This is a genomic window from Ciceribacter sp. T2.26MG-112.2, from assembly GCF_900492205.1.
Classification (GTDB): Bacteria; Pseudomonadota; Alphaproteobacteria; order Rhizobiales; family Rhizobiaceae; genus Allorhizobium; species Allorhizobium naphthalenivorans_A.
In genome coordinates this window covers 1-57671 of record NZ_UEYQ01000006.1, presented here as the reverse complement: position 1 = coordinate 57671, position 57671 = coordinate 1, and the positions used below count along the sequence as shown (strand labels likewise).

General features: G+C 62.5%; 50 protein-coding genes and 3 tRNA genes (1 of these 53 running past the window's edge). 27 read left to right on the top strand and 26 right to left on the bottom strand.

All coding sequences use genetic code 11. From position 1 onward, the window contains the following. The 5 genes from DYZ14_RS11595 to DYZ14_RS11575 all read right to left on the bottom strand — a co-directional run. Positions 1–657 carry the 5' portion of a segregation and condensation protein A gene (locus tag DYZ14_RS11595; RefSeq protein WP_154720831.1) on the bottom strand. Its footprint begins 207 nt before the window's first position, so 657 of the gene's 864 nt are visible here — the first part of the coding sequence; it begins with the start codon at positions 655–657; its stop codon lies off the left edge, out of view. Continuing rightward, complete coding sequence (gene nagZ / locus DYZ14_RS11590; protein ID WP_445292396.1) at positions 657–1670, bottom strand: beta-N-acetylhexosaminidase; 1014 nt, start codon at positions 1668–1670, stop codon at positions 657–659. The genes DYZ14_RS11595 and nagZ overlap by 1 nt, the downstream gene beginning before the upstream one ends. Positions 1671–1803: 133 nt before the next feature. After that, entirely contained in the window at positions 1804–4566 is a 2763-nt protein-coding gene (locus DYZ14_RS11585) for an SPOR domain-containing protein (protein WP_232365515.1), read from the bottom strand. Between the two features lie 132 nt (positions 4567–4698). Then, positions 4699–6459, bottom strand: coding sequence for an arginine--tRNA ligase (gene argS / locus DYZ14_RS11580; RefSeq protein ID WP_154720828.1), 1761 nt, complete (start codon positions 6457–6459; stop codon positions 4699–4701). Positions 6460–6519: 60 nt separating this feature from the next. After that, on the bottom strand, positions 6520–7737 hold the full coding sequence (locus DYZ14_RS11575; protein ID WP_154720827.1) for a deoxyguanosinetriphosphate triphosphohydrolase: 1218 nt from the start codon (positions 7735–7737) through the stop codon (positions 6520–6522). Between the two features lie 205 nt (positions 7738–7942). On the opposite strand from DYZ14_RS11575, the gene erpA reads away from it, so the two are divergent. Next, positions 7943–8275, top strand: a complete 333-nt coding sequence (erpA, locus tag DYZ14_RS11570) for an iron-sulfur cluster insertion protein ErpA (RefSeq protein ID WP_115670186.1) — start codon at positions 7943–7945, stop codon at positions 8273–8275. A gap of 100 nt (positions 8276–8375) precedes the next feature. After that, positions 8376–9164 (top strand): exodeoxyribonuclease III, encoded by a 789-nt coding sequence (gene xth / locus DYZ14_RS11565; protein ID WP_154720826.1) that lies wholly within the window; start codon positions 8376–8378, stop codon positions 9162–9164. A 12-nt stretch (positions 9165–9176) separates the two neighbouring features. On the opposite strand, the gene exoR is transcribed toward xth, so the two are convergent. The 10 genes from exoR to DYZ14_RS11515 all read right to left on the bottom strand — a co-directional run bounded on the left by exoR (position 9177) and on the right by DYZ14_RS11515 (position 19541). Then, positions 9177–9911, bottom strand: coding sequence for an exopolysaccharide production regulator ExoR (gene exoR, locus DYZ14_RS11560; protein ID WP_232365523.1), 735 nt, complete (start codon positions 9909–9911; stop codon positions 9177–9179). Between the two features lie 92 nt (positions 9912–10003). Further along, entirely contained in the window at positions 10004–10291 is a 288-nt protein-coding gene (locus DYZ14_RS11555; RefSeq protein WP_154720824.1) for a hypothetical protein, read from the bottom strand. Positions 10292–10515: 224 nt separating this feature from the next. Continuing rightward, on the bottom strand, positions 10516–11685 hold the full coding sequence (locus tag DYZ14_RS11550; protein ID WP_154720823.1) for an OmpP1/FadL family transporter: 1170 nt from the start codon (positions 11683–11685) through the stop codon (positions 10516–10518). 443 nt (positions 11686–12128) lie between these two features. After that, positions 12129–14969: a valine--tRNA ligase gene (locus DYZ14_RS11545; protein ID WP_154720822.1), complete on the bottom strand. Its 2841-nt coding sequence runs from the start codon at positions 14967–14969 to the stop codon at positions 12129–12131. 116 nt (positions 14970–15085) lie between these two features. Beyond that, complete coding sequence (locus DYZ14_RS11540) at positions 15086–15934, bottom strand: PopZ family protein (protein WP_154720821.1); 849 nt, start codon at positions 15932–15934, stop codon at positions 15086–15088. A 148-nt stretch (positions 15935–16082) separates the two neighbouring features. Next, positions 16083–17468, bottom strand: a complete 1386-nt coding sequence (locus tag DYZ14_RS11535; RefSeq protein ID WP_154720820.1) for a TolC family outer membrane protein — start codon at positions 17466–17468, stop codon at positions 16083–16085. Between the two features lie 252 nt (positions 17469–17720). Further along, positions 17721–18392, bottom strand: coding sequence for a protein-L-isoaspartate O-methyltransferase family protein (locus tag DYZ14_RS11530; RefSeq protein ID WP_154720819.1), 672 nt, complete (start codon positions 18390–18392; stop codon positions 17721–17723). A gap of 141 nt (positions 18393–18533) precedes the next feature. Continuing rightward, a complete protein-coding gene (locus DYZ14_RS11525) occupies positions 18534–18863 on the bottom strand; it encodes a hypothetical protein (protein WP_154720818.1) in 330 nt (109 codons plus the stop codon). Between the two features lie 176 nt (positions 18864–19039). Continuing rightward, positions 19040–19113 (bottom strand) — tRNA-Cys (locus tag DYZ14_RS11520). Between the two features lie 140 nt (positions 19114–19253). Then, on the bottom strand, positions 19254–19541 hold the full coding sequence (locus tag DYZ14_RS11515) for a hypothetical protein (protein ID WP_154720817.1): 288 nt from the start codon (positions 19539–19541) through the stop codon (positions 19254–19256). 161 nt (positions 19542–19702) lie between these two features. On the opposite strand from DYZ14_RS11515, the gene DYZ14_RS11510 reads away from it, so the two are divergent. Next, positions 19703–19777 (top strand) — tRNA-Asn (locus DYZ14_RS11510). Positions 19778–19926: 149 nt separating this feature from the next. Then, entirely contained in the window at positions 19927–20151 is a 225-nt protein-coding gene (locus DYZ14_RS11505) for a hypothetical protein (protein ID WP_115670196.1), read from the top strand. A 116-nt stretch (positions 20152–20267) separates the two neighbouring features. Here DYZ14_RS11505 and DYZ14_RS11500 read toward each other — a convergent pair whose 3' ends face one another. After that, entirely contained in the window at positions 20268–21194 is a 927-nt protein-coding gene (locus tag DYZ14_RS11500; RefSeq protein ID WP_195949929.1) for a diguanylate cyclase, read from the bottom strand. Between the two features lie 293 nt (positions 21195–21487). On the opposite strand from DYZ14_RS11500, the gene DYZ14_RS11495 reads away from it, so the two are divergent. The 5 genes from DYZ14_RS11495 (at position 21488) to DYZ14_RS11475 (ending at position 27015) form a co-directional block, all read left to right on the top strand. Beyond that, complete coding sequence (locus DYZ14_RS11495; RefSeq protein ID WP_154720965.1) at positions 21488–22948, top strand: cryptochrome/photolyase family protein; 1461 nt, start codon at positions 21488–21490, stop codon at positions 22946–22948. Between the two features lie 200 nt (positions 22949–23148). Further along, entirely contained in the window at positions 23149–24189 is a 1041-nt protein-coding gene (locus DYZ14_RS11490; protein WP_154720815.1) for a cysteine synthase A, read from the top strand. Positions 24190–24194: 5 nt separating this feature from the next. Beyond that, the gene (locus DYZ14_RS11485; RefSeq protein WP_154720814.1) at positions 24195–24932 is read left to right on the top strand and encodes an alanyl-tRNA editing protein; all 738 of its coding nucleotides are present in this window, start codon (positions 24195–24197) and stop codon (positions 24930–24932) included. A 20-nt stretch (positions 24933–24952) separates the two neighbouring features. After that, the gene (sseA, locus tag DYZ14_RS11480; protein WP_154720813.1) at positions 24953–26386 is read left to right on the top strand and encodes a 3-mercaptopyruvate sulfurtransferase; all 1434 of its coding nucleotides are present in this window, start codon (positions 24953–24955) and stop codon (positions 26384–26386) included. Between the two features lie 155 nt (positions 26387–26541). Further along, entirely contained in the window at positions 26542–27015 is a 474-nt protein-coding gene (locus DYZ14_RS11475; protein ID WP_154720812.1) for a DUF1203 domain-containing protein, read from the top strand. Between the two features lie 115 nt (positions 27016–27130). On the opposite strand, the gene ald is transcribed toward DYZ14_RS11475, so the two are convergent. Further along, entirely contained in the window at positions 27131–28249 is a 1119-nt protein-coding gene (ald, locus tag DYZ14_RS11470) for an alanine dehydrogenase (RefSeq protein ID WP_154720811.1), read from the bottom strand. Between the two features lie 153 nt (positions 28250–28402). On the opposite strand from ald, the gene DYZ14_RS11465 reads away from it, so the two are divergent. Further along, positions 28403–28864, top strand: a complete 462-nt coding sequence (locus DYZ14_RS11465; protein WP_115670204.1) for an Lrp/AsnC family transcriptional regulator — start codon at positions 28403–28405, stop codon at positions 28862–28864. Positions 28865–28960: 96 nt separating this feature from the next. Continuing rightward, on the top strand, positions 28961–29296 hold the full coding sequence (locus tag DYZ14_RS11460) for a PilZ domain-containing protein (RefSeq protein WP_115670205.1): 336 nt from the start codon (positions 28961–28963) through the stop codon (positions 29294–29296). Between the two features lie 3 nt (positions 29297–29299). Here the strand turns inward: DYZ14_RS11460 and DYZ14_RS11455 are convergent, their stop codons facing one another. Next, the gene (locus DYZ14_RS11455; RefSeq protein ID WP_154720810.1) at positions 29300–30232 is read right to left on the bottom strand and encodes a hypothetical protein; all 933 of its coding nucleotides are present in this window, start codon (positions 30230–30232) and stop codon (positions 29300–29302) included. 103 nt (positions 30233–30335) lie between these two features. On the opposite strand from DYZ14_RS11455, the gene DYZ14_RS11450 reads away from it, so the two are divergent. Beyond that, the gene (locus DYZ14_RS11450) at positions 30336–32330 is read left to right on the top strand and encodes a bifunctional 2',3'-cyclic-nucleotide 2'-phosphodiesterase/3'-nucleotidase (RefSeq protein WP_154720809.1); all 1995 of its coding nucleotides are present in this window, start codon (positions 30336–30338) and stop codon (positions 32328–32330) included. A gap of 48 nt (positions 32331–32378) precedes the next feature. On the opposite strand, the gene DYZ14_RS11445 is transcribed toward DYZ14_RS11450, so the two are convergent. After that, a complete protein-coding gene (locus DYZ14_RS11445; protein WP_154720808.1) occupies positions 32379–33362 on the bottom strand; it encodes a LysR family transcriptional regulator in 984 nt (327 codons plus the stop codon). A gap of 144 nt (positions 33363–33506) precedes the next feature. Here DYZ14_RS11445 and DYZ14_RS11440 point away from each other — a divergent pair, with 144 nt between their 5' ends. Further along, the gene (locus tag DYZ14_RS11440) at positions 33507–34124 is read left to right on the top strand and encodes an FMN-dependent NADH-azoreductase (RefSeq protein ID WP_154720807.1); all 618 of its coding nucleotides are present in this window, start codon (positions 33507–33509) and stop codon (positions 34122–34124) included. Positions 34125–34221: 97 nt separating this feature from the next. On the opposite strand, the gene DYZ14_RS11435 is transcribed toward DYZ14_RS11440, so the two are convergent. Continuing rightward, a complete protein-coding gene (locus tag DYZ14_RS11435) occupies positions 34222–34545 on the bottom strand; it encodes an HlyU family transcriptional regulator (protein ID WP_154720806.1) in 324 nt (107 codons plus the stop codon). Positions 34546–34652: 107 nt separating this feature from the next. Between DYZ14_RS11435 and DYZ14_RS11430 the strand changes: the two genes are divergently transcribed. Then, a complete protein-coding gene (locus tag DYZ14_RS11430; RefSeq protein WP_154720805.1) occupies positions 34653–35645 on the top strand; it encodes a glycerophosphodiester phosphodiesterase family protein in 993 nt (330 codons plus the stop codon). On the opposite strand, the gene ilvA is transcribed toward DYZ14_RS11430, so the two are convergent. After that, on the bottom strand, positions 35638–36888 hold the full coding sequence (gene ilvA / locus DYZ14_RS11425) for a threonine ammonia-lyase (protein WP_195949926.1): 1251 nt from the start codon (positions 36886–36888) through the stop codon (positions 35638–35640). The two genes, DYZ14_RS11430 and ilvA, sit on opposite strands and share 8 nt — an antisense overlap. 99 nt (positions 36889–36987) lie before the next feature. Between ilvA and DYZ14_RS11420 the strand changes: the two genes are divergently transcribed. The 4 genes from DYZ14_RS11420 to DYZ14_RS11405 all read left to right on the top strand — a co-directional run bounded on the left by DYZ14_RS11420 (position 36988) and on the right by DYZ14_RS11405 (position 40042). Then, on the top strand, positions 36988–38442 hold the full coding sequence (locus DYZ14_RS11420) for a TrkH family potassium uptake protein (RefSeq protein WP_154720803.1): 1455 nt from the start codon (positions 36988–36990) through the stop codon (positions 38440–38442). A gap of 67 nt (positions 38443–38509) precedes the next feature. Further along, positions 38510–39118 (top strand): hypothetical protein, encoded by a 609-nt coding sequence (locus DYZ14_RS11415; protein ID WP_232365514.1) that lies wholly within the window; start codon positions 38510–38512, stop codon positions 39116–39118. Between the two features lie 64 nt (positions 39119–39182). After that, the gene (locus DYZ14_RS11410) at positions 39183–39440 is read left to right on the top strand and encodes a hypothetical protein (RefSeq protein WP_154720802.1); all 258 of its coding nucleotides are present in this window, start codon (positions 39183–39185) and stop codon (positions 39438–39440) included. A 65-nt stretch (positions 39441–39505) separates the two neighbouring features. Beyond that, a complete protein-coding gene (locus DYZ14_RS11405) occupies positions 39506–40042 on the top strand; it encodes a hypothetical protein (protein ID WP_154720801.1) in 537 nt (178 codons plus the stop codon). A 93-nt stretch (positions 40043–40135) separates the two neighbouring features. Here the strand turns inward: DYZ14_RS11405 and DYZ14_RS11400 are convergent. Both DYZ14_RS11400 and wrbA read right to left on the bottom strand, forming a co-directional pair. Next, positions 40136–40221, bottom strand: a tRNA-Leu gene (locus DYZ14_RS11400). Between the two features lie 145 nt (positions 40222–40366). Continuing rightward, positions 40367–40963: an NAD(P)H:quinone oxidoreductase type IV gene (gene wrbA / locus DYZ14_RS11395; protein ID WP_154720800.1), complete on the bottom strand. Its 597-nt coding sequence runs from the start codon at positions 40961–40963 to the stop codon at positions 40367–40369. Between the two features lie 231 nt (positions 40964–41194). Between wrbA and DYZ14_RS11390 the strand changes: the two genes are divergently transcribed. From DYZ14_RS11390 to gpt, 3 genes are all read left to right on the top strand, one after another. Beyond that, complete coding sequence (locus tag DYZ14_RS11390; RefSeq protein WP_154720799.1) at positions 41195–41983, top strand: competence/damage-inducible protein A; 789 nt, start codon at positions 41195–41197, stop codon at positions 41981–41983. A gap of 113 nt (positions 41984–42096) precedes the next feature. Then, complete coding sequence (locus DYZ14_RS11385; RefSeq protein ID WP_154720798.1) at positions 42097–42939, top strand: universal stress protein; 843 nt, start codon at positions 42097–42099, stop codon at positions 42937–42939. Between the two features lie 218 nt (positions 42940–43157). Then, positions 43158–43655 carry a xanthine phosphoribosyltransferase gene (gene gpt, locus DYZ14_RS11380; RefSeq protein WP_115670218.1) on the top strand — a complete coding sequence of 166 codons (498 nt, stop codon included), beginning with the start codon at positions 43158–43160 and terminating at the stop codon, positions 43653–43655. Positions 43656–43770: 115 nt separating this feature from the next. Here the strand turns inward: gpt and DYZ14_RS11375 are convergent, their stop codons facing one another. Together DYZ14_RS11375 and DYZ14_RS11370 are read right to left on the bottom strand one after the other, a co-directional pair. Further along, a complete protein-coding gene (locus DYZ14_RS11375; protein WP_154720797.1) occupies positions 43771–45978 on the bottom strand; it encodes a M10 family metallopeptidase in 2208 nt (735 codons plus the stop codon). Between the two features lie 23 nt (positions 45979–46001). After that, on the bottom strand, positions 46002–46430 hold the full coding sequence (locus tag DYZ14_RS11370; RefSeq protein WP_154720796.1) for a hypothetical protein: 429 nt from the start codon (positions 46428–46430) through the stop codon (positions 46002–46004). Between the two features lie 705 nt (positions 46431–47135). On the opposite strand from DYZ14_RS11370, the gene DYZ14_RS11365 reads away from it, so the two are divergent. The 5 genes from DYZ14_RS11365 to DYZ14_RS11345 all read left to right on the top strand — a co-directional run bounded on the left by DYZ14_RS11365 (position 47136) and on the right by DYZ14_RS11345 (position 54643). Continuing rightward, positions 47136–50933: a vitamin B12-dependent ribonucleotide reductase gene (locus DYZ14_RS11365; RefSeq protein ID WP_154720795.1), complete on the top strand. Its 3798-nt coding sequence runs from the start codon at positions 47136–47138 to the stop codon at positions 50931–50933. 266 nt (positions 50934–51199) lie between these two features. After that, a complete protein-coding gene (locus tag DYZ14_RS11360) occupies positions 51200–52177 on the top strand; it encodes a toll/interleukin-1 receptor domain-containing protein (protein ID WP_154720794.1) in 978 nt (325 codons plus the stop codon). Positions 52178–52187: 10 nt separating this feature from the next. Next, complete coding sequence (locus DYZ14_RS11355) at positions 52188–52661, top strand: hypothetical protein (protein WP_154720793.1); 474 nt, start codon at positions 52188–52190, stop codon at positions 52659–52661. Further along, the gene (locus tag DYZ14_RS11350; RefSeq protein WP_154720792.1) at positions 52636–53577 is read left to right on the top strand and encodes a serine/threonine protein phosphatase; all 942 of its coding nucleotides are present in this window, start codon (positions 52636–52638) and stop codon (positions 53575–53577) included. The genes DYZ14_RS11355 and DYZ14_RS11350 overlap by 26 nt, the downstream gene beginning before the upstream one ends. Before the next feature lie 184 nt (positions 53578–53761). Beyond that, positions 53762–54643, top strand: a complete 882-nt coding sequence (locus tag DYZ14_RS11345) for a hypothetical protein (RefSeq protein ID WP_154720791.1) — start codon at positions 53762–53764, stop codon at positions 54641–54643. Between the two features lie 900 nt (positions 54644–55543). Here the strand turns inward: DYZ14_RS11345 and DYZ14_RS24370 are convergent. Next, a complete protein-coding gene (locus DYZ14_RS24370; protein ID WP_232365526.1) occupies positions 55544–56011 on the bottom strand; it encodes a hypothetical protein in 468 nt (155 codons plus the stop codon). Positions 56012–56366: 355 nt separating this feature from the next. On the opposite strand from DYZ14_RS24370, the gene DYZ14_RS11330 reads away from it, so the two are divergent. Next, complete coding sequence (locus tag DYZ14_RS11330; protein WP_154720790.1) at positions 56367–57395, top strand: IS110 family transposase; 1029 nt, start codon at positions 56367–56369, stop codon at positions 57393–57395. Positions 57396–57671 lie beyond the last annotated feature (276 nt).

The following is a 57671-nucleotide window of genomic DNA, read 5'->3' as shown; positions in this document are numbered from 1 at the left end:
GCCGATCATGCGGGTCAGGATGGCGCGCGCATCGGCAAGCGACCAGACGCGGCGTCGCGTGATCGTCACCTGGGTGGTCGCCTGTCGCTGTCTGAGCGAGGCATAGGCGGTCAGCAGATCGTAAAGCGAAGCCTCATAGGCGTTGTCGACGCGGGTCGGCACGTGTTCCGGCGCGCCGCGCACATGTACGTCGCGGCCGAGCCGGTTGCGGTTGATCAACCGCATCGCCGCCTCGCGCATCGCTTCCAGCCGCTTCAGCCGGAAGGCCAATGTCGCTGCCATTTCCTCACCCGAAGGACCTTCGTCCTTGGCCTGCTGCGGAATGAGAAGCCGAGATTTCAGGTAGGCGAGCCAGGCCGCCATGACCAGATAGTCCGCCGCCAGTTCCAGGCGGATGCGCCGGGCGCTCTCGATGAAGTCGAGATATTGTTCGACCAGGGCGAGGATCGAGATCCGGTGAAGGTCGACCTTCTGATTGCGCGCCAGAAACAGCAGCAGATCAAGCGGTCCCTCGAAGCCGGCCACATCGATGACAAGCGCAGGTTCGCCGGTCAGGCGCTCCGCCGCGTTTTCCTGCCAAAGGTTATCCATCGGCGTTGCGACCGCGGTGCTGCTCGTCTTCGGCGAAGGATGCGGATTGCCGGTCGGGGGCGACATCAGGCGGTCGCCCTCAGCCCGTCGAACTCGTCGCGGATCGCAATCTCCTGCAGCCCATCGACCGCGCCGAAGGCTGCTTCCACCGCATCGGCGCGCGCCCTCGCCTTGCCGGTGAGCAAGGGCACCTCGGCGGCGACCGCCCGCATCTCGTCCATCACGCCGTTGCAGTGGAGCACGACGTCGCCGCCGCCGGCGACGATCGCCGCCGCCCGCTCGCCGAGCGACCCTTTGAGCGCATTCATCGATACATCGTCGGACATCAGCAAACCGTCAAACCCGATGGAGCCACGGATAATCTCGTCAATCACCTTGCGCGAGGTCGATGCCGGGTAATCCGGATCGATGGCCGAGTATACCACATGCGCGCTCATCGCCATCAGCTCGTTGCGCAGTCGCCTGAACGGCGGGAAATCATGCGACTGAAGCTCGGCGACCGGCGTGGTGACGACCGGCAGTTCGTGATGCGAATCCGCCATGCCGCGCCCGTGTCCGGGTATGTGCTTCATCACCGGCAGGACGCCGCCGGATTTGAGGCCCGCCGCCGCCGCCTCGCCCATGGCACCGACCGTTTCGGGATCATTGCCGTAGGCGCGGTCGCCGATGACATTGCTGGCGCCTTCCACCGGCACGTCGAGCACCGGCAGGCAATCGACATTGATGCCGAGGCGAAGGAGATCGAAGGCGTGCAGGCGCGACATCAGCCAGGCGGCGCGCAGGCCGAGGTCACGGTCGCGGCGATACAGTTCGCCGAGCACGGCGCCGGACGGATAGCGCGGCGCGATCGGCTCGCGGATGCGCTGCACCCGGCCGCCCTCCTGGTCGATCAGCACAGGAGCATTGCGCCCGCCGACGGTGTCGCGCATCTCGGCGACCAGATCGCATATCTGCGCCGGCTCCTTGAGATTGCGGGCAAAGACGATGAAGCCCCAGGGCTGTTCGTCACGATAGAACGCCTTCTCGTCGGCTGTCAGGGCAAGGCCGCTGCAGCCCAGGATCATTGCTTTTGCGGGCATGTGTTTCTCTGTCATGGCCGAATCATAGGAGGGGTCGGATCAAAGCCGAAGCGACGCAATGAGGTCATACACAGGAAAAGAGGCGGAAACCGTCGGTTCCCGCCTCTTTTTTCGTTCTGTTGGAGCGCCTGCGTTATTTCGTGACCAGGCAACTGCCGCCGGCGGACTTGTAGCGCTCGCACAGCGCCTGTGCCTCGGCCTTCGTACCCGCCGAGATACGGACCCGGTAGTAGGTGCCCTTGCCGGCGATTTCGGCTCGCTTGATTTCGTAGGCCCGACCGCCGACGACACTACCGAACTTGGCCGAGATGTTCCTGTAGGACTTTTCCGCCTCTGCTTCGGACGGCAGCGAAGCCACCTGCATGTAATAGCCGCCCGCGGCAGGTGCCGGTTGGGCTGCCGCAGGTTCCGGCTCTGCTGCGGCCGGCGCAGCAACCTCGGGCTCGGGGGCCGGAGCGGCCGCCGGCGAAGCGAGCGCCGGAGTAGCCGCGGTCTCGGCGGGGCTCGCCGGACGAGCCGTCGGGACCGGACCAGGCGTGGCTGTCGCAGCCGGCGGGGCAAGATCGGTCGTCGCCGGGGTCGTGGACGGCGCAGCCAGTGCGGGCGTTGCAGATGCCGGAGCGGCGGCTGCGGCGTCGGAGGCTGGCGTCTCCAGCGTCGGAGCGGATGCCGCCGGTTCTGGAGCTTCCTGCGCCACCAGCGTGCCGTCCGGACGGACGATCATGGTGCGCACTTTGCGGGGGGTAATCGTCGCGGGTTCCGTCGAAGCACCCGGCGCCTGTTCCGTTCCGGCCTGATCCGGCAAGAGCCTCGGGTCCTCGGTATCACCCACCGGCGTACCGAGCGCCTGCGCTTCGGCTTCGCCTTCGAGCGGCAGGGTTTCCGGGATCAGCGTCTTTTGCACGACGTCGACGGGTTCCTCGCTCGAGGAAATCAGGCTCTCCTGCTTGGGGTCCTCGACAGCGGCGCCGGCCACGCGGTCATAGACCGCCTTGTCCTGGTTCGGGACCGACTTGCCGCCCGGATTTTCCGGAACGATCTTCACCGGATCCTTGTCGGCAGTAATTACCGGAGGCTCGCCGGAGGAGATCACCGAACTTGCACCACCGCTCAGCCAGGCATAGAGGGCGCCACCGCCCAGCAGCACGACCACAGCCGCCGTACCCGCCATCAGAAGACCGCGTGAGCCGAAACGCGAGAGCCCCTTCGGCTGCATTGGGATTGCGATCCGGCCGGCATTGGCGGCCGCATAATCGGAAGGCCTGTCCAGCGTCTGTCGGAAATCCTCTTCCAGAGCGCGTTCGAAGGCATCGAAATCGTCCATCGGCGGCAGCGACGTGGCCTTTGTCGCGGCTGCCTGACCCGGTACGGGTGCGGCTGCTGATGCCGGTGCCGGTGCCGAAGGCGTTGCCCGCGATACAGGCGTCGCCGCGACCGAAGGTTTGTCGCTTACGGCCGCCGTCGTCGACGGCTGGTCAAACAAGGCCGCCAGCTCGTTGTCGATGTCGAGATCGTAATCATGCGCATAAGCGACCGGGGCCGGCTTGCTCTCAGGCACCGGAACTTCCGGCACATCCATGTGGGCGATGGATTCGAGATGATCGTCCTGCTCGGAGATCTCCGTCGGATCGAAGGCCAGCGGCTCGTCGGCCACCTGCAACACCGCCGGGGCGGGCTTTACCGGCGCAGAGCCGGCATCGCTGGCAACCACACGCGGCGCGACCGGGATAGCGGCGACCGGGGCAGGAGCAACCGAAGACGTCGCAGGAGCGGACGCAACCGGAGTGGCCAACGACCGTGCCGGTGCAGCAACAGGGACGACCGGTGCGATCGGGGCGACCGCCGGCTCGTCGAAATCCTCCTCAAGGTCGGAGAGGTCAAGCTCCAGGTCATCGAGCTCAAGGTCGAACTCGCCTTCGGTGAAGGGATCGAACTCCTCCTCCTCGATGGACGGGCGCTTGTCGGACGTCAGGTCAGAGGCCTGTTCGAACTGTAGCGCAGATATCCGCTCTGCCGGGGCAGCGGAGGCGACGTCGGGCGCGGAAACCGAGAAATCCTCGTTTGCGGCGAGTTCGTCGGCAAAGGAGAAGGAAAAAGACGGCTCGGTCCGCGCCGCAGGCGCGGCGACCGGGGCCGGCGCGGCTTCCGTCGCGACCGTGTGTCCTTCGCCGGAGCGGCCCGCGAGATCGTCAAAGCCGAACGGATCGGGTGTGCGTTCCACGGGCGCGACGGGCACCGCCGAGGCGGGACCGGACATCGTCTCGTTCCACTGGAAGACTTCGTTGGCGAAGAAATCATCCACTGCGGATGGCTTGTCCGCGTTGGAGGCTTCAGCCTCGGCCGCCACATGGGGTGCTGCCTCGACGATTTCCTCGCGCAAGAATTGCGGCTCGGCGCGCGCGACAGGCTGCGCTGCAAAATTGGCAAGGGGGAGCCGCAGCTTCGGCTCCGGCCCCACCTCGGGCGCCGGCCAATCGAGCGTCACGGCCGGTTCGGAAACGGCCAGTTCCAGCTCGTCGGCAAGATCGGCGGACAATGCGGGTTCGGCGCGCTGTTCGGGCTCGAAGGACGCTTCGGACTCAAAAGATGGGGCGGCGATTGCCGGCTCGACGCGAGCGACCTGCGCTTCGACAACCGGTTCGGCCATCGGTTCCGGATAGAAGATGTCGTCCAGATCCTCCAACGCATCGGCAGGCGCAGGGGACGGAGCAGCCGCGACGGGCTCGGCCAGGAGCGGCGCCTCGTCGCTTCGCAGAGGCGCATCATAAACCTCGAACTCGCGCAGCAACTCGTCTTCCAGATTGAACTGCGGCTCTTCCGGTTCTGCGGCGCGCGTCGGCGCGGCGTCACGCTCAACGGGCGACTCGAAGCCGACGATCCGGGCCAGTTCCGCCAACGGATCATCGTCCGCGAAACTATCGCTCCCCAATCGACTGCTGAATGCGGCCTGTTTTTGTACCATTACTTGATCCACTCACCCTACGCGACTCGACGCTTGCCAGTGCATTGTGGGTAAATGGTGACGATACTATCGCATTTCGGCCGGAGCTGCGGTGCCCGTAATGGACAGACCGGACTTCAAAACGGAGGCGACAGCATGCACCAGCCCAAGCCTGGCGATGGTCAATTGTCTATCTTTATCGTTAACAAAGCGTAATTCGGGCGAATCCTTGCCCTTGTTCCAGTGCGCGTGGAAGGAACTTGCCAGATCATAGAGGTAGAATGCCAGCCGATGCGGCTCCTGTGACTGGGCCGCAGCCTCGATGACGCGCGGATATTCTGCAAGCTTGGCGACCAGCTGGAGCTCGGTCACATCGGAAATCTGCCCGGCCACGGCCGCGGCGAAATCACTCGGGCCGACGTCGAGATCGGGGAAGGCCTCCTTCGCCTGGCGGAAGATCGACATGCAGCGCGCATGCGCATATTGCACGTAGAAGACCGGATTGTCCTTCGACTGTTCCGTCACCTTGGCAAAATCGAAGTCGAGCGGCTCGGAGCTCTTGCGGTAGAGCATCATGAAGCGGACGGAGTCGGAGCCGACTTCCTCGACCACTTCGCGCAGGGTGACGAAGTCGCCGGAGCGCTTCGACATCTTCACCGGCTCGCCGTCGCGATAGAGCTTGACCAACTGGCAGAGCAGCACGGTCAGCTTGGTCTTGCCTTCCGATACGGCCCGCGCCACGGCTTCGAGCCGCTTCACATAGCCGCCATGGTCGGCACCGAGCACATAGATCATCTCGGAATAGCCGCGATCGAACTTGTCCTTGAAATAGGCGACGTCGGCGGCAAAATAGGTGTAGGCGCCGTCGGACTTGACCAGCGGACGGTCGATATCGTCACCAACCTCGGTCGAACGGAACAGCGTCTGCTCGCGGTCTTCCCAATCCTCGGGAAGCTGACCCTTCGGCGGCGGCAACGTGCCGCGATAGACATGCCCCTTGAAGGTCAGGTCGTTGATGGCCGTGCGGATCTTGGCAGCGCCATTGGCATGCAGGGTGCGCTCCGAGAAGAAGATGTCATGATGCACGTTGAGGATCGCGAGGTCGTCGCGGATCATCACCATCATCGCGGCGATGGCGCGCTCCTTGACGATCTCCATCCATTGCTCTTCCGGCATGGCGTGCAGCTTCGTGCCGAATTCCTCAGCCAGTGCCTGGCCGACCGGGACGAGATAGTCTCCCGGATAAAGGCCCGGGGGAATTTCACCGATCCGTTCGCCCAGCGCCTCGCGGTAACGCAGGAAGACCGAGCGGGCGAGTACCTCGATCTGGGCACCCGCATCATTGATGTAATATTCCTTGGCTACGTCATAGCCGGCAAAGGCCAGGAGATTGGCGAGCGCATCACCGACCACGGCGCCGCGGCAATGGCCGACATGCATCGGGCCGGTCGGATTGGCCGAAACATATTCGACATTGACCTTGCGGTCCTTGCCGAGCGTCGAGCGGCCGAAATCCGTGCCCTCGGTGATGATGGTCGAAAGCAGCCGCTGCCAGTAGCCGGTCGACAGGCGGATGTTGATGAAGCCGGGACCGGCAACGCTCACCTCGGCGATGTCGCCGTCTTCCTTCAACTTGTCGCCGATCACCTCGGCCAGCGCCCGCGGATTGGTGCCGAGCGCCTTGGCGAGCACCATGGCGGCATTGGTCGCGGCATCACCATGGCTCGGATCGCGCGGCGGCTCGACGACGATGCGGCCGAAATCGAGGGAGGAGCGCTTTTCCTTGATGCTGTCGATCTGCTCGAGCGCGGTTTTGATTCTCGTTTCGAAGTCGGCGAAGAGGTTCATGTCGTGGTACCCGCGCAAGCAGTTCGATAGCCCGCAAATGGAGTGGAATTGCAGCGCTGCCTAGCGCAAATCGGGAGTCCGGTCAAACAGCTCGCTGTGGGTACGCACCGCATAAGTGTCTGTCATCCCCGCCAGATAGTCGCCGACATGGCGGGCCCTTGCCGGCTCGTTCAGGCCGGCCATGTGGTTCACCCAGTAGTGGCTCTTCATCAACGCCGGATCGGCCATGTAGGCGTGGAAAAGATCGGTGACAATCTGTGCTGCACCGGCGCGAATGCGCATGATGTCCGGATGGCGATAGATGCGGCTGAACAGCAGCTTCTTGATCTGCCGGTCGGTCTCGGCCATCTCGTCGGAGAAGGTGGCGATGGTGTGTGGAGCGCCGCGGATATCGGCGGCGCTGCAAGGCCTCAGTTCGGCGAGGCGCGCCTGCGCCACGCCGATCACATCCTCGACCATGCGGGTGATCTGCCGGCGCATGATCTCGTGGGTGAAGCGGTCGGGCTCGAGATGCGGATAGCGATCCCGCACCTCCTTCATCAGCGCGGCGAGGAAGGGAACCTCCTCCAGCATGTCGAAGCTCAGATAGCCCGAGCGCAGGCCGTCATCGATGTCATGGGTGTTGTAGGCGATGTCGTCGGCGATCGCGGCGACCTGGGCTTCAAGGCCGGCATAGCTTGCAAGTTCCAGGTCGTGAAGCTCGCAATAGTCGAGGATCGGCTGCGGCACCGGGCCGCGCGTCCCCTCGCCCGCCTTGGTCTGCAGCGGGCCATTGTGCTTGACCAGCCCTTCCAGTGTTTCCCAGGTGAGGTTGAGCCCGTCGAACTCGGCATAGCGCCGCTCCAGCTTGGTCACGATCCTGAGCGACTGGGCATTGTGGTCGAAGCCGCCATAGGGCGCCAGCACCTCGTGCAGCGCATCCTCACCGGTATGGCCGAAGGGCGTGTGGCCGAAGTCGTGGACGAGCGCCACGCCTTCGGCCAGATCCTCGTCGAGCTTCAGGGCGCGGGCGAGCGCGCGGGCGATCTGCGCCACCTCGATCGTGTGGGTAAGCCGGGTGCGGTAGTGGTCTCCGTCGGGGCCGATGAAGACCTGCGTCTTGTGCTTCAGCCGACGAAAGGCGGTGGTGTGGACGATGCGGTCGCGGTCACGCTGGAAGTCGGATCGGGTCGGGCTGCCACCCTCGGCAAACAGCCGACCGCGTGTCGTCCAGGGATCGGTCGCATAGATCGCCCGCTCGCCTGTGCCGAAACCCAATGCACTTTTATCAATCGTCATGTCGCGTCCTGTCCGCTCCCCATTGACGCCATCGGCCCGCCTTCATACCTATAGCGGGCAACGCCGCAAGGCACGCCCCTTATAGCACGGGCCGCAAGGGCGGCCTTTACTATCTCGGGCAGAATGGCTGCATTGCATGTCAGAACATTGAATTTTCTGCCGTTCCAGCAGTTTTCCACGGGCCTTGAACCCGTCAGGAGGCGAGATGAGCACCCAGACCGTTACCCTTTCCGAAGCCGCGGCGAAACGAATCGCCCAGATCGTCGCCAGTGAAGCGGACAAGAGCGCGCTGCGCGTCTCCGTCGAAGGCGGCGGCTGTTCCGGCTTCTCCTACAAGTTCGACCTCGACAAGGGGCCGCAGTCCGACGACATCGTCATCAGCCGCAATGGCGCCACGGTGCTGATCGACCCGATGTCGCTCATCTACATGGCCGGATCGGAAATCGATTTCGTCGACAACCTGCTCGGCCAGTCCTTCCAGATCAACAATCCCAATGCTGTTGCCAGCTGCGGCTGCGGCACCAGCTTCTCCGTCTGATCGCCGGCCGTCTCGGCGCGCGCCCCTGCATAACCGACAAAAGCCGATGGCAAAATCCGCACCGTCGGGTATGTAGAGGCGAGACGAGAGGGTGAACGCCATGAAGATCGCGACCTGGAACATCAACGGCGTCAAGGCGCGTATCACCAATCTTTGCGAATGGCTGCAGAGCTCGGCGCCGGACGTGGTGTGCCTGCAGGAAATCAAGTCGGTCGACGAAGGTTTTCCGCGTCTCGAGATCGAGGCGCTCGGCTACCACGTCGAAACGCATGGCCAGAAGGGCTTCAACGGCGTGGCCATCCTGTCGAAGACGAAGCCCGACGAAGTCAATCGCGGCCTGCCGGGCGACGATGGCGACGAACAGGCGCGTTTCATCGAGGCGGTCTTTTCGGTCGCAGGTGGCGTGGTGCGGGTCTGCTCGCTCTACCTCCCCAACGGCAATCCGCCCGATGATCCGGTCAAGTACCCCTACAAGCTCGCCTGGATGGAGCGGTTGAAAGCCTTTGCCGAGAGCCGGTTTTCGCTCGAAGAGCCGCTGATCCTTGCCGGCGACTACAATGTCATCCCCGAGCCACACGACTGCCGCGATCCGCGCCTGTGGGAGGGCGATGCCCTGTTCCTGCCCAAGACCCGACAGTCGTTTCGACGGTTGGAGAATCTCGGCCTCACCGACGCGGTGCGCGCGACGAGTGACGATCCCCTGCTCTACTCGTTCTGGGATTACCAGGCCGGTGCCTGGCAGAAGAACAACGGCATCCGCATCGACCATTTGATGCTGTCGCCGGAGGCGAGCGACCGCCTGGTCTCCGCCACGATCGAAAAGCACGTGCGCAGTTGGGAACGGCCGTCCGACCATGTGCCGGTGACGGCGATGTTCGATTTCGCCTGACCGGCGGCTCACCTATTCCGTCTGGCTGATGACCTGCGGCGCCAGCGCGACCGCCACCCGGCGGTCCTCCTCATTGGCGATGGAGAAAGCCTGCTCCTGCAGCGACTGCATCCAACCGCAGTCCTTCGGGGGACAATTGTCCAGTGCCGCGGTGAGGAAAGCGAGGCCCCGCACCGTCTGGCCCTCTTCGAAAAGAACATTGCCGAACACCGCCATGGCGCCGGTATGGCCGCTCTTGCGGGCAAGGTTCAGCCATTTCTTGGCCTGCTGGACATTGCTCTTGCCACCCTCGCCGGCCAGGATCATCCGCGCCAGCTGGAACTGCGCCTCGGGCACGCCAAAAGTCGACGCCGCCTGGAAATAGAGCTGGCGGGCCTGGGCAAGGTCGCTGCGCACCGGGCTGCCGGGAATGCCCTGACGATAGTAACGGGCGAGCGACAGCAGCGCATTGACGAAGAAGCCGGTATCTTCGGAACCCGGCTCCACGCCCTGGCTGGCGATGTCCGCATAGATCTTGAACGCCTCGAAATCATCCTCGACCACGCCGTCACCCGCCGCATACATGTTGGCGAGCGCCCAGCGGGATCCGGTATGACCCTTTTCAGCGGCATAGCGATAGGCTTCGACCGCGTCCTGCTTCTGGCCGTTCTTGTAGGCCTTGAAGCCGAACTTGAAGAGGTCGAAGGGACCCGATTCCTTCGTCACCCCGGAATTCATGTCGAAGGCGTGACCGGCCGTTCCCGCCATGACGAACAGGAATGCCGAGAGAAACAATGTGGCCGGAGACTTCCAGTCTGATGTCTGCATAATTCCGTATTTCTTCCACAACACCGCAGACATCACCACCACCCTCCGCTCGATACGGAAAGCTCGGCCTTGTCCGCCAGACATTTGAGCTTGAAACCGTGAACAACCGGTTCATCGCTCCGCCGCGGGGGCGTGCAACGCACTTCGCCGAATGACGGATCTTTATCCGCCGCGACGAAAGGGAGCTTAGGAGAGATTTCGGGCAAGACTACGACTGCGGTCCGTTCGACGCCGACGGCGACGCCCATTGCAGCTCGAAAATCATCCCACCCGTTCACCACGGTTGATTTCCGGAGATAATTCCCGACGAGCTGTCCCATGCCTACTCACACGCCACGCTAACACGAAACGGCCCCATCCGTTTCGAGACCTGATCGCTGCGCTTCGTTTGTGGCGGGAAATGGACAAAATCGGCGGCCAGGAGCACGTCGAGCGAGGATTCAACTGCTGTTGCAGATCTGTCACATTTTCCGCGACACGCAATCCAAAACACAGAGAGCCCGGCATGCCGGGCTCCCTTCCGCTTTCTACCGGATCGTCGACCTTAGAAGACGATCTTGTAATTGGCCGAGACGGCATAAGCCCAGTCGGCATCTGCTGTCGCGTCATAGGTCGCGTCGTCCGCAACCGACTGGCTGCCTTCGGTCAGGTAGCTGACTGCACCGCCGAAGCGAAGCTCGCCGGGACCAGCCTTGACCGAGACGCCAGTGCCGATGGTCCAGGTGTCGGTGTAGATGTCGGCGCCCGTATCAACACCCTTGTCCCAGGTCACGTTGACCGTGCCGGAGAACTTCTCGTTGAAGGCATGGCCGACGCCGGCCTGAATGGTCCAGCCGTCCTGCCAGTTGTAGACGTCCTCGCGCGGGACATAGACGCCCGGAGCCGGTGTGCCAAGGCTGTAGTCGAGCGACTGCATGACGCTCCAGTCGGTCCACTTGATCGAGCCGTAGACCAGCCAGCCGGGCGCCACGCCCGACTGGAGCGACAGCTTGATCGACTGCGGCAGGGTACCGCTGCCGAACGCGTCCTGGACACCCCAGAGCGGATTGACCGCGCCGGCGCCCCAATCGAAGCTGCCATTGTCGCTGGCATCATGCTCGACCTTCGAACGGTACATCAGCTGGGCGCGCAATGCGTATTCCGGAATGTCATAGGCGACCCCGAGGCGATAGCCGAACGCCGCGTTGTCTTCCAGATGCAAGTCACCAGCATAGCTGTTTGCCGTATACTCGAAATCCTGCATGAACACGCCGCCGAGCACGTGGACACGACCCTTGCCGGCTTCCATGTTGACGTCGCAGGTGGCGCCGTATTCGTTGGTGATGAAGTCCTTGTGGCTCGCACCGGTGCCGCCAGCCATCAGGCTAGCCATCTGCGCCTGCGGGCCGTAATCCGCATCGGCACCGAAGGGCTGAGTGTAGGTCAGTGCGCAAGCGACATTGTCGGTCAGCTTGATCTTGGCGGCCAAGCTCGGGATCCAGTAGTTCTGCGAGAAATCCTCGTCCGTGCCGTCGACCATCACGCCGCCGATGCGGATCTTGTCATAGTCGCGACGCGGCGAGACGAACGTGACGCCACTGCGGGCAATATAATCGCCTTCTTCAAACAGGATATCGGTGTCCGCCTCGCCGCGGTTCCAGCCGCCCGCATGCGCCGACGTGGCCAGCGCGCTGACGCCGAGCAAACACAAAATAGTCGTCTTCTTGAGATACATTGCCGTCTCTCTCCCCACTTACTGGCAAAAACTGATTTGCAGTGTAGCCGCGTCGACGCGGATGACAATCTTGCAACCTCTCCCCCGAACAGGGGTGCCTTGCCTCAATTTTTACGTAAAGACTCTTCCGCGCACGTAAGATGGATGCAGTCTTGGTTTATTGTTCTATTTTCAGCGCACAATAGGCGTAATGGAAGAATTTCATTCCATTTTCGGCCGGTTGCGTTGCCGAAATGCCACAAAACCCAATTTGTGTGCGCACGGTCACAATCTTGTCTGGAAGCGCGTCTCGTGCCATCGCAGCGATCGCAACGCCTTGAAACGTCTGCGTGCCGCGGCGATTTGCAACTCAAGATAGGAGGCAGGTGCGCTTTTGTCTGAGAATCAGCCTGCGATCGCTCTAGAAAAAAGAAAGGGCGGCCGCAGGCCGCCCCCAGGATCGGTCAACCGGCTTCGACCACTCTCTTGAGTGCCGTGTCGAGGCTTGCCTTTTGCTGTTCCAGCTCCTGGTAACGCTCGCGCTCGGCGGCGACAACGTCCGGATTGGCATTGGCGACGAACTTCTCGTTGGCGAGTTTTCCGGCAATGCGATCCATCTCCTGCTCGACCTTGGCAATCGCCTTTTCGAGCCGCGCCTTTTCCGCCGAAAGATCGATCAGCGTACCGAGCGGCAAGCAAGCGGTTGCCTCACCGACAACGATCTGGGCGGCTCCCTTCGGCGCCTCGTCGGCAAGCGTGATCGCCTCGACACGGGCGAGGCGCTTGATCGACGCCTCGTGGCGAACAAGCCGGTCACGCGTGACACCGTTTGCCCCGACGACGACCAGCGGCGCCACGGCACCCGGCGGCACGTTCATCTCGGCCCGCACGGAGCGGATGCCCGAAACCAGGTCGACCAGCCAGTTGATGTCGGCCGCGGCGAGATCGTCGGCAAAATCCGGTGCCGGCCAGGCCGCGTGGCACAGCAGCGTTTCGCGTGCCCTGCCCTCGCCCGCCGTGTGGGCCCAGAGCTCTTCCGTCATGAACGGCATGAACGGATGCAGCAGCTTGTAGGTCTCCTCGAGCACATAGGCCGCGCAAGCCTGCGCTTCGGCCTTGGCCTTCTCGTCCTCGCCGGAGAAGACCGGCTTCAGCAGTTCGAGATACCAGTCGCAGAAGCTGTTCCAGACGAAGCGATAGAGGCTGCCCGCCGCTTCGTTGAAGCGGAAGCTTGCGATCGCTTCCGTCACATCGCGCTCGGTACGCGCCAACTCCGTGAGGATCCAGCGGTTGATGGCAAGCGTCGTGGTTTCCGGCAGAAAGTGCGGATCGCTCTTTGCCCCGTTCATCTCGGCAAAGCGCGTGGCGTTCCACAGCTTGGTGCCGAAATTGCGATAGCCGGCGATGCGGGCCGGGTCGAGCTTCACGTCGCGGCCCTGCGCCGCCATGATGGCCAGCGTGAAGCGCAGCGCGTCGGCACCGTATTCGTCGATCAGTTCGAGCGGATCGATGACGTTGCCCTTCGACTTCGACATCTTCTGGCCGTTCTTGTCGCGGACCAGCGCGTGGACATAGACGGTATGGAAGGGCTCGACCGGATTGCCGGCGTCGTCCTTCATGAAGTGCAGGCCCATCATCATCATCCGGGCAACCCAGAAGAAGATGATGTCGAAGCCGGTGACCAGAACGTCGGTCGGGTAATATCTTGCCAGTTCCGGCGTGTCGCCCGGCCAGCCGAGTGTGGAGAAGGGCCAGAGCGCCGAGGAGAACCAGGTGTCGAGCACGTCCTCGTCGCGGGTGAGGATCTCGCCGGGGGCAAAATTCTCGAGCTTTTCCTGGACCCAGGCCTTCCACGGGCCTTCATGCGCCAGATAATGCTGGACGGCGGCGTCGAGCGCCTCTTCCTCGGTCTTCTCGACGAAAACCTGGCCGTCGGGACCATACCAGGCCGGGATCTGGTGACCCCACCACAGCTGGCGCGAGACGCACCACGGCTGGATGTTCTCCATCCATTCGAAATAGGTCTTTTCCCAGTTCTTCGGCACGAACTTGGTGCGGCCTTCGCGAACGCTCTCGATCGCGGGCTTCGCCAGCGTCTTGGCGTCGACATACCACTGTTCGGTCAGCCGCGGCTCGATCGGCACGCCGCCGCGGTCGCCATGCGGCACCATGTGCTTGTGCGGCTCGATCTTGTCGACCAGGCCTTCGGCCTCGAGAATCTCGACGATCTTCTTGCGGGCGGCGAAGCGGTCCATGCCTTCGAGCTCGCCCCAGACCATTTCCTGCTCGCGGTTCGGCGTCAGCCCCTCAAGAAAGTCCTCGTCGCCGACGATGGCGATATTGCCCTCGACGGTCAGCACGTTGATGGCCCGCAGGCCGGCGCGCTTGCCGACCTCGAAATCGTTGAAGTCGTGGGCGGGCGTCATCTTGACCGCCCCGGTGCCGGCGGTCGGATCGGGATATTCGTCGGCGACGATCGGGATCTTGCGGCCGACGATCGGCAGGATGACGTGCTTGCCGACGATCGCCCTGTAGCGCTCGTCGTCGGGATGAACGGCAATGCCGGTATCGCCGAGCATGGTTTCGGGACGCGTGGTGGCCACGACCAGATAGTCGCGGGTCTCGTATTCGGTCGGCTTGCCCTCGTCGTCAAAGGCGACCGGATGCTGGTAGGTCACGCCCTCTTCCAGCGGATAACGCAGATGCCAGAGATTGCCGTTGACCTCGACCTGCTCGACCTCGAGATCGGAGATCGCCGTCAGGAGCTTCGGATCCCAGTTGACCAGCCGCTTGTCCCTGTAGATCAGGCCTTCCTTGTAGAGCGAGACGAAGACTTCGAGGACCGCCTCGGACAGGCCTTCGTCCATGGTGAAGCGCTCGCGCGACCAGTCGCAGGAGGCGCCGAGGCGCTTCAACTGGTTGAAGATCAGGCCGCCCGATTCGTCCTTCCACTCCCAGACCTTCTCGATGAAGGCCTCGCGCCCCATGGCGCGACGGTGCTGCTGGGTCTCCATCAGCTTGCGCTCGACGACCATCTGGGTTGCGATGCCGGCATGGTCCATGCCCGGCTGCCACAGCACGTCCTTGCCGCGCATGCGCTCGAAGCGGATCATGATGTCCTGCAGCGTGTTGTTGAGCGCATGCCCCATGTGCAGCGAACCGGTGACGTTCGGCGGCGGGATGACGATGGTGAACGTATCCTCGCCGGGCTTGGCATTGGCGCCGGCGCGAAACGCGTCCGCCTCTTCCCAGGCCTTGGCGATCTTCGGTTCGACGGCGGCGGAATCGTAGGTCTTTTCGAGCATTTTGGACCACACTTCGGGGTTCATGTTGCAGCTTGGTAAACAGGATGGCCGATTGTGAGTCAATAAAAAAGCCGCCCCGGCGACGGAGCGGCTCATGGCCGGAACGGGCCGGAAAATCAGCGGCGCGGGCCGCGGGCCACGCGCTCGATTTCTTCCCGCACGAGGCGCTCGACCAGTGTCGGCAGGTTGTCGTCCAGCCATTCCTGCAGCATCGGACGGAGCATTTCCTCGGCCATCTCGTCGAGCGAGCGACGCTGCTGTCCATCGAGGACGGCGGCGAGTTCGCCGAAGGAGCGCGACACCTGCTCGACGGTCGCTGCGGATACCAGCGTCCTCAGGTCCTGCCCGTTCTCGGACGGGACCGGCGCGCGAACGGGTTCTGCTTCCGGCTGGACGACAGCCAAAGCCGCCTGTTCTACATCCGCCATGGCCGCCGCCTCAAACTCGGATTTCTCGTTGGCGTAGGCGTCGGGCTGTACGCTGGCCATTTCCACGCGCGGCTCTGCCGGGCGCGGATCGGCGGCGGCCCGCAGATCGGCCATGCGGCCGGTCATGGTCGGATTTTCGGCGCGCGGCGCCTGAACGGCGGGCTCGGCGAGCGCGGTCTCGATGAAAGAAGGACGCTCGACCCTTTCGGAAGCGGAGCGAACCCGCGCGGCAAGATCGGCGAGCGAGATATTCTTCGCCCGATCGCCCTCGACCGCGGGCTGGGGGGCAACGGGAGCCTGGCCCGGCACCGGACCGGCATCATTCGCCGCCACCATTTCGGCTGCGGCATAGGCATCCTCGTCATCGATCGTCAACCGGACATCGCTATCGATCTCATCCGCATCGTCGCCATAGACCGGCGGCAGGGAAGAGGAAACCGACTGGCTGCCGCCGGGATCATTGCTTTCGATGATCCGGCGGATAGAGGCCAGAATCTCTTCCATGGACGGTTCACGCGCTACACTTGGCTGGGCCATATTCATCCCCGTTGGTCCCCGACAATCGGCACGCGGCAGACAGCCTGGCCGATTTCGAATCACCTTAGGATACTCGCTCGTTGAAAAAAATCACGCGGACCCAACTAATTGGGGCTGATGCACAGCTTTGTTGGACCGGGCCGCGAGGTCAGCGGCCATCCACCGTGCGCAGGCCGAACCAGGCATCCTTGACCGCCTCATAATGCTCCTCGGAGCGATATTCGGCCACATCCAGCCCCTGGCTCTTGATCGTCAGACGGCCCGATGCCGCCAGCACACTATAGCTCGCCACGACGGAATTGCGCTGGTAGCTGACCAGGCTTTCCTTGGCCTCGAGCACGGTCTGCTGGGCATTCAGCACGTCGAGGGTGGTCTTCTGCCCGACATTGCGTTCCTCGATCACGCCCTGCAGCGCCAGATTGGCGGCGGACAGTTGCTTGCGAGCGGCGGAAATCGCGGCGGTCGCCGCTTCCATCTGCGCATAGGCGGACGTCACCTGCTGCTGCACGTTGGCACGGGCGGAATCCACCTTGATGCGCTGTTCGCCGAGCGTTTCCTTCGCCTTGCGGACATTGCCGTACTCGGCGCCACCCTGATAGATCGGGATCTTCAGCTGTGCCGAGACGGTGGCCGATGTTGCATCCGGGTTCGAGAATGACGGCGGCTCGTTCGTCCAGTTGCGCGCGACATTGCCCTGGACCACGACGCCAGGAAGAAGTGTGCCTTCGGCGGACTTCACCTGATAGCCGGCGGCATCCACGGCGTGGAGGGCAGCCAGCACGTAAGGGTGTTCGCGAATGCCGATGGCGACCGCCGCATCGACGCTTGGTGGCAGTGCCTTCGTCGCGGGCGCCGGCTGCTTGACGCCCTTGGGCGCCTCTCCGACCACCTGGACATAGGCCGCTTCGCTCTGCTTCAGCTGGGCGATCGCCGCGGCGAGCAGCGCCTGCGAGCCGGCCAGCTGGGCTTCCGCCTGGCTGACATCGGTGCGAGTCCCCTCGCCCACCTCCAGGCGGGCCCTGGCGGCATTCAGCTGCTCCTGGAGAAAGGCCAGGTTCTGCTTGCGGATCACGACGATCTGCTGGTCGCGGGCGACATCGGCATAGGCCTGGGCGGCGGCAAGCAGGATCGAGATCTCCTCGGCCCTCAGGCTCTCACGACTGGCGAACACGCCGGATTCAGCAGCCCGGACATTGTTGAGCGTCTGGAAGCCGTCAAAAATCTGCTGGGTGATCGAAATGCCGACACTTTGCGTATTGTAGCCAAAGCTCGGGCTGGGCGGCGAGGTAATATTGTTGATCCGGGTGGTCGACGCCGAGGCTGTCGCGGCAATCTGCGGCCGCATGCCGGCCTTGGCGATGGTGACGTTCTCGTCGGTGGCGCGAAGGGCTGCGCGCACCGCGTTGAGGTCCGGATTGTTCTCGTAGGCCTTGGCCATGGCGCCGAACAGCGTCTCGGCCGATACCGGCCCGGACGGCAGGACGAGCGCGGGGAGGATTGCGGCAGCGAGAGCGGTTTTCCGAATGAACGACACAGGTCACTCCACATATGAAGGGGCGCGCCACCGGAGGCCTCGCCCGATACGCGGCCGCAGCTTCATGCACGGCGGCGCATCAAAACAAACTATGCGGACTTGATGACCCGTCGCGGCCCGAGCCGCAACGGCAGCGCCCGGCCTGGGCGGAAAAACCGGAGAACCGTTGCGCTTTGGCAACATTTTCAGACGTAACTGATTAAATCGCCACCGGAGGCCGATTGCTGCCGGGGTGATGCCCCACTGAGCGGATCAGAATACGAATTCGGCGGCCCTGCGGAAACCCGGCAGCGGCTTGATCGCCGCATTGAAATATTCGGAATAGGACCAGGAGCCGCCGCTGCGGATATAGAGCCGCGCGCGCGCCGCATTGCCGTAACCGACCACCGCGACCAGTCGCCCACCTTCGCGCAGCTGGTCGAGCAGGGCCTGCGGCACCTCTTCGATCGCGCCCTCGACAAAGATCACGTCATAGGGCGCCTCTGCCGGATAGCCCTTCTCCAGCTCTCCGGTCACCACAGCCACATTGTCGCAACCGAGCTTCGCAAGCGTTGCCGTCGCCTTTGCCGCCAGCGCCTCATCGCTTTCGACGGCGACGACGGATCCGGCCAGTTCAGACAGAAGGGCTGCCGCATAGCCTGCGCCACAGCCGATGATCAGCACCAGTTCGTCCCTGGTGATCGCGCCGAGCTGCAGGAGCTTGGCCAGCGGCGACGGCTCCATGACATAGCGGGCGGGCTGGCCGTTTGCCGCGGGTGCGACCTGCATGTCTTCGTCGATATAGGCGAGCGGCCGCAGATTGTCCGGCACGAAGGCCTCGCGCGGCACCGACAGGAAGGCGTTCAACACGGAATGGGACGTCACGTCGGTCGTGCGGATCTGGTTGTCCACCATCTTGATGCGTGCTGCGGCAAAATCCATCATGTCAGTCGTCCCACTTGCGGCCGGTTTGTGTCAGCTGTCTTAATTGGAGGCAGCACCGCTTTCAAGCGGGGTTGACGCGATGGGAACAGATTATCGCCTCGGCAAGGACCAGGGCGAGGCCCTGCCCCGCTGCATCGTCCATCATTCCTCGATCGAGTAGACGTCCGACTCGCAGAAATCGACCTTGTTGGTCACATCATAGAAGCTGTCGTCCTCGAACACCGCCCGCGTGGTGTAGACGCAGGCATCAGTGCCGTCGGCAATCGTCAGGCTGCGCGACTTGCCGGCCCACAAGCCCTTCTTGTTCAAAAGTTCGAGGCGCTTGCCATCCCCGCCAACCGGCGTGGCATAGAACTTGACGATCATGCGGGAGGTGTTGTTTTCCAGCTTGAAGGCCAGATTTTCCGCATAGGCCGCAGACGGAGCGAAAATCGCGGCGGCGATCAGGGCAAGAGAAGCAAATTGGCGCATCGTGTCGGCTCCCGGTTGATACCGAAGCAGATCTAGCCGAGCGGTGGTCCCGCGCAACGGGCCGGATCGGCCAAAACTGCGCCAATCGGGCCATGAGAGCCATTAAGCCCAAATCTGGCCGCACGGAGCGACGCTGTCGATCTTCTGAAAGGTGGAGGTGGGGGGGAAGAAGGAAGTGGAGGCCTCGCCCGGAATCGAACCGGGGTGCAAGGATTTGCAGTCCTCTGCGTAACCACTCCGCCACGAGGCCGTCCGTTTGCTTAAAAGCGAGTGGTGGGCGGCGTTTAGAACGGATCGAGATGGAGCGCAAGGGGCTTGGCGCCCCTCGCTCGCGAATTTTTGCGAAGCTGGACCGCGAAGTCGTCAAGTAGGCCTGCGGCAATGACCGGCTCAACGCTTGCCGGCGCGATGGACCGTCGGATAGCGCTTGCGCCACCAGATCGCCAGCCGACGCCGGCGCCGGCGCACAGTCGCCAGATCATGGGACAGCACGAACAGGCCGAGAGGCACCATCCAGAAGCCGAGCACCGGCAGAAAACCCAAAAGGCCACCGCCGACCAACGCGGATCCGGCCATCACTCGACCGAGCTTGGTGCGCGGAAACGGCAGCTCATAGCGGCCCAGCACAATGCGGCCCCGCTCGGCGTCTATGTAGTGTCTGCGTTTCTGGCTGGCCATTCAAATCCCTTGCAAAACCTGGGAAAGCACAGCCTGCCCGGTCCGGCAAAACATGGGATGCCCACAGAATAAAGCAAGGCTGTGACATTTTTTTTGAAAAATCGCTTGGCAAATCGAACGAGCATTTGTATTACCCCGCTCACACCGCGCCAAGCGGCTGTTCCCTGGTAGCTCAGCGGTAGAGCATTCGACTGTTAATCGACAGGTCGCCGGTTCGAATCCGGCCCGGGGAGCCATTCATTTCAAGGCCTGCGCTGTTTCGGCGCAGGCCTTTTTCTTTATGTCTATCGCGTCCAAACGATTCTTCGGTGGCCCCGGAAACCCTGTCTTCATTTTTGCCTGTTATCTCCACCGACATAATGGTCGCTATCAGGAGAAAATTCATATGTGGCTCCAGCTTCATGACGGGGACGGTTTTCCCTTCTTTGTGAACATGGACAATGTCGTCGATTTTCGCTGGTACGAACGGGAAAAATATACCTGCCTGCTCACGACCGCCCCTGTCGCCGAGAAACTGCACCGCCTGTTCGTCCGGGAAAGCGCCGTCGAAATCATGCAGATGATCAAGGGCCAGACCAGGCCGGCGTCAAAGATCGCGGCCGCGTCCTGACAGCGGCATTGACCCGCGGGGGCATTCGTTCCCCGTGACAGGTTCGGCGGCGCCACCACATCGTGGCGTCTGCCACCCGGCACGCGCCGGACGCAGGGTCGTAGATCAAGCCCGACCTAGGCCGATTTCTCGGGACCCGCCAGCATTTCGTCCATCACAGCGTCCCAGGCGACGACCTGGTTTCTTCCCTGCGCCTTGGCCAGGTACAGCGCCCGGTCGGCGCGCTCGATCGAACGCTCGACAGGCAGGTGCGGATGGAGATCCGCCAGGCCGACCGAGGCGGTTACGCTAAACCCGGCCTTGCCTTCGACCGCGAACGGCAGGGCGGCGATCCCCTCGATGAACCGGTTGAGAATCTCGCTGCCAGTGGCGGCGTCGGTGTCCGGCAGGCTGATCAGGAACTCCTCGCCGCCATAGCGGTATATCTTGTCGTAGGGTCGCAGGCGCGCCATGATCCAGCGGGTGACTTCGACCAGCACCGTGTCGCCGACCATGTGCCCATAATTGTCGTTGACCGACTTGAAGTGATCGAGGTCCAGCATGGCGACGACGCAGACATGGCTGCGCCGGACGAACTCCTGCTGCTCGCGAAGGGCGCTCAGCATGCCGATACGGCTCGGCGCTCCCGTCAGGGGATCGAGATTGAACAGGGCCCTCTGGAGCTCGTCCCGGACGCTGGACATTTCGAGGTTCATGCGCTTCAGAGCGCCGACGAAACGCTCGTAATCCGCGCGCGCCACCACGCGGCCGTCCGTCGAGGATCGTAGCAGGTGCGCAGCGCATTTGTGCATGCGCTCGTGCTCGATGCCGATCTCCAGAAAGCCCGGGTGGTTCTTCAGCGCAATCGATCCGGTCTGGTAATACCATTGGCCGAAGCGGCACTGGCAGTGGGCATCGGCCCTCAGGTCCGTCTCGTCCGGCACGGCCCGGCAGACCAGAGTGCCGTGGAGCTTTTCTGCCCATTGCTCATGATGATAGGCGGCCTGCTCGAGTTCCCTCAGCGCCATCCGCATGAATTCGTCGGATATGTTGGGGATTGCCATCCTCATCTCCCGGCTATTCCGATCGCCTGGCGCATCCCGGCGCCGTGCCCATTCGGCCAACCTTAGCGCATGGGAGGTTTCCCCAAGGTGAAGAACACACGAATATCGTGATATTGCGATACAGGTCTCGCGCGCCGTGCTTCGATCGCGACCGGCGCCCCGGCCGGCCCAGGCGCCGGCGCCCTTTTCCCGATCGTCTGACTGACCTATGCATTTTGTCGGCATGCGACGTGATCCTGACGGGGCCTTCCAGCGTAAGGCCTTTCAAGACGCATGCAGCATGGTGAAATATGATGACGAATTCCGAGAGCGCGCCCATCATCCTCTGGTTCCGCAAGGATCTGCGGCTCGAAGACAATGCGGCGCTGGCCTGTGCGGCCGAGTGCGGACGCCCGATCATCCCCGTCTACATTCTGGAGCCCCGCGAGGCGGGAAACGGTCCGCTCGGCGCCGCGCAGGCCTGGTGGCTGCACCACGCCCTGCAAGCGCTGCACCGCGCCCTTGAACAGGCCGGCAGCCGGCTGATCCTGCGTGCAGGCCCCGCCGACGAGGTTTTGGGCGCGCTGATCGCCGAGACCGCGGCCGACAGGGTGTTCTGGAGCCGCCGCTATGATCCGGCCGGGATCGCGGTCGATTCGGCACTCAAGGAAGAAATGACCCGAAGCGGCCTGACCGTGCGCAGCTTCGCCGGCCAGCTCCTGCACGAACCGTCCCGGCTGAAAACCGGCGCCGGCGGACCCTACCGGGTCTATACGCCATTCTGGCGCGCGCTCGAGGCCTTAGGAGAACCCGCAGAACCGGTCCCCGCGCCCGCCCGTCTTGCCGCGCCGGACAGCTGGCCCGCGTCGGAACGGCTGGAGACGTGGAAGCTGCTACCGACCAAGCCGGACTGGGCGAAAGCGTTTTCCACCGTCTGGACGCCTGGCGAGGCCGGTGCCCGGCAAAGGCTTGAAGACTTCATCGACACGGGCCTTTCCGGCTACAAGGCCAGGCGCGACTATCCGGCGCTACCCCACACCTCCATGCTCTCGCCGCATCTCGCGCTTGGCGAAATCTCGCCGGCAACCGTCTGGCACGCGACGCGCGGCATGACCGACCGCATGGCCACCGAAGACGTGGTCCATTTCCGCAAGGAACTCGCCTGGCGCGATTTCTCCTACCATCTGCTCTATCACTTCCCTGAACTCGACACGAAGAACTGGAACGAGCGGTTCGACGCCTTTCCCTGGCAGGATGCGCCGGACCTTCTTGAGCGTTGGCAGCGCGGGCAGACCGGCTATCCGATCGTCGATGCCGGCATGCGCCAGCTTTGGCAGACGGGCTTCATGCACAATCGTGTACGGATGATTGTCGCTTCATTCCTGATCAAGAACCTGATGATCGATTGGCGTCACGGCGAGCGCTGGTTCCGCGACACGCTGGTCGATGCCGATCCGGCGTCGAATGCGGCCAGTTGGCAGTGGGTGGCGGGTTCGGGGGCGGATGCCGCCCCTTTCTTCCGCATCTTCAATCCGATCAGCCAGGGCGAGAAATTCGACGTCAACGGCGACTATGTCCGCGCCTTCGTGCCGGAACTCGCGAAACTCGACGCCGCCTTCATCCACAGGCCGTTCGAGGCGCCGCCCGCCCTTCTTGCCGCCGCTGGCGTGAAGCTTGGGGAGACCTATCCCCTGCCGATCGTCGATCACAAGACCGCCCGCAACCGGGCCATGGCAGCCTACCAGGCGCTCCCGCGGCCGGACGACGCCGCCTGAACCGCCACCGCCGTCCATATAACTCCTGGCGACCAGAGGTTCGAACCTGCCGTCGTGAAACCGGCGCGACGGAGCACCGAAAGTCGTCTGGCATGGTTTTCCTCAAGCCACCGAAAGGTTGAAAACCGTTTCCTTGCCATTGAACGCTTGTGCCCGGAAAAGTCGCCGCTTAATCTTCTGGCAAAGAGAAGGCAGATCCGATGACATTCCATCCATCCGTTCTCGAGGCGATCGGCAACACGCCGCTCATCCGGCTGAAGGCCGCATCCCAGGCGACCGGCTGCACCATCCTCGGCAAGGCGGAATTCCTCAATCCCGGCCAGTCGGTCAAGGATCGCGCGGCGCTCTTCATCATCCGCGATGCCGAGCGGCGCGGCCTGTTGCGGCCCGGCGGCGTGATCGTCGAGGGAACCGCGGGCAATACCGGCATCGGCCTGACGCTCGTCGCCAAGGCGCTCGGCTACCGCACCGTGATCGTCATCCCTGAGACGCAGAGCCAGGAAAAGAAGGATGCGCTGAGGCTGCTCGGCGCCGAGCTGGTCGAGGTCCCGGCCGTCCCCTACAAGAACCCGAACAACTATGTGAAGCTCTCCGGCCGGCTCGCAGCCGAGCTCGCCAAGAGCGAGCCGAACGGGGCGATCTGGGCCAACCAGTTCGACAATACCGTCAACCGCGACGCCCACATCGCCACCACCGCGCGCGAGATCTTCGAGCAGACCGGCGGCGAAGTCGACGGCTTCATCTGTGCCGTCGGCTCCGGCGGCACGCTGGCGGGGGTCGGCATGGGCCTTCGCCGGCTGAAACCCGAGGTCAAGATCGGCCTTGCCGATCCGGAAGGGGCAGCGCTCTATGAATTCTACAAGAACGGCGCGCTGAAATCCTCGGGTTCCTCGATCACCGAGGGCATCGGCCAGGGCCGCATCACCGCCAACCTCGAAGGTTTTGCGCCGGACTACGCCTACCAGATCCCGGATGCCGAAGCGCTCGACATCGTGTTCGACCTGGTCGAGCATGAGGGCCTGTGCCTCGGCGGCTCGTCGGGCATCAACATCGCGGGCGCCATCCGCCTTGCGCGGGATCTCGGGCCGGGCCATACCATCGTCACCGTGCTTTGCGACTACGGCAACCGCTACCAGTCCAAGCTGTTCAATCCGGACTTCCTGCGCTCCAAGCAGTTGCCCGTACCGACCTGGATCGAGAAAAAGACCGAGTTCGCGGTGTCCTTCGAACCGACAGAGTGAGACCCATGCCGACCACCGCCCTCTACCGCGACGACTTCTATCTTGCCACGGCCGAGGGCGTCGTCACACGGATCCATGAAGACGGCGCGATCGAGCTCGACCAGACCTGCTTCTATGCGACGTCCGGCGGCCAGCCGGGCGATACGGGCCTGTTCGAACGAGCCGATGGCTCGAAGATCGAGATCGCACTCACCCGCCACGGCGAGAGCAAGGACATCATCCTGCACCAACCAGCCGAGGGCCAAGCCCTGCCGTCCATCGGCGAAAAGCTGGTGCTGCATGTCGACTGGCCACGCCGCTACAAGCTGATGCGCATGCATACCGCCTGTCACCTGTTGTCCGTCGTCTGTCCCTATCCGATCACCGGCGCCGCGGTCGGCGAGGACGAGAGCCGCGTCGACTTCGACATGGGCGAAACGATCGACAAGGAGCAGGTGACGGCCGACATGATGCGGCTCGTCGAGGAAAATCACCCCGTCTTCGTCCAGTGGATCACCGACGAGGAACTCGCCGCCAATCCCGCCATCGTCAAATCGAAGAACGTGCGCCCGCCGATCGGCATGGGACGCGTCAGCCTGGTGTGCATCGGGGAGAATTCGAGCGTTGACAGCCAGCCCTGCGGCGGCACACATGTCTCTGAGACCCAGGAGGTCGGGGCGATTCACATCGCCAAAATCGAGAAAAAAGGCAAGGAGAACCGTCGGTTCCGCATTCGTTTCGGCACCCCGGAGGCCTTGACCTGAAAGAGCATGGGGAGAAGTGCATGGCCGCGGAGAGAAGCCGTTTCGTCGTATCCGCCGACTGGGTGGAAAAGCAGCTCGGCGCACCGGAATTCAGGATCGTCGACGCGTCATGGTATCTGCCGGCCCAGGGCCGCAACGGCGCGGTCGAATATGCCTCCGGCCACATTCCCGGCGCCGTCTTCTTCGACCAGGACGCGATCGCCGATCAGACCACCGGGCTTCCCCATTCGCTGCTCTCTCCGGCCAAATTCGCCGAGGAAATGGGCCTGCTCGGCATTTCCGTGACCGACACCATCGTCGTCTATGACGGCCCCGGCTTTTTCTCGGCACCGCGCGCCTGGTGGATGCTGCGCGTCATGGGTGCGCGCAATGTCTACGTGCTCGACGGCGGCATCGACGCCTGGAAGGCCGAAGGCAGGCCTCTGGAAACCGATCTTCCGGAGCCGGCTCCCGTCACCTTCGACTATAATTTCGATCGCAGCCGCGTCACCTCCTTCAATGAGATGCGCGACATTGCCGAAAGTGGCATTCGCCAGATCGCCGATGCAAGGCCTGCCGGGCGCTTTACCGGTGAAGAGCCCGAGCCCCGCGCCGGGATGCGCTCCGGTCACATCCCCGGCGCCCGCAGCGTTCCTGCCTCCTCGCTCTCGGAAAACGGCCATCTCAAGGACCTGCCGACGCTGCGTTCGATCTTCACCGAGGCCGGCATCGATTTGAGCCAGCCGATCATTACCAGCTGCGGCTCGGGCGTTACCGCCGCCGTCGTGACGCTTGCCCTGGAATCGCTCGGTCACACCGACAATTCACTCTATGACGGCTCGTGGTCGGAATGGGGCGGACGCGACGACACGCCGGTGGCGACGGGACCGGCGGAAACCGTGCCGACCACCGCGCATGGGCCGCTCACCGCCCATGTCACACGGCTCGAAATGACGGCGCCGCCCAAGGCGAGCCTGCCGATCCCGGTCAATATCCAGACGGCGATCATGCGTACCCATGAAATCCCCGTGCCGTTCTACCGCTTCCTGCAACGGCAGGTCGGCGCGCGCTGGCATTGGTACCAGCGCCTGCGGATGAGCGAAGGCGAACTCAAGGCGATCATCCATGCGCCCAAGGTCACCATTTCGGTGCTCTACGTGAACGGTGCACCGGCGGGTTTCTACGAACTCAGCCAGGAAAGCGAAGAACTGGTCGAACTTTCCTATTTCGGCCTGTTCGAGCATGCGCTCGGCCTGGGGCTCGGCAAATGGTTCCTGCTCCAGGCGCTCTATGCGGCTTGGCAGTCCAACCCGCAGAAGGTCTCCGTCACGACAAATACGCTCGACCATCCGCGCGCGCTGCAGCTCTATCAGCAGTTCGGTTTCTCGCCGGTCGAGACCTATGAGGCCCTGGTCGATCCGCTGAGCGAACACGAGCTGCTGCAAATGTTGCGCCGCGATGGCGCGGCGCTCTAAGGGCAAGGCTCCTTCCCCGCAACAAGTTCCGCGCCGCGCTCTCTGATGAAGACGCGGCGCCGCTGGGGCGCAAATCCTTGGCGCGCGGCAGGAATCGGGTGGCCGGCCATCGCCGTCGGCTGCATGGTCGTCGCATCCAAGCGGAGACGACCCCGATGACGACCATTGCCTTTAACGCCATCCCCACCTCCGACGCCGAAGCCCTGTGGGCCGGCGCGCCTGATGCCTACGGGCTCAGTCCCGAAAGTCGCTTCACCCAAGGGGACGGCTATCCGTGCCGCCACTGCCTCGACTTCATCGGCGTCGGCGCCCCCTATCTCACCCTCGCCTACCGGCCCTTCCCGTCGCTCCAGCCCTATGCCGAGACCGGGCCGATCTTCCTGCATGGCGAGCCCTGCCCGCGCTACACCGCAAGCGAGGTCATGCCGCCGGTGCTGACAAAGAGCCCGGACTTCATCCTGCGCGGCTATGGTCATGACGACCGCATCATCTACGGCACCGGCGCCGTCGTCTTGCGGGAGAAGGTCGAGGACCGAGCGCGAGAACTCCTCGGAAATCCTGAGATCGCCTATGTCCATGTGCGCTCGGCGCGCAACAATTGCTACCAGTGCCGGATCGACCAGGCCTGAAGACGAGAACGAAAAAAAGGGGCCGGACTGATGGGAAAGGCCAGCCCCTTGTGTCCGTTCCCCGGCAATCGGTGACCTGACGCCGGGGAAACGGGAAGAAACTCAAGAGCCGCGATCAGGCCACGTTGAGCACGAGTTCCGGCGCGTGCATCTCATAGCCCAGCGCCTCGGCAACGGGTCTGTTGGTGATGCGCCCGCGATGGACATTGAGGCCGTTGCGCAGATGCCGGTCCTCGGCAATGGCGCGCAAGCCCCGATCGGCGAGCGCAAGCCCATGCATCAGCGTGGCATTGTTCAGCGCATGTGCCGAGGTGACCGGAACGGCGCCCGGCATGTTGGCCACGCAATAGTGAACGACACCGTCGACCACATAGGTCGGATCGGAATGGGTAGTGGCGTGCGAAGTCTCGAAGCAGCCGCCCTGGTCGATCGCCACGTCGACGATGACGGAGCCTTCCTTCATGCCGGAGAGCATGTCGCGGGTGACCAGCTTCGGCGCGGCGGCGCCGGGAATGAGCACCGCGCCGATCACCAGATCGGCGGCAAAGACCTCGCGCTCCAGGTCGTCGATTGTCGAATAGACCGTGTGGACGCGGCCGGCGAACAGATCGTCGAGCTGGCGCAGCCGCGGCAGCGAGCGGTCGATGATAGAGACGTCGGCGCCGAGACCGGCTGCCATGCGGGCCGCATGCAGCCCGACGACGCCGCCGCCGATGACGGCGACCTTGGCGGGAAGAACGCCGGGCACGCCGCCGAGCAGGATGCCGGAACCGCCATGGGCCTTCTGCAGGGCGGTCGCACCCGCCTGGATGGCGAGACGACCCGCCACTTCCGACATCGGCGCGAGCAGCGGCAGGCCGCCGCGATCGTCGGTCACGGTTTCATAGGCGACGGCGGTGACGCCGCTTTCGACCAACCCCTTGGTCTGATCCGGATCGGGGGCGAGGTGCAGGTAGGTGTAGAGGATCTGTCCTTCGCGCAACTGCACCCATTCGCTCGGCTGCGGCTCCTTGACCTTGACGATCATGTCGGACTTTTCAAACACATCGCTGGCCGATGCGGCGATCCTGGCGCCGGCGGCGATATAGGCGCCGTCGTCCGCGCCGATGCCCGCGCCCGCGCCCGTCTCGATCAGCACCTCGTGGCCGTGCGCCACGTATTCGCGCACCGCGCCTGGCGTCAGACCGACGCGATATTCGTGATTCTTGATTTCCTTCGGGCAGCCAACGCGCATCTTTGTTCCTCTCGTGCCGGCTTCAGGCCGGGCATTGATCAAGGCGCGAATTGAAACATCGGAGCTGGGACAATGTCCTTGCAAATTCCGCTTGCCTGACGGAATTTTTAGCAGAGAATTGCGTTTTTCTTATAGTCTTCGAAGGTTCTTCGAATGTCCGATCTCGACACCATCGATCTTGCCATCCTCAAGGAACTGCAACAGAACGGCCGCATCACCAATGCCGAGCTGGCGCAGAAGGTGGGCCTCAGCCCTTCGGCCTGTTCGCGCCGGCACGACCTCTTGGAGCGGTCGGGCATTATCAGCGGCTACCATGCGCGCCTCTCGAACAAGGCGCTCGACTACAAGATGGTGGCGATCGTCCACATCTCGCTATCGGGCCAGTTCGCCAAGACGCTGGCCGAGTTCGAGACGGCGGTGAAGAAATGCCCGCATGTGCTCGTCTGCTACCTGATGTCGGGAGAATACGACTACATCCTGCGCGTCGCCGCCAAGGATCTCCAGGATTACGAGCGAATCCATCGCGACTGGCTGTCGGCCCTGCCGCATGTGGTGAAGATCAATTCCAGCTTTGCCCTGCGCGAGGTGATCGAACGCTCGAATGTCGGCCTATAGGATGGCGAGATTTTTACCATCTCGCTTCAGGCGACGGAAAGAGTTCGTCCCTATTCTCCTTCAAGATGAACCACCTGTCTTGAGCGCGAGAAGCCGATGCAGCCGAAACTGAACATGGATGTTCGAAAATCCGCCCGCAGCCAGTGCCGGATCGACAGCCGGATCCGTCATCTCAACCAGTCGACGGACGGCCGCGTCCTGAATATTTCGCGCACCGGCATCGCCTTCGAGATCTATGGGAAATTGCATGCGGCCAGCGGCAGCACCGTGCTGATCGAGAACGACGCCATCGGCCTTATCGAAGGCACCGTGCGGTGGTGCCGCAACGGCCGCCTCGGCGTGCAGATCAAGCAGAACAGCAATACGCTGGCGCAGATGTCGGCCTATTTCCGCAACTTCCACAAGGAGGTGCGGCCGGTGCTGGCGCGCTAGCTCCTAGCGGATCATTTCCATTCGCGTCGCCTTCAGCTCGATGTCGAACGGTTGAATGGCATTGTTGCCGAGCAGGAAGCGAAGATCATTGGCGAAGTTGCGGCTCTTGCTGATCTCCAGCGCCAGCGGCTCGCCCGACGGGGCGGCGGCGGCCTCTCCGAGTGCATCGAGCGAGAACTGCGCGTTGTTAGCGTTCGCGACACCCTCCAGCGTCGCCGTTGCGGCCGCGTCCGGAACAGGCAGGCTGAACGAACCACCCGCAGCCCCCACCGCCTCCGAGGCCAGAACGCTTCCCGAGACATCCTTGAAGATCAACCGGCAATCCGCACAATCCCCCGCAATTGCCGAGGTGTCGAGCGTCAGCAGGGGCGCACCCTGCTCCGGTGTCGGCAGCGCCGTCTGGGCATGAGCGGTCCCGACCAATAGCTCCAGCCAGCCGACCCCTGTAGACGTCGGAACCGTCGACAGGCGCGCTCCGACCTGTTCCACCTTCGTATCCTTGGTGACCTGATCCGGCGGGCTCGATGCCCCGACGGTCGACAGGATGAAGGCGGGCGCGCCTATGCCCAACATGTAGGCCTTTCCGATGTTCGGCTCATTGCCGAAATGCGCAACGAGCCCGCCCAGCAAACCCAGAAGAGCAAAGATCACGATCGATGCCGCAACGGCAAAAGCGATCGACGTTGCTGGTTTGTCGACAAGGCGCGCGAGCCAAGCGGCAAGCTGTCCATCCTGCACACGAACGAGAAGACGTGCCAGTTCGGGAGACATTCCCCCCAGAGCACCAGCGACAAATGCGGACTTCAACCACTGCATGGTCCCCTCCCATTTTCGAGAATGATCCATATTACTCCACAGGCTCGGCAATTGCAATCTCAGATTGCTACCATATGATTGCACAACCTTATGCGACCGTCGCGCCTCCAAAATGCGCATGTCCGGTGTATGCCGGCCATCACACCCCTGTCATTTTACGGATGCACTCCTGCGCGAACGGACCTAGTCTTCCGTTCGAGACCGCCTTTTTGAAGGAGCCCCCATGTCGTCCCTGATCGATCTCCACCCCATGTCCCGCCGCGCCTTCCTCGGCGGTTTCGCCGCCACGACGGCGCTGATCACGCTTCATCCCTTTGCCGTGCGCGCCAATGGCAATGCCACCCAGGCGCATCTGAGGCTGATGGAAACGACCGACATCCACGTCAACGTGATGCCCTACGACTATTATGCCGACAAGCCGAACGACACCATGGGGATCGCCCGCACCGCCTCGATCATCGACAGCATTCGCGCCGAGGCCGGAAACTCGATGCTCGTCGACAATGGCGACCTGCTCCAGGGCAATCCGATGGGCGACTACATGGCCTACAAGAAGGGCATGAAGGCCGGCGACCTGCATCCGGTGATCAAGGCGATGAACGTGCTCGGCTATGACTGCGGCACGGTCGGCAATCACGAGTTCAACTACGGCCTCGACTTCATGTTCAACACGCTCGCCGGCGCGAACTTCCCGATAGTCTGCGCCAACCTGACGAAGGGCCAGCTCGCCAGCGACCCGACCAAGGACGAGCTGCACTTCAAGCCCTATGTCATCGTCGAGAAGATGATCAAGGACGGCGCCGGCGGCGAGAACCCGATCAAGGTCGGCTTCATCGGCTTCGTGCCGCCGCAGATCATGCTGTGGGACGCCAAGAATCTCGAAGGCAAGGGCCAGACCCGCGACATCGTGGAGGCGGCCCGCGCCTGGGTGCCGGTGATGAAGGAGGAAGGCGCCGACATCGTCATCGCCCTGTCCCACTCCGGGATCGACGGTAAGGGCCAGACGGATCGCATGGAAAACGCCTCGCTCTATCTCGCCGGCGTGGACGGCATTGATGCGATCTTCACCGGCCACCAGCATCTGGTCTTCCCCGGCCCCAAGGATTTCGCCGATATCCAGGGCGTCGATGCGGCCAGAGGCACGTTGCTCGGCAAGCCGGCCGTGATGGCCGGTTTCTGGGGCTCGCATATGGGCCTGATCGATCTCTTGATCGAAAAGGACGGCAGTGGCTGGAAGATCGTCGACTTCACCTGCGAAGCCCGGCCGATCTACCACCGTGACGAAAACCGCAAGATCGTCGCCGATGTCACCGACAAGACCGAGGTCGTCGCCTCGGTCGCCGACGACCATGCGGCAACCCTCGACTATGTCCGCACGCCCGTCGGCAAGACCTCGGCGCCGCTCTATTCCTACTTCGCGCTCGTCGCCGACGACCCGTCGGTGCAGATCGTCTCCAATGCCCAGACCTGGTACATCAAGGACATGCTGAAGGACGGCCCGCACAAGGACCTGCCGGTGCTTTCGGCCGCCGCCCCCTTCAAGGCCGGCGGACGCGGCGGCGCGGACTATTTCACCGATGTCGCGGCGGGCGACATCGCCATCAAGAACGTCGCCGACCTCTACCTCTATCCCAACACCGTCCAGGCCGTGGTGATCACCGGCGAGCAGGTCAAGAACTGGCTGGAAATGTCGGCCGGCATGTTCAACCAGCTGAAACCCGGGAATAAGGACCAGCCGCTGCTCAATCCGGACTTCCCGTCCTACAATTACGACGTGATCGACGGCGTGACCTACCAGATCGACCTGTCGCAGCCGGCGAAGTTCGACAAGGAAGGCAAGGCGGTGAACCCGGACGCGAACCGCATCGTCAACCTGATGTTCGACGGCAAGCCGATCGACCCGGCGCAGAAATTCGTCGTCGCCACCAACAATTACCGCGCCGGCGGCGGTGGAAAGTTCCCCGAGATCGCAGCCGACAAGGTGGTCTTCGTGGCCCCCGACACCAATCGAGACGTGATCGTGCGCTACATCATCGCGCAGGGCGAGATCAATCCGTCGGCCGACGGCAACTGGTCGTTCGCCCCGATGGCCGACACGACGGCGATTTTCGAGAGCGGGCCGAAGGGCCGGCAGTATGCCTCGGCGATCAAGGGCGCCAAGATCGAGGATGCCGGTGACGCCGCCGAGGGCTTTGCCAAGTTCCGCCTGGTTCTCTGAGGAGACCGACGGAACGCCTGACTTGCGGGGTGCCGAGGCACCCCGTTTTCAACCCATCCTGTTCATGCGGCCCGGCTCTGCCCCATGCGCCGGTGTCTCATGCAGCAATTGCAGAGCGTCGGACACCGAGGTCGGGCAACCCACCAGCGTGTCGCGAAAACGCTCGACCAGCCATTTTGCCGCCGGCCCCGGAGGGCTCGCCGCGGGCCAGGTGGCGAAGATCGGATAGTCCATCGTCTCGTAGGCATCGACGTCGAGCCGGACGATCTCGCCGCTCGCCAGCTCGTCGCGAAGCATCGCCAGCGGCACGCCGCCCCAGCCGAGCCCTCCGGCGATCAATTGCTTCTTTGTCGCCATGTCGCTCACTCGCCAGGTGCGGCGCGAGAACACATTGAAATCCTTGCCGTCGCTCGGCGCGGTCGAATCGGCGACGACGATCTGGATCTCCTCGCGCACGTCCGAAATCGAGAGGCGCCGCCCAAGCCTGGCCAGGCGATGATCGCTGGCCGCGACCGGCGTCAGGAAGGACACGCCGATCCGCTCGCTGGTCAGGGCATCGGTCGACATCTCCATCGAGCCGCCGATGCCGACGTCGATCGCGCCCTGGTCCAGCAGACGGCTGACGAGAAACGGGCTGCCGACCGTCAGCCGCAATCGCACGGTCTCGAAACTCTCCTGGAAGTCGCGCAATACCTCGACCAGAAGCCGGTCCGGCACCATGACGCTGACGGCAAGCTTCACTTCGCCCTCGAGGCCCTGCGTCAACGCCTTGCTGCGGGCGCGCAGGCTGTTGAGGTCCGAAATCATCCGGCGCGCATCTTCGAGGATCGCCCGCCCGGCATCGGTCAACACCGGCTGGCGCGAACCGCTGCGCTCGAGCAGCGTCAGTTGCAGCTGCGCCTCGAGATTGCCGATCGTGTAGCTGATCACCGACTGCGCGCGGTTGAGCTGACGGGCGGCGGCCGAAAAGCTGCCCGTCTCGGCGACGGCGACGAAGACCTGCAACTGGTCCAGTGTGGGATTGGGAAGCATGGCTCTATCCACTTCATCGATAGTTTCGATCCACATTATCACAGTTCAATCGATGGGAAATGGCGATTATCTGTGACTCACCGCCTGAGGCCGGCTCCCAGGGCCACGGGTGGAAAGACCGTTTCACACCAAGAGGTGACCTCCATGTCCTCCATCCTTCTCGTAACCGGCAGCACGCGCGGCGACGATTCGCTCTCCAACAAGATCGCCCGCCAGCTCGCCGACGACCTGTCCGCCAAGGCCGAGGCTTCCACCATTGTCGAGCGCGACCTCGCCCGTGCCCCCCTGCCCCATATCGGCGCCGACTTCTCCTCGGCCATTCGTCTGCAGCCGGATGAGCGCACGGCGGCCCAGGCCGAAGCCATCGCTGTTTCCGATGCCGCGGTCGACGAACTGCTCGCCGCCGACACGATCATCATCTCGACCGGCTTCATCAATTTCGGCATCTCGTCGATCGTCAAATCCTGGGTCGACCATGTCGCCCGCGCCGGCCGCACCTTCCGCTACTCGGAAAACGGTCCTGTCGGTCTTGCCACCGGCAAGAAGGCCTATCTGGTGATCGCCTCGGGCGGCATCTATTCCTCCGGCCCGGGCGCGACGCTGGACTTCGCCGAGCCCTATCTGCGGTCCGTGCTGGCCTTCCTCGGCATCACGGATGTCGAGACGATCCGCATCGAAGGCGTCGCCTATGGCCCGGAAGCGGCCGAAAAGGCAATTTCCGCGGCGGAAGAAAAGGCAAGAGTACTGGCGCGCGCCGCCTGATCCGGACTGACATCGCCCACACCAAACATCGGCCGCCCGAATTATCGTGGCGGCCGTTCTGTTTCAGCGGCGATGGAGGGGCTGCGGCGGCTGAAGTTCAGACGTTGCGCGATTTCACACCATCGGCAAACAGCGACGGGCCATTCTGGTCGATGATCTGGCGTGCCTTGCGGAAGGTGCATTCCAGCGCATCCTGCTCCGAGGTGAAGACATCGGCGCGGATGAAGACACGCTCCAGCGTTTCGCCGTTCACCTGCTTTTCGATTCGGCCGGCAAGCCGCAATTGACTGCCCTCGCGGATAGGCGCGGCAAAGATGATGCAATCCTGGTGAACCTGTGGTTCGGCAGACGGGCCGGCGGACGCCGTCTGCGGCTTGGCGCCGCCGGAAAAGATCGAGAGGAGACTGGACAAGATGGACATGGCGCCTGCCTAGCACAGCAGCGCCGCAGACAGAAGCCCCTGCCGGTACCTCGGTCGCCGAATTGCCTCAATCAGCCGCCACCCCTCCCAGCAAAAAGGGAGAGATCATGATCCGCCGCATTCTCGTCGCGCTGGCCGCCGTCGCCGGCATAGTCTGGCTGATGAACAACAGCCTGTTCAGCCGGTTTCCGGACGGAAGCGGACCACGAGTAATCGCCCATCGCGGCCAGCATCAGGTATTCGACCGGACCGGCCTCGACAACGACACCTGCACCGCGACACGGATCGGGCCGCCCTCGCATCTCTATCTCGAAAATACGCTTGCCTCGATGCAGGCCGCCTTTACCGCCGGGGCCGAGGTGGTCGAACTCGATGTCCACCTGACGCCGGACGGAAAGTTCGCCGTCTTCCACGACTGGACCCTCGACTGTCGTACCAACCTCGCCGGCGTGACCGAGAACACGCCCTATGCCGAACTCGCGAGCGCGGACATCGGCTACGGCTACACGGCCGACGGCGGCCGCACCTACCCTTTTCGTGGCAAGGGTGTCGGCCTGATGCCGGAACTCGACCAGGTGTTCCAGGCTTTCCCCGAAGAGCGTTTCCTCGTCAACTTCAAGAGCGAACGGGCGGAAGAAGGCGCGGAACTCGCAGGCAGGCTTGCGCGCGATCCGAAGGCCCTCGCCACCGTCTTCGGGGTTTATGGCGGCGCCCGGCCGACGGACGATACACTGGCCGCCCTGCCCGCCCTTCGCGGCTACACCAGAACGTCAGTCAAGGACTGCCTGCTGTCCTATCTCGCCACCGGATGGTCAGGCCATGTACCGGCCAGCTGCCGCAACCGGCTGCTGCCGGTGCCGGTCAATTATGCGCCGCTGCTCTGGGGCTGGCCGGTCCGCTTCGTCGAACGCATGCAGGCGGCCGACACGGACGTCATCCTGCTTGGGCCCTACGGAAAGGGCGATCCGGGTTCCGCTGGCATCGACAGCCTCGAGGCGTGGAAGGGTGTGCCGAAAAACTTCCCCGGCCTGGTCTGGACCAACCGGATCGAAAAAGCGCGGGAATGGTCGCAGGCCGCCGGCGTCGGCCTGATCAAATGATCAGGTTGGCGAGGATCTCGTTTTCAGTGATGTCCTCGTAGCCGAGGCCGGCGGTCTCGAAGCGCGAGAACAGGTCGGCAAAGCTCTTGCGGTCCCGCGTCTCGATGCCGATCAGGATCGAGCCGAAATTGCGCGCCGACTTCTTCAGGTATTCGAAGCGGGCGATGTCGTCGTCGGGGCCGAGCAGGTTGAGGAAATCGCGCAGCGCGCCCGGGCGCTGCGGCAGGCGCAGGATGAAATATTTCTTCAGGCCGGCATGGCGCATGGCGCGCTCCTTGACGTCCGGCAGCCGCTCGAAGTCGAAATTGCCGCCGCTGACCACGGCGACGACCGTCTTGCCCTCGAGCTTCTCCCGCCCCAACTGGTCGAGCGCCGCGATCGACAGCGCGCCGGCCGGCTCCAGCACAACGCCCTCGACGTTCAGCATTTCGGTGATCGTCACGCAGACGGCGTTTTCCGCGATAATCATCACCTGGTCGGCGGAAAAATGCTTCAAGGCCGCAAAGTTGAGATCGCCGACGCGCGCGACAGCGGCGCCGTCGACAAAATTGTCGACCTTCGGCAGCGTGACGATCTGGCCGGCCTCCAGGCTTTTCTTCAGGCTCGGCGCCCCGGCCGGTTCGGCGAAAAGGAAGGCCTGACGCGGCAGCCGGTCGGCAAGATAGCCGGTGAGGCCGGCGGAAAGCCCGCCGCCGCCGACCGGAACCACGACCAGATCCGGCGTCACGCCCTCCGGCAACTGGTCGACGATCTCGGCCGCCACCGTCGCCTGCCCCTCGATGATGTCCTCGTGGTCGAAGGGCGGCACCATGAAGCCGCCGATCGCCTCGACATGCTCGCGGGCCGCCGCATAGCACTGGTCGAAGATGTCGCCGAAAAGGCGGATGGTAATGAACTCGCCGCCGAAGGTGCGGGTCTTGTCGATCTTCTGCTGCGGTGTCGTCACCGGCATGAAGACCACACCCTGCACGCCGAAATGGCGGCAGGCAAAGGCAAAACCCTGGGCATGGTTGCCGGCCGAGGCGCAGACGAAGGTCTTTTCCCCTGTCCCGTCGGCGACGATCTTGCGCAGGAAGTTGAAGGCGCCGCGAATCTTGTAGGAGCGGACCGGCGTCAGGTCCTCGCGCTTGAGATAGACCTGCGCACCGTATCGGGCGCTCAGATGTTCGTTGAGTTGCAGCGGGGTCGCCGGGAAAAGCTCTCGCAGGGCTTCGACCGCGGCCTCTACGTCCATCTTCGTCACGTCGTCCATCCGTTGAATTTTGATCCCGCTCCCGCTATGGCATAGAGACGTGGCGGAGACAAAGCATCTTTGCGCGGGCAAACAAACCGGGAAATCTCCTTGAACGCCAGCATCCTCCGTTCGGTAGTCTACATCGCCGCGCTCTGCGGCCTCTATCTTTCGACGGCGATGCTCGTCCCGGCCATGGTCGATCTCTATTACGGCCATGAGGACTGGCGGGTCTTCGCCACCTGCGCCTTCATGGTCGGCGGAATTTCGCTGATGGCGGCGATGGCGACGCGCGGCGCGCCGCCCACCTTCAGCAAGCGGCTCGGCTTTCTGCTGGTCAACGTGCTGTGGGCGGTCTTCGCCGTGGTCGGCGCCGTGCCGTTCATGTTCTCCGGCCCGGAACTCAATTTCGCCCAGGCCCTGTTCGAATCGATGTCCGGCATCACCACGACCGGATCTTCCGTGATCGCCGGGCTCGATACCATGCCGCCCGGCCTGTTGATGTGGCGCTCGCTGCTCGCCTGGCTCGGCGGTATCGGCATCGTCGCGCTCGGTCTGTTCGTCCTGCCCTTCCTGCGGGTCGGCGGCATGTCCTTCTTCAAGATGGAATCGTCCGACACCAACGACAAACCGTTTGCCCGGCTCGCCACCTTTACCCGCGCATTCATGGCCATCTATGTCGGCATCACGCTTTTGTGCGCCATCGCCTATGACTTCGCCGGCATGAGCCATTTCGATGCGATCAACCACGCATTCTCGACGGTGGCGACCGCCGGTTTCTCGACGCACGACGCGTCCTTCGGTTATTTCCAGAGCGACGCGATCCTCTGGGTGTCGACCTTCTTCATGACACTGTGCAGCCTGCCGTTCTCGATCCTGATCGTCTTTGCCGTTCGCGGCCGGCTCGATGCGCTGCGCGACCCGCAGATCCTCGTCTTCCTCGGCTATGTCTCGGCCTTCGCCATCGCCACGGCCGTCTACAACCACGTGAAGAACGGCGTCGATCTCCTCGAGGCGCTCACCCATTCCTTCTTCAATTTCTCGTCGATTCTCTCGACCACCGGCTTTGCCAGCCAGGACTATCTGCTGTGGGGTCCGTTTGTCGTAATGGCCGCCTTCTTCGCCACCTTCATGGGCGGCTGCTCCGGTTCGACCGCCGGCGGCATCAAGGCCTATCGGTTCATCATCCTGTTCAACGTCATCACCACGGGGCTGAAGAAGCTGATCTATCCGAATGCCGTCTATTCCGTCCGCTACGGCAAGCAGACGGTCGATGCGGAAACCCAGCGCACCGTCTTCCTGTTTTTCAGTGCCTATGTCTTCCTGTGGGTGATGGGCAGCATGGTCATGGCCGCGCTCGGCTATGACTTCGCCACCTCGACCTCGGCGGTCATCACCGCCTTGTCCAATGTCGGTCCCGGCGTCAGCACATTGATCGGCCCGGTCGGCAATTTTGCCACCTTCAACGATCCGGAACTCTACCTGCTCTCGCTGATGATGTTGCTCGGCCGTCTCGAGGTCCTGTCTGTCCTGGTGTTGCTCATGCCCATTTTCTGGCGCACCTGACGAGACCGCTTGACGACTCTCCCCAATTTTTCAGAGTGTGCTCATATGGGCTGAAAAGGGGGACGCGATGCAGGGACAGGCCGCAATCATGGGCAGACGGATAACCGCAGCACTTCTCGCCGCCGCATTGGCGGCCGTATCCGCTGCAACCGTGGCCAGGGCCGGTCCGCTTCTCGATGCGGCCCGCGAGGCGGAAAGCAAGGCCGCCGCCGGCGATGCCGTGGGCGCCTATGACACCATCCGTGATGCCTTCGGCGCCTTTTCCATGACGCTGCCGTTCAGCGTCGGCAAGGCGGTCTTCGTCAGCGAGAGACCGAAGGCCTATGGCGCCTATTCGCCGCGGCCGGAGCCGGTGTTCAAGCCGGGCGAGCCGCTGATTACTTATGTCGAACTGATCGGATTGACCTGGAAATCAAGCGACGACAGTCTTGAGCAAGCCAATTTCAGCGTCGACTTCGAAATCTCCGAGCCCGACGGCAAGATCCTCGCTGCGCAGAAGAATTTTGGCGAATTCACCTCCACCGGTCTGGTCCGCAACCAGGAACTTTTCACGCACCTGACACTCGATATCACCGGCGCCGAGCCGGGCGACTACCTGTTGAAATATACGATCAACGATCTCGTCGGCAAACGCTTCACCAGTTTCGAACAGAAATTCACGGTCCGGGACAGGTAGCCCCCATAGGCGCTGGAACCTGCGCCCCCATGTGTCATTCTACCGTAAATGAAGGAGAAGACCCATGAAACCTCTCGCCGCCCTCTGCCTCTTCATGCTTCTGGCCGGCTGCACCAGCGCCCCGGGTGAAATCGAACCCGTGCCCGGCAGCATCACCTATGGCGGAAACCCGTCGACCCGGCTGACCAAGTCACCGGCCGGCAGCACGGTGTTCCACCGCTTCTCCGATCAATTCGCCAAGGAATGGGAAGAGCGCTACATCGTCCAGCCGGACGGCACCCTGAGACTCGTCGACCGACGCGCCTATCCCATCCCGGATTAATTATGGTCGAATTCTTGCTGGTGCAGCCGGCGGGGATCGAACCCGCAGAGAAATAGGATCATAGGATGACATCTCCCGACGTGTGGTCTTGGAGCGAATACATCGCGTTCATAGGCGGAACGGGACTAGTGTCCGGTTTGGGGTCTGCTTTATTGATAGCGCTCTTTGACTTTTTGAAAGCGCAATCCATTAAAAGCGAAGAGGCAAAGTTCATTGCCCTGCACACCGCGGTTGCACTTGAACGCTTCGCAATCGAATGCTGGCATCGAAAACAAGTATCAGATGCATACCACCATCGGGGTAATGTGGCGTCGGGTTGGAGAGACTTTCCAAATGAACCGAGCTTGCCAAATGAACGCGACTGGAGGTCGTTCGACGGCGACCTGTCGGCCAAAGTAGCAACATTCTTGAATGAGATCAGGATTTCCGAGTATCGCGCCGAATTTGCCAAGAACTTAGAAGACAATCCGTTTCATTGGGACGACGAAGTGCGGATTCGAGGGACGGAGGCTTGGCAGCTGGCTGAAGAAATTAGGGTCCGGTACCAACTCCGGCGGGTTGGTGAACAGCGCAAAGCCATCTCTGACCTGTTCAAGGCCTGATAGGATTATAATTCACCTTAAGACAACCCGGAATAAACAGACTCCTGTATCAGAGTTTTTGATTGTCTGCAGAACTGCCACGATGCGAGCATCTGGTGCGGACGGCGGGGATCGAACCCGCACAGCCTGAGGCCGAGAGATTTTAAGTCTCTTGCGTCTACCAGTTTCGCCACGTCCGCGCGGCAACCTGTTTCCCCGACTTGGCCGTCAAGGTCAAGGCCGTTCGGTCGCGGGGGCCGGCGTTTGTGCTCGCTGTGGTATGCGCCGCAAGGCAAACGGCGGGGCCAGGCCCCGCCGTCTCATAATCTCGATGCCGCGTGGCGATCAGGCGAGCTTGGCCGCGATCTTGGCAACATGGGCGCCCTGGTAGCGTGCGCCGTCCAGCTCGATTTCGGAGGGCTGGCGCGAACCGTCGCCGTCGGTGATGGTCGAGGCCCCATAGGGCGAACCGCCCTTGACCGCTTCGACGCCCGACTGGCCCTGGAAAGCGTAAGGCAGGCCGACGACGACCATGCCGTGATGCATCAGGGTCGGGATGAAGCCGAGGATGGTCGATTCCTGGCCGCCGTGCTGGGTGGCGGTCGAGGTGAAGACCGAGCCGACCTTGCCGACCAGCTTGCCCTGCGCCCAGGCGCCGCCGGTCTGGTCCCAGAAATTGCGCATCTGCGAGGCGACGGTGCCGAAGCGGGTGCCGGCGCCGACGATGATCGCGTCATACTGCTCAAGTTCGCCCGGCGTGGCGATTTCGGCCTTCTGGTCGAGCTTGAAGTGCGAGGCCTTGGCGACCTCTTCCGGCACCAGTTCCGGCACGCGCTTGACGGTGACCTCCGCGCCGGCCGACTTTGCCCCTTCGGCAACGGCATAAGCCATGGTTTCGATGTGGCCGTAAGAGGAATAATAGAGAACCAAAACCTTGGCCATGACGTATCTCCGTTTGGACTGGCGGTCAAAACCGCGTTGCGAAATCGATAATCCCTATGTAGCGGACCATGGCCAACAAACCAGACGCCGGTCGGGCGACGGACTGTTCATGTTTCAGCGACCGAACACAGCGATGGCCTCGCAGCGCCAAACGGCAAAGTCCATCCAGAAGCCCCTTGCCAAGCCTCCGGCAGCCGATAGAACTCGCGTTGAAACGATCGGGAAATCCTCATGACTGACACGACCATCAAGACCGCCGCCATGCTCGCCATCGGCGACGAACTCCTGTCCGGCCGCACGAAGGACAAGAATATCGGCCACCTCGCCGAGGTGCTGACGCTTTCCGGCATCGACCTGAAGGAAGTCCGCATCGTCGGCGACGAGGAGGACGAGATCGTCGCCGCCCTCAATGCCCTTCGCACGCGCTATGATTACGTTTTCACCTCCGGCGGCATCGGGCCGACCCACGACGACATCACCGCCGATGCCGTGTCGAAGGCCTTCGGCGTGCCGTGCCTGCATGACGGCGAGGCCATGCGCCTGCTCGGCGAGATGTACGCGCGTCGCAGCATGGAATTCACAGAAGCCCGCCAGCGCATGGCGCGCATGCCTGAGGGTAGCCGCCACATCCCCAATCCGGTGTCGGTCGCGCCCGGTTTCATCATCGGCAATGTCCATGTGATGGCGGGTGTGCCGCAGGTGTTCCAGGCCATGCTCGATTCGGTCGTCGCCACGCTTCCGGCCGGGGCCAGGGTTCTGTCGCGCTCCATCCCCTGCCCGTTCGGCGAAGGCGACATCGGCACCCTGCTGGGGGCGGTGCAAAAAGCCCATCCGCAGACCTCGATCGGCTCCTATCCGCATTTCGATGGACGGCGGTTCTCCACCGAACTGGTGGTGCGGGCGCGAGACGGTGCCGCGCTCGAGGCCGCGGCGCAGGCTATCGTTGCGATGGTCGAGACGCTGGCCGGCGAGCGGGAGAGCGCCAGGACCAGGGATCTCGGCACCGGCGAACTTGCCTGACGACTTCGCAACGCATGCGCGGTCGCTATTGACCGAAGTCAAGGAAGGTCCCAAGGATTGTCGCCATTAATCGATCATGCGGGATGGACCATCACCGCTCGAGGGAGATAATTATGGGCTACAAAACCATTCTCGCCGTCTTGGACACCCCGAAGAACGCGCAGCAAATCACTGATTTTTCCATTTCGCTCGCCGAGCAGTTCCAGTCGCACGTGATCGGCCTGCATGCCGAGGCACTCGCCACCGTGCCGCTGGTCGCACCGATGGAAATCCCCGATCCGTCGACGGTCCAGGCGCTGCAGGACATGGCCCATGCCGAGACGCTCGACGTCGAAAAGATCTTCCGCGAACGGGCGACCCGCAACGGCACGTCGCACGAATGGCGCAGCTTCGTTTCCTCCGCCGGCTACAGCGCCTCCTCGCTGGTCGACAGCGCCCGCAATGTCGACCTGGTGATCGCCGCCCAGGGTGAGAATACCGTGCTGTCGGAAAGCCGCGCCGAGCTGGAAAACTTCCTGTTCGAGAGCGGCCGCCCGGTTCTGCTCGTCCCCTATATCCTGAAGGAGCCAAAGCCGATCAAGCGCGTTCTGGTCGCCTGGAACGGCTCGCGCGAGGCGGCCCGCGCCACTTTCGACGCCCTGCCCTTCCTGAAGGCGGCGGAGGCGGTCGAGGTGTTTTCGGTCGACCCGGCGGAGACCCGCACCCAGTCGTCGGCCATGGCCGGTGCCGAAATCGCCGCGACGCTTGCCCGCCATGGCGTCAACGTTACGGTCGTGCGCCAGGAATCGGACCATCTGCCGGCTTCCGCCGCGATCGAAAACCGTCTTTCCGACAGTTCGATCGACCTCCTGGTGATGGGCGCCTACAGCCACAAGCGCTGGTGGGAAATGCTGTTCGGCGGCGTGACCCGCACCGTGCTCGAATCGATGACGGCACTGACCCTGCTTTCACGCTGACGCTCAGGTGCTGGGCCTTGCCTTGCCCCGGCAAATACCGCTAAGAGCAGCGGGCAAGGACAAAGCCCTTGTGGGCAGCATGTCGCGCGGGCCATGTCCGCGCGAACAGCGTTTCAGGCTTAGGCCGAAGGCAGCTGCATCGCCCACAACCGGCCGTTCTTGAAACCGCCGGGGAAAGCCGGCACCTCGAACCCAAGCCTGCGCGGAGCTCCAGATCGATGTCCCTGCCCGATAAAGCCTTTCCCGTTTCCTGGGATCAGTTCCACCGCGATGCCCGGGCGCTGGCCTGGCGGCTCGCCGGCCTCAAGCAGGATTTCCGCGCCATTGTCTGCATCACCCGCGGCGGCCTGGTACCGGCGGCGATCATCTCGCGCGAACTGAACATCCGACTGATCGAGACGGTCTGCATCGCCTCCTATCACGACTATACCAGCCAGGGTGAAATGAACCTGCTCAAGGGCATTTCCGCAGAATTGACGACCAACGGGGGCGAAGGCGTGCTCGTCGTCGACGACCTGACCGACACCGGCAAGACCGCAACGGAAGTGCGGGCGATGATGCCGAGAGCGCATTTCGCCTGCGTCTATGCCAAGCCGAAGGGCGTGCCGACCGTCGACACCTTCGTCACGGAAGTCAGCCAGGACACCTGGATCTACTTCCCCTGGGACATGGGCTTTACCTACCAGGAACCGATCGCCAAGAACCACCGCGGCTGAGCGGCGCCGGCGCCAACACGCTGTACGACCTCGAAACGGCAAAAAGGGCGCGAGAAGATCGCGCCCTTTTCGTTCTTGCATCCCGTGCCGTCCGATCTCGGCCGGCCGCTGAGCCTCAGATCACCGTGAAATCCAGGTGCGTCATCAACAGGTTCGGGTTGAGAACGGCGATCAGCACACTGCCGCCGGCGGCGTTGCCGTTGCTGTCATAATAAAGCTCGCCCGTATCGCTCTCGTAGATCAGCCGGTCGCTGACATCCTGCGCCAGACCGGTGGTGTTGCGCACGAACGCCGCCGCCGACAGCGCACCGGCCGCGCCCAGCGCGGTGAATACCCCGTTCTCCAGCCAGATCGCATCGTCGGCCACGGAGAAGTCGGTGATCCGGTCGACATTGGTCAGGGCGTTTGGTGTCGAATGAAAGATGAAGGCATCGGTCCCGGCACCACCGGTGAGGGTATCGTTGCCGATATTGCCATACAGCCTGTCGGCGCCGGCGCCGCCGTGAATGGTGTCGCTGCCGGCACCGCCGTTGATGATGTTGTTGCCGCTATTGCCGGTAATGAGGTTATTGAGATTGTTGCCGCTGCCATGGATGCTGGAAGACCCGAGCAGTGTCAGCCGCTCGATCGTTGCATAGGACGCGAGCGAGCGGGTGATCGTGGAGGTGATGAGGTCGTTACCACCGCTGTCGATGACAGTATCGTTCTCGGCGCCGAGCACGTAGACATCGTTGCCCAGACCGCCGACCAACCGGTCGAGACCGGCACCGCCATCAAGCACATTGACGCCGGCATTGCCGGTGATGATGTTGACGAGCGCGTTGCCGGTGCCATTGATGTTCGCGGTCCCGGCCAGCGTCAGTCGTTCGATCGTTGCATAGCCGGCGAGCGAGCGGCTGATCGTCGAGGTGATCAGGTCGTTGCCGCCGCTGTCGATGACCGTGTCGTTTTCGTTGGTCAACACGAACGTGTCATTGCCCAGACCGCCGTTCAGTGTATCGCGACCGCCGCGACCGAATAAGATGTCGTTGCCACCGTTTCCAATCAACACGTTGGCCGCACTATTCCCATAGAGGACGTCATTTCCCGAACCACCCCGGGCGTTCTCGATGATCGTCCCGCGCGCAATACCCAGGTTTCCGATCAGCCCGCCGGTATTGGAATAGGTCTCCGGATTGAGGTCGATCCGTTGCGCCGCCGAAACCCAACTGAAGTCGAGCGTGTCGATCCCGCCTGTATCGACGATCGTGCGCGCCACGTGATCGCCGAAATCCGACTGGAAGTTGTAGGTCGTGTTGCCGGCGGCGATCGCGGTCGTGCCATAGAGGTCGCGCATCGCCAGGATGTCTGCGATCATCGGCGTGACGATGTAGGCATAGCTCGCTTCGACATAGGTGTTATCGGACTGCGAGAAATAGGACATGATCGTGGCCTGCCACGAGTCATTGGCATAATGGTTGTGGACCCCATAGGTCGCAGCACCATTATAGTTTCCGGCATGGCCAAGCCCCAGCGCATGGCCGATTTCGTGGATATAGGTCTGCAGCGAATAGGTGTTGCGGGTGGTACCATAACTGGCCAACCAATCGGTTGAAACATTGACGAAGGAGGACAGGATCGTGCCGCCGCTCACCGTCGACGTCGAATAGGCGCCGGTGTCGGAATCGTCCAAGGTCAGTTGCGCCGTGCCGGAGGTGAGCGTGAAGCGTATCCCGGTCGCAGCGGTCCAGGCATTGAAAGCCCATACCGCCAGTTGCTGGCCTTCTGCCGTAAGGCCGGTGATATTGACGGTGAGGGCCTGCCCCGCATTGATGTCGAAGGCACGGCGGCTCGCTCCGTTCGATACCCAATAACCGTCGGTCAACTGGTCAGCGATCTGGTCATGGGTAAAGACGGTCGGTGGCGGGGCAACGGCCGTCGTCAGCGTGTAACCGCCGGAATAGGAATTGTTGTAACTGCCGGCGTTGAGATAGTAGGTGCCGCCGGTCGTGACGGTGAACGTCAGTGCCGAGTTGGTGCCGGTTCCGCTGTCGTCATCGAAGGTAACCAGTGAACCGCCCGCATTCAGCAATTCAAGATAGGTGTCCGACACGGGCGTTCCGCCGGAGCCGTCGAGGGTGAACGTGTAGGTCTGTCCGGCCGTAAGTTGAACTCGAACCCAATCCTGGTCGCCCACAGGCGACAGGTTGCCGGTAAAAGTGTCGCCGATGCCCATCGTATAGCCCGTGCCGGTGCCGGCGGCAGCGTCGGTGGTCTCGGTGAAGCTTGCATTTGTCACGGTGGACGTGACAGAAGTCGCGGACGAATTTGCGTTGACAGTCATTGTGACAGACCCCCCGGTCGAGTTCAGGATTTCGGAAACTGGATTTTGGACGCCAAGACGAGACCGCGTGCAAATTCCTGCAGCGTACGCGTGTTCAACTCCGCGTCGGAGATCGTGGTGGTGATGACGGGCCCGAGCACGTAGCCGGCGCCCGAAGGCTTCTTGCCGGCCCAGGCAAGGCGCCCGGTAATCGCATGTCGGTCGACCTTGATGATATCCAGCCTGATCACATCGCCGGCAGGCTTTTCAACAGCCGCCCCATCGTGCACCGCCAGCAGCGGATATTTCAGCCGAAACTCTCGTGCCACCTCGGCGCAAGCTGCCCTGTAGACCTCGGCGTCCTCGTCCGTCGCAGGCGCCTCGCAATAGAGGACCGGCGCACTGCCAGCAGAAGCGCTGCCGGTACCGGCAACCGCCATCACGAAGGGAACCATCCAGGTGAAAACTTTCATCGAGAGACCAGGTTCTAGAGATCGCGATACATTCGCCTTGCGCGTGTATTGAAGTCTATAGAATAAGGTTCAATTAGCAATGCTCGAAATGGGCGGCCGCAGACCATATCTGGGTGATTCGAAGCGTTCATGCGTGTCTGCGTGGTATCAGGCTCCTGTGGTCCAAGCGACTGGATGACGGTAAGCGGGCGTCGCGCAACGGGACCAGCAGATCATCCCGCCGGCAGCCGCCCATCAAAAACCCGAGCGATTCCATCGACATGCTTCCTTTCCCCGTTTTCCACAGCCGGTAACCACAATATCTTGTATTAATAAATTCGTCATAACCCACCCCTTGACGGAATCAGGCCTTTCAAAGTTAATGCATTCTTATGTTGCGGCGGCGACTGAACCGGACATAACGAGGCCGGTTCGTTTCAGTAATTTCGCGAGGCGTAAGCGCGGGTCCGGGCCATGAGGCCTTTCACCCGACCAGCCTTTCTGCGCGATCTTCAACCGCCGAAAACATGATGCGGGGACTGGCGGCAATAAACTGTTAATACTATATTTAGCGTTTGCAGCCAAAATCACCACAAGATACAGAGTGTCCATCTCCGGATGATTCACCTGACTGACGGATGAAAAACTGGCTGCGCGCGTTGAAACCGAGCAGCCGGACGGGGACTTCTTGCGCCGTCGGCGGCGCTTCAATTTCGAGGGACGAAGATGCGCATTGAGAGACGTTTCACCAAGCCGGGCCAATCGCCATATGCGGAAATCGAATTCCGCCAGGCGGTGAGCGAGATCAAGAATCCCGACGGCTCGATCGTCTTCCGCCTGGCCGACATCGCCGTGCCGGCGCAGTTCTCCCAGGTCGCCACCGACGTTCTGGCGCAGAAGTATTTCCGCAAGGCCGGCGTGCCGAAAGTGCTGAAACGAGTCGAGGAGAACGATGTCCCCTCCTTCCTCTGGCGCTCCGTCCCCGACACCGACGCGCTGAAGGCGCTGCCGGAAAACGAGCGCTTCGGCTCGGAAACCGATGCCCGCCAGGTCTTCGACCGTCTCGCCGGCACCTGGGCCTATTGGGGCTGGAAGGGCAAGTATTTCACCTCGGAAGAAGACGCACTCGCCTTCCGCGACGAACTCGCCTACATGCTCGCCACCCAGCGCGTCGCCCCGAACAGCCCGCAGTGGTTCAATACCGGCCTGCATTGGGCCTATGGCATTGACGGTCCGGGCCAGGGCCACTTCTACATCGACCCGTTCACCGCCAAGCTCGTCAAGTCGAAGTCGGCCTATGAGCATCCGCAGCCGCATGCCTGCTTCATCCAGTCCGTCGGCGACGACCTCGTCAACGAAGGCGGCATCATGGACCTCTGGGTCCGCGAAGCCCGCCTGTTCAAGTACGGCTCCGGCACCGGTTCCAACTTCTCCTATCTGCGCGGCGAAGGCGAAAAGCTGTCGGGCGGTGGCCGCTCGTCCGGCCTGATGAGCTTCCTCAAGATCGGCGACCGCGCCGCCGGCGCCATCAAGTCCGGCGGCACGACGCGCCGCGCCGCCAAGATGGTGGTGGTCGACATCGACCATCCGGATATCGAGGAATACATCAACTGGAAGGTCAAGGAAGAGCAGAAGGTGGCGGCCCTCGTCACCGGCTCGAAGATCGTCGCCCGCCACTTGAAGGCGATCATGAAGGCCTGCGTCAACTGCTCGGCTGAGAACGATGCCTGCTTCGACCCGAACCAGAATCCGGCGCTGAAGCGCGAGATCAAGGCCGCCAAGAAGGACCAGGTTCCGGAAAGCTACGTCAAGCGGGTCATCCAGTTCGCCCAGCAGGGCTACAAGGACATGGAATTCAAGACCTATGACACGGACTGGGATTCGGAAGCCTATCTGACCGTCTCGGGCCAGAACTCCAACAATTCCGTGTCGCTCAAGGACGATTTTTTACGCGCTGTCGAGAATGACGGTGACTGGAACCTGACCGCCCGCAAGGACGGCAAGGTGATGAAGACGCTGAAGGCCCGCGACCTGTGGGACAAGATTTCCTATGCCGCCTGGGCATCGGCCGATCCGGGCCTGCACTTCAACACGACGATGAACGACTGGCACACCTGCCCGGCCGCAGGTCCCATCCGCGCGTCGAACCCGTGCTCGGAATACATGTTCCTCGACGACACGGCCTGCAACCTCGCCTCGTTGAACCTGTTGCAGTTCAAGGACGCCGCCACCAAGAAGATCAATATCGGCGACTACGAACATGCCGTCCGTCTGTGGACCGTCGTTCTGGAAATCTCGGTGATGATGGCGCAGTTCCCGTCGCGCCAGATTGCCGAACTGTCCTACGAATACCGCACGCTCGGCCTCGGCTATGCCAATATCGGCGGCTTCCTGATGTCGTCGGGCATTCCCTATGATTCGGCAGAAGGCCGTGCGCTGTGCGGCGCGCTGACCGCCATCATGACCGGCGTCTCCTATGCGACGTCTGCCGAAATCGCCTCGGAACTCGGCCCCTTCCCGGGCTTTGCGCCGAACCGCGACAACATGCTGCGCGTCATCCGCAACCATCGCCGCGCCGCCCACGGCCTGTCGGACGGCTATGAAGGCCTGTCGGTCAACCCGGTTCCGCTCGTTCATGCCGAATGCACGGACCCGGCGCTGGTCGCCCATGCCACCGCCGCCTGGGACAAGGCGCTCAAGCTCGGCGAAAAGCACGGCTACCGCAATGCCCAGGTCTCGGTCATCGCGCCGACCGGCACGATCGGTCTCGTCATGGACTGCGACACCACCGGCATCGAGCCCGACTTCGCGCTGGTCAAGTTTAAGAAGCTTGCCGGCGGCGGCTATTTCAAGATCATCAACGGCGCCGTCCCGGAAGCGCTGCGCACGCTCGGCTACAGCGAGAGCCAGATTGCCGAGATCGAGGCCTATGCCGTCGGCCACGGCAATCTCAACCAGGCGCCGGGCATCAATCCCGGCACGCTGAAGGCCAAGGGCTTCCACGACAGCACGATCGAGACCATCAATGCGGCGCTGAAGTCGGCCTTCGACATCAAGTTCGTGTTCAACCGCTGGACCATCGGCGACGAGCAGATGTCGGCGCTGATGATCCCGGAAGAACACCTGTCCGATCCGGCCTTCGACCTGCTGCAGCATCTCGGCTTCTCGAAGAAGGAGATCGAGGCGGCCAACGTCCATATCTGCGGTGCGATGACGCTCGAAGGCGCGCCCTTCCTGAAGCCTGAGCATCTGCCGGTGTTCGACTGCGCCAATCCGTGCGGCAAGATCGGCAAGCGTTACCTGTCGGTCGAGAGCCATATCCGCATGATGGCGGCCGCCCAGCCGTTCATCTCGGGTGCGATCTCCAAGACCATCAACATGCCGAACGACGCGACCGTCGAGGATTGCGGCGCTGCCTACATGCTGTCGTGGAAGCTGGCGATCAAGGCCAATGCGCTTTATCGCGATGGCTCCAAGCTCTCCCAGCCGCTCAACGCCTCGCTGATCGAGGACGAGGAGGACGAGGATGCGCTGGAGGACCTGATCCAGCAGCCGGCGGCCGCCCAGGCCGTGACCATCACCGAGAAGATCATCGAGCGCGTCGTCGAGCGGGTCGTTCGCGAGCGCGAAAAGCTGCCGAACCGCCGCCAGGGCTATACTCAGAAGGCCACCGTCGGCGGCCACAAGGTCTACCTGCGCACCGGCGAATTCGGCGACGGCCGGATCGGCGAGATCTTCATCGACATGCACAAGGAAGGCGCCGCCTTCCGGGCGATGATGAACAATTTCGCCATCGCCATTTCGCTCGGCCTGCAGTATGGCGTGCCGCTCGAGGAATATGTGGAGGCCTTCACCTTCACCAAGTTCGAGCCGGCCGGCATGGTCCAGGGCAATGACGCGATCAAGAACGCCACGTCGATCCTCGATTACGTGTTCCGCGAACTCGCCGTCTCCTATCTCGGCCGCCATGATCTCGCCCATGTCGACACGTCCGACTTCTCCAACACCGCGCTCGGCAAGGGGATTTCGGAGGGCAAGACCAACCTGATCTCGACCGGCTGGACCCGCGGCTACAAGCCGACGCTGGTGTCTGGCAGCAATGTCGACCGTTCGCTCGCCGAGCCCAAGGGTGCCGCAACCGCCGCCCCCGCCAAGGCTTCGTCCGGCGGCAGCGTCACCGCCTTTGCCGGCTCGGCCGCCCGCAAGCTGGAAGTGACCACCGCGATTGCAACTTCGGAAGTCGTCTCCTTCAAGCGTGACTACGAGGAACGCGCGGTGGAACTGGCCGAGGAAATCGCCAGCGAAGGCGCGCAGGAAGCAACCGCCCTCTTCTCCGACAAGGCCGCCGCCGACGCCGCCGCCGCCAAGGCCGACGCCAAGAAGAAGGAAGCCGACCGCCGCATGCGCTCGATCGCGCAAGGCTATACCGGCAACATGTGCTCAGAGTGCCAGAATTTCACGATGGTGCGGAATGGCACGTGCGAGAAGTGCGACACGTGTGGGGCGACCAGCGGGTGCTCTTGAGCATTGCAGGGATAGGTGGAGATTTCGATTTCCACTCGCCTGATCTGATGTGACGCGCACAGAGATCTTGCCCAGGAGCACGCTTAATTGATGAAACGCTTCCCCAGGTTGAGTAACAGGACTTGGGGGAGCGACCAAAAATCGCAACTACAGAAATTCTTACGAGCAGAACAATCAAGTCCTAAGCCGCATTGAGCGGAGTCAAACCAAGGCAAGAGAGCGGCCCGATTGATGGGTAACGCTTCGACGGCTATCTGGAGTTCAGTTTGGCCAGCGTATTCTTTTCCTACTCGCATTCGGACGAAGGTCTCCGCGATCAGCTCGAGAGGCAGTTATCCATCCTCAAGCGGCAGGGCGTGATCGAAACCTGGCATGATCGCCGCATCGGAGCAGGCGAAGAGATCGACAAGGCCATCAGCGACAACCTGATGTCCGCCGACATAATCCTTCTTCTGATCAGTCCGGACTTCATCAACTCCGACTACTGTTATGATCGCGAAATGACTGCAGCAATGGAGCGGCACGAACGCGGAGAGGCGATCGTCATCCCGGTCATCCTGCGGGCATGCCAGTGGCACGGAGCGCCATTCGGAAAGCTGAACGCCACGCCTCCCGATGGCCGTCCGATCACGCAGGCCGTCGACCGCGACCAGGCATTCCTGGAGGTGGCCGACGCGGTTCAGGCCGCGGTGAAGAGGCTAGGCCGTGGAAACGTCACTTCCAGTCCTCCCGTGATGCGGCTGCCATTATCCTCGATCCAGCAGTCGCCCTTAAGGGAGCTTGGACCGCGCTCGTCGAACCTCCGGATCACGAAGACATTCACCGATCGGGACAAGGATCGTTTCAAGCACGACTCGTTCGAATTTCTCGCGAAGTTCTTCGAGAACTCGCTTGATGAAATCTCAAAGCGGAACGATGGCATCGAAGGTGAATACCGCCGCATCGATGCGAACCGCTTCTATGCAGCGGTGTACCGGAACGGCAAGGCGCTGAGCCGCTGCACCGTTTACGTCGGAGGCGACAACGGCTTCGCGAACGGGATCGCCTTCGTCGAGGGAGAGACCGCCGCAAGCAATAGCTTCGGAGAGATGCTGAGCATAGGCTTCAACGACCAGTCCTTGTACCTGACGGCGATGGGGATGCGCCATGGCATGGGTGGACATGGCAGGGAGAAGCTCACCCCCGAAGGCGGTGCCGAATACTTCTGGTCGATCTTCATGGCGCCGCTCCAGAGGGAGCGCTGAAAGGGAACAGATGCTGGCTCTATCCGAGTTCTTTCCGGGAACCTTAGCGGATGCTCCCTCAGGGAGCCTGATCCTACCGCGAGACAAGTACGATCGGTGCGGCATCGTAGCCTTACACAAGGATGAGCCGTTCTTCGTCATTCTCGGCGACGAACACCGGTTCCAAGGCTTCCCCGCCAAGGACAACACAAGCCACAAGGGATTGATCATCCCGTCGGTTTCCATCCAGGTCGACGAGGTCAGCCTGGTCCCTAACGATTCGTGGGACACGCCACGCGGTTCCATCGTCTGCGCGGAGGGCGTGGTCGGTATCAGGGCCGAGATGACTGGGGCGCGATCGCATGGGATCGTCGTCGCCATACTCGGCGCCATCCCGCCTTCACCGATCGAAGCTGCCTTCACCAGGTGGCAGATCACTCTGGGTGCCGGACAGGATAAGCGCGTTCTCATGAAGATCGATGCAGCCGCGCGACCACAGCCCTGACCAGATGGCTCCAGGTGAAGGCATCCACACCTACGTGATCGCCGAAGTCAACGGTCACGCCGATCTCCTGCGGCATCTACTGGGAGCGATCGACAGGTTCGCTCGAAGGATGTCCATCACCTACCGTATCGTCTTCATCGGTGACATCATCGATTACGGCCCTAACAGCAAGCAGGCGATGGACATCGTCAACGAGACCCTAAAACGCCTGCCGGGTTCGGAACTCATTCTCGGAGATCACGAGGTCCACCTCCTCCGGCTTCTCGATGAAGTGGAGTGGAACGAGCGGCAGAAGCTCCTGATCGGATGGATGGACAAGATGGGGGGCAGCGCCACCCTCGCGTCCTACGGTTTCAACGGGCGGCCCGAGGAACTCGGACACATCAAGCAGATGATAGGCCGCGACCACGTCGCGATGCTGCGTCGCGCGTCGCGGTACGTCGAGCTCGAACGCCATGTCCTGGTTCACGCTGCGCTAGAGCCAGGAATAGCGCCAGCGGATCAGCGTCCGGAGCGGATGATCTTCAGCAACCTGTCATTCGTGACCTACAAGGATTCGTTCGGAAAGACCGTCGTTCACGGCGGCGTTGCCTCACCGTCCGGCACTGTCGAATCCTTCCCTAACCGGATCGCCATCAACACCGGGGCGCACCGGAAGCGCATCCTGTCGGCGCTTCACATCGATCCGCGCGGATCAGTGTGGGCGATTTCGGCAAGGCTCGGCCGAAACGACCCCGCACCAATCGTTACCGACTATCCACCCCGGCGGAAGGCCATTCCGGCGCCGCCATCTCCCGAAGAGCTGGCTACAAGGGCGCCACAGGGTCCTCCCCGGCGGCCGACCGACTACGTCGATCACGTTCCACCGAGGCGTGGTCGTCCGCCTCGAAGGTCAAGGCCAAAAGTGAAGCCTTGAGAGGATGCCCACATCCGCGGGGATACAAGTGTCATGCGCATCTGTATCTTGCCGACATCTATCCAAGAATGCCAAGAAAAATGTCATCACTCCGGCTCAGCAAGCGGCCTCTCTTATCGGTTCCATCTCCTTAACCGGATGGCTGTATGAGCGCCTTGTTGGCCCGCAGTCCTGAAGATTCAAAATGCGCTCTCATCCAAATGATTCCATGATCCCGGTAATAGACCACCTCCAGCAGATGGCGGAATGGTTCAATTCGAGCGCTCGCGACAGCGGTCTCGACGTCGCACTGGATCCCCGAAGCTGCCTGCCGCAGCTTCGCAATCCCGGGATGTTCCACGCCGCTGACATGATGCAGGCGTACGAACACTGCCGCGTGACCGAGGAACAGGTCGGCGTCGCCGTCAGGGCCATCGCGCGGATTATCTCGCAACCCCGTCGGTCGGGCTTGATCGACAGCAAGCAAGACGAGGGGTCAGCAGGCACGGCGATTATGTTGATGTTCGCCTGTCCGGTAGGCTTTCTCATTTCGGGCATTCGCCACGCGCCGCTGTACCTAACCGCGAACGAGCATCGACGGCTCGGCGAGGCCCGCGGCAAGATCAGAGGCTTCCTCAGGCTCTACGGCGACATCGGGATCATTCCAAGCTATCCGGCGGCCAGACCTGACGCACAGGGGCACACACAGGACGACGGCGGGCTCGACCTGGTCACCTACCTCTACGGCTTCCTGGAGGCGGACCGGTACCCGTCCGGCCAAGACTTCCTGACGGAGATCGCTTCAGCAGTCACTGCAAGGCGCATGCCCGGCGGGCTGGCGCCGAACCTCGAAGCCTTCCGGCAGCGGGCCAATGGGAATGGGTATGAACAGATCGTCATCCTCGATCACACCCTCTGCGCATCTGGGAGATCGTCTGGAGCCGCGCCCTCGCGACCCGGACCGGTGCTTCACGCATTCGCCGAGATCGATGCCAGCATCCTGGACGAGACCACGCCGGGCGTCGTCGTCGGCATCTCTTCAGGGACGGCAGCGCCGTCAATGCAGGGCCCTGTTTGGAAATTGTAGCCAATCTCCGAAAGGTGAAACCAGGCGTTAACGGGCCAACGTCTAAAATTCGATCCGCGAGTGACTTGTTCGCCGCCGGCGATGAGGATAGTACGCACTCGCCGCTCGGCGGCACGGGAATGCGGCCAGCCGCAGCAAGGCTCCTATGACCTCGACAAACGACGCCATGATCAGAAAGGCCATCCGCCAACGGCTCGCCACGAGCCATGATGGCGAGGACGCCGTGATCGTGGACGAACTCCGGGTTAATCGGGGATCTGCGCGTGTGGATGTCGCCGTGGTGAGAAACCAATCCAAGTACTGGCCAATTGAACTAATAATTGGCCATTCTGGAAGCTGAAACTGGCCAACGCCATGTGTGACCCACCTCAGGGCGCTGAGAAGTACCCTGAGGTGAAAAGGCGATGGTGCGGAATGGGACGTATTGGTCGTCACGGGCAGGTGCGGACGAGTCCCCATTCATCGAATGGCTGAAGAAGATCAGGCATGGCTGCGACCGATCGGCTGACGGGGAAACGCGGCTATACCGCGCCGAAAGAGTCTCCACTGAACTTGGAATCAGCGCGCTAAGCACCCTCGAGGCAGTTGGAAATCAGCCGCAGCAACGATAGCTTTCGGATCAGCGCCGCCATCCAGTGGAACGAGAAAACGGCCCTGGGCATCCCGTGTCAGTAGGTCGCAATTTGAAAAGCTCATACCTTTCTTGGTGACCTTTTCGCACCAGAATGCCGCGCCTTTGCCGCGTAGCCACCAGTAGCCTATCCCGCTGTCATACAGTTCGAAGTCCGACGCCTGATCGGGTGAGAAACCGACGCTAGTACTGGCCATTTTGGAAGCAAGAACTGGCCAACTCCACATCCGGCCACCTCCGGGCACTGAAATGTGCCCGGAAAATGCCTCTCAGAACAAATCGTGAAACAAACGGGGAAGTTGGAGGCGAACCTGGGCGGTCGGCGAGCCTCCCTTGGTCGCGCGGCATCCAGGCACGCAATCAGCCTCTTCTTGTATTCCCGCAGTTCTGTCTGGCTGGGGTCGATGTCGGATATCGCCGAGATGGTGGCGCTGCCGACGTGATCCCCTATGCCTGCGCACCCGGCCAGTCGTTGGCTGGCTCTTCGATCGAGGCGGGATCTTGGCCGGATCAGGATCCTGCTCGTAGGCTGCCTTCGTATCTTCAAGTTCACGCAGCATGATCTCAATGACGTGGCGAGCCATGTCGCCCTTGACGACCAAGCGGTCAACAAGCTGTTCAAGCTGCAGCCTCATCTCGCCGGAAAAGTCCTCGCCCATGATGACATCAGGGCTTCGGATGGCGGATGCACCGGTCGCCTTCGCAGGGCTTTGCTCATGCCTCGCCTTGCGGCGCATGTCCGGCGACAGCGAGCAGCCGACGTCGACGCTTTCCTTGAACTGACCCGTTTTCGTCTCGACTTACATAGCGCTTGTCGGCGCCGGTATCGATGACTTCTCTCTTGGACAAAGATAAGGGTGCCCCGCTTCAGGGCACAGGGACGTTCCGTAACGTTTCGAAAACGATTGACATGCGATGTCTCCTGAACAGGACATCGGTTCTGATCGGCTTCTTATACCTTCGCCGTCGACGACTCCTGCTCTTCAATGTTGATTTCCACTGAGAGCTGATGGAGTGGATGCCCCCTCCCGACGGCATCGCAATGTGCCAGAGTGATGTTCGCCAGAACGTCACTTAGAGGAGAGAGCATCCATGAAGGAAGTTAGCATCGTCGGCCTGGACCTAGCAAAGCGAGTGTTTCAGGTTCATGCCGCCAGAAGCGATGGAAGCGTGGTCTTGCGCAGGAAACTGTCTCGCGGCCAAGTCGTCACCTTCTTTACGGAACTGCCCAAATGCACGGTGGCGATGGAGGCCTGCGCCACCGCGCATTACTGGGCGCGTGAGATCGGCAAACTTGGCCATGATGTTCGCTTGATCCCGCCGGCCTACGTTAAGCCCTTTGTCAAACGGCAGAAGAATGATGCGGCCGACGCAGAAGCGATCGTTGAAGCAGCGACCCGGCCGTCGATGCGGTTCGTCGTTCCAAAGACTGAATCCCAGCAGGCCTGCTCCATGCTTTTCCGGACGCGAGACCTCTTCGTCCGTCAGCGAACGCAGCTTATCAATGCCCTTCGCGCACATCTGGCCGAGCATGGCGTCATTGCACCGCAGGGAATTGCGAACCTGACCTTGTTGACGGAGATTGTTGAAGATCACGACACGGGCCTCGACCTTATCGTTGTGGAGACCGCTCGACTGTATCTGGACCAGATAGGGGTGCTCTCTTCTCGGATCGCGTCGCTGGAAAAGGCGCTCAGATCTGAAGCGAAGCGTTCGCAGAGCACCGCCCGCCTTATGTCCATGCCCGGAATGGGACCAATTACGGCAATGGCAGTCGTGGCTTTCGCGCCCACAATGGTGACCTTCAGAAGGGGACGAGATTTTGCAGCCTGGCTCGGCTTGGTGCCAAAACAGCATTCGAGCGGAGGGAAGCAGGTGCTCGGCCGAACTTCCAAGATGGGACAACGCGACATCCGTCGGCTTCTCATCATCGGCGCGATGACCGTCATTCGATGGGCATGCCGGAAAGCTCCACCCGAGAACTCGTGGCTGGCACGAATGCTGGCGCGCAAACCTCGTATGCTCGTTGCGATCGCCCTCGCCAACAAAATGGCTCGATCCATCTGGGCAATGATGACCAAGAACGAAGATTACAAGGATTCCGCTCTGGCTGCAGCTTAGTAGGTGCTGAGCTGAAGTCAGAACGGATCGTCGGCGTGTGAGGAGGTCAGCGAACGGTAAGGACGAAGATCGGTGAGAGTGGGTCTGGGAATGCATCCGGGTCAGTGAGCCACGAGCTCGTAGAGCTGATTATGCACCAGGTCCGCGTAGCTCCATACCGGCCAGCGGTCGTACTCTAGCCGCACAACAGGCCTGATACATGACCGCACCCGATCACACGTTCAAAACCGCTCGAAGAACTGCTTGCATGAACGGGGGCATCCATACATGACCCGG

Excerpts from the sequence above, each read along its gene's own strand:
- wrbA (WP_154720800.1), bottom strand. The coding sequence starts at position 40,963 with ATGGCCAAGGTTTTGGTTCTCTATTATTCCTCTTACGGCCACATCGAA.
- DYZ14_RS11460 (WP_115670205.1), top strand. The coding sequence starts at position 28,961 with ATGCAGCCGAAACTGAACATGGATGTTCGAAAATCCGCCCGCAGCCAG.
- DYZ14_RS11355 (WP_154720793.1), top strand. The coding sequence starts at position 52,188 with ATGCTGGCTCTATCCGAGTTCTTTCCGGGAACCTTAGCGGATGCTCCC.
- exoR (WP_232365523.1), bottom strand. The coding sequence starts at position 9,911 with ATGGCGGGAACGGCCGGTCACGCCTTCGACATGAATTCCGGGGTGACG.
- DYZ14_RS11405 (WP_154720801.1), top strand. The coding sequence starts at position 39,506 with ATGACATCTCCCGACGTGTGGTCTTGGAGCGAATACATCGCGTTCATA.
- DYZ14_RS11515 (WP_154720817.1), bottom strand. The coding sequence starts at position 19,541 with ATGGCCAGCCAGAAACGCAGACACTACATAGACGCCGAGCGGGGCCGC.
- DYZ14_RS11540 (WP_154720821.1), bottom strand. The coding sequence starts at position 15,934 with ATGGCCCAGCCAAGTGTAGCGCGTGAACCGTCCATGGAAGAGATTCTG.
- DYZ14_RS11545 (WP_154720822.1), bottom strand. The coding sequence starts at position 14,969 with ATGCTCGAAAAGACCTACGATTCCGCCGCCGTCGAACCGAAGATCGCC.
- DYZ14_RS11530 (WP_154720819.1), bottom strand. The coding sequence starts at position 18,392 with ATGATGGATTTTGCCGCAGCACGCATCAAGATGGTGGACAACCAGATC.
- DYZ14_RS11365 (WP_154720795.1), top strand. The coding sequence starts at position 47,136 with ATGCGCATTGAGAGACGTTTCACCAAGCCGGGCCAATCGCCATATGCG.
- xth (WP_154720826.1), top strand. The coding sequence starts at position 8,376 with ATGAAGATCGCGACCTGGAACATCAACGGCGTCAAGGCGCGTATCACC.
- DYZ14_RS11350 (WP_154720792.1), top strand. The coding sequence starts at position 52,636 with ATGCAGCCGCGCGACCACAGCCCTGACCAGATGGCTCCAGGTGAAGGC.
- erpA (WP_115670186.1), top strand. The coding sequence starts at position 7,943 with ATGAGCACCCAGACCGTTACCCTTTCCGAAGCCGCGGCGAAACGAATC.
- DYZ14_RS11500 (WP_195949929.1), bottom strand. The coding sequence starts at position 21,194 with ATGGCAATCCCCAACATATCCGACGAATTCATGCGGATGGCGCTGAGG.
- DYZ14_RS11450 (WP_154720809.1), top strand. The coding sequence starts at position 30,336 with ATGTCGTCCCTGATCGATCTCCACCCCATGTCCCGCCGCGCCTTCCTC.
- DYZ14_RS11490 (WP_154720815.1), top strand. The coding sequence starts at position 23,149 with ATGACATTCCATCCATCCGTTCTCGAGGCGATCGGCAACACGCCGCTC.
- DYZ14_RS11575 (WP_154720827.1), bottom strand. The coding sequence starts at position 7,737 with ATGACGATTGATAAAAGTGCATTGGGTTTCGGCACAGGCGAGCGGGCG.
- DYZ14_RS11345 (WP_154720791.1), top strand. The coding sequence starts at position 53,762 with ATGCGCTCTCATCCAAATGATTCCATGATCCCGGTAATAGACCACCTC.
- DYZ14_RS11435 (WP_154720806.1), bottom strand. The coding sequence starts at position 34,545 with ATGTCCATCTTGTCCAGTCTCCTCTCGATCTTTTCCGGCGGCGCCAAG.
- DYZ14_RS11390 (WP_154720799.1), top strand. The coding sequence starts at position 41,195 with ATGACTGACACGACCATCAAGACCGCCGCCATGCTCGCCATCGGCGAC.
- DYZ14_RS11370 (WP_154720796.1), bottom strand. The coding sequence starts at position 46,430 with ATGAAAGTTTTCACCTGGATGGTTCCCTTCGTGATGGCGGTTGCCGGT.
- ald (WP_154720811.1), bottom strand. The coding sequence starts at position 28,249 with ATGCGCGTTGGCTGCCCGAAGGAAATCAAGAATCACGAATATCGCGTC.
- DYZ14_RS11465 (WP_115670204.1), top strand. The coding sequence starts at position 28,403 with ATGTCCGATCTCGACACCATCGATCTTGCCATCCTCAAGGAACTGCAA.
- DYZ14_RS11505 (WP_115670196.1), top strand. The coding sequence starts at position 19,927 with ATGTGGCTCCAGCTTCATGACGGGGACGGTTTTCCCTTCTTTGTGAAC.
- DYZ14_RS11440 (WP_154720807.1), top strand. The coding sequence starts at position 33,507 with ATGTCCTCCATCCTTCTCGTAACCGGCAGCACGCGCGGCGACGATTCG.
- DYZ14_RS11525 (WP_154720818.1), bottom strand. The coding sequence starts at position 18,863 with ATGCGCCAATTTGCTTCTCTTGCCCTGATCGCCGCCGCGATTTTCGCT.
- DYZ14_RS11430 (WP_154720805.1), top strand. The coding sequence starts at position 34,653 with ATGATCCGCCGCATTCTCGTCGCGCTGGCCGCCGTCGCCGGCATAGTC.
- DYZ14_RS11550 (WP_154720823.1), bottom strand. The coding sequence starts at position 11,685 with ATGTATCTCAAGAAGACGACTATTTTGTGTTTGCTCGGCGTCAGCGCG.
- DYZ14_RS11455 (WP_154720810.1), bottom strand. The coding sequence starts at position 30,232 with ATGCGCATTTTGGAGGCGCGACGGTCGCATAAGGTTGTGCAATCATAT.
- DYZ14_RS11385 (WP_154720798.1), top strand. The coding sequence starts at position 42,097 with ATGGGCTACAAAACCATTCTCGCCGTCTTGGACACCCCGAAGAACGCG.
- DYZ14_RS11415 (WP_232365514.1), top strand. The coding sequence starts at position 38,510 with ATGCAGGGACAGGCCGCAATCATGGGCAGACGGATAACCGCAGCACTT.
- DYZ14_RS24370 (WP_232365526.1), bottom strand. The coding sequence starts at position 56,011 with ATGCGCCGCAAGGCGAGGCATGAGCAAAGCCCTGCGAAGGCGACCGGT.
- sseA (WP_154720813.1), top strand. The coding sequence starts at position 24,953 with ATGGCCGCGGAGAGAAGCCGTTTCGTCGTATCCGCCGACTGGGTGGAA.
- DYZ14_RS11485 (WP_154720814.1), top strand. The coding sequence starts at position 24,195 with ATGCCGACCACCGCCCTCTACCGCGACGACTTCTATCTTGCCACGGCC.
- DYZ14_RS11555 (WP_154720824.1), bottom strand. The coding sequence starts at position 10,291 with ATGGGACAGCTCGTCGGGAATTATCTCCGGAAATCAACCGTGGTGAAC.
- argS (WP_154720828.1), bottom strand. The coding sequence starts at position 6,459 with ATGAACCTCTTCGCCGACTTCGAAACGAGAATCAAAACCGCGCTCGAG.
- DYZ14_RS11375 (WP_154720797.1), bottom strand. The coding sequence starts at position 45,978 with ATGACTGTCAACGCAAATTCGTCCGCGACTTCTGTCACGTCCACCGTG.
- DYZ14_RS11330 (WP_154720790.1), top strand. The coding sequence starts at position 56,367 with ATGAAGGAAGTTAGCATCGTCGGCCTGGACCTAGCAAAGCGAGTGTTT.
- DYZ14_RS11410 (WP_154720802.1), top strand. The coding sequence starts at position 39,183 with ATGAAACCTCTCGCCGCCCTCTGCCTCTTCATGCTTCTGGCCGGCTGC.
- nagZ (WP_445292396.1), bottom strand. The coding sequence starts at position 1,670 with ATGCCCGCAAAAGCAATGATCCTGGGCTGCAGCGGCCTTGCCCTGACA.
- DYZ14_RS11445 (WP_154720808.1), bottom strand. The coding sequence starts at position 33,362 with ATGCTTCCCAATCCCACACTGGACCAGTTGCAGGTCTTCGTCGCCGTC.
- gpt (WP_115670218.1), top strand. The coding sequence starts at position 43,158 with ATGTCCCTGCCCGATAAAGCCTTTCCCGTTTCCTGGGATCAGTTCCAC.
- DYZ14_RS11475 (WP_154720812.1), top strand. The coding sequence starts at position 26,542 with ATGACGACCATTGCCTTTAACGCCATCCCCACCTCCGACGCCGAAGCC.
- DYZ14_RS11495 (WP_154720965.1), top strand. The coding sequence starts at position 21,488 with ATGACGAATTCCGAGAGCGCGCCCATCATCCTCTGGTTCCGCAAGGAT.